Origin of the sequence: Tahibacter harae, assembly GCF_024437735.1 — a bacterium.
Taxonomy (GTDB): domain Bacteria; phylum Pseudomonadota; class Gammaproteobacteria; order Xanthomonadales; family Rhodanobacteraceae; genus Tahibacter; species Tahibacter harae.
The window spans coordinates 345048-401671 of the sequence record NZ_JANFQO010000002.1; the positions used below are offsets into that span (position 1 = coordinate 345048).

The window sequence follows — 56624 nt, forward strand, 5'->3', positions numbered from 1 at the left end:
CGATCGGCCAGGCGGCCTTGCCCGGCTCCAGCACCACGGCGTGGCCGCCCAGCTGGAAGGCGCCCAGCTCGAAGCTGGTGCGGGTACGCATGGAGGGATTGAAGAACAGCAGCGCGATTGACTTGCCGGCCATCTGCTGGCCCAGGCGGCTCTGCTTGAAGCGGGCGGCCTGCTGCAGCAGGGCGTCCAGCTCGGCGCGGGACCAGTCGTTGGTGTTGAGAAAGTGGCGCAGAGTCATCGAAGTCCTCGGTGTGGGCGTTGCGGGCCTGGTGCCGGGAGTTCGCTGCTCGAACATGAAAAAACCCGGCGCTGGGCCGGGTTTTCGTCGAAACACATGAAAGCTGTGCGACAACCTACCCGGCTGATGTGGTCGGGAACGGTCGGCGCGCGCGCGAAGTCATGCCGGCGGCCATGCGGGCGCTGGTCAGGATCTCGGCGTCGGAATAGTTCGGATTCATGGGTCGCGGTGTAGGAAAAGCGCGCCGATGATGCACGGAAGTTTTCCGCGGCGCAACAACACTAAGGAATAAGGGCCGGCATGGAAGCCGGCCCTCTGGAAGCAGGGATTGCAGACTCGGGAGCTGGACCGCCGGGGGCGAAAACCTTGTCCGGCGCGCCACTGGATCTCCGGCTGGCAACGCCGAGAGCGTCCGGCTGCCGGATCAGTCGGCTGGCGTGACGCTGACGCGGACGCGGATGCGCTCGCCTGGATCGAAGCTCAGCCGCGACATGTAGGTTTCGCCGCGGTAGCGGTATTCCACGTCGTAGCCGTTGATGCGGCGCTCTTCGTAGCCGCCGTCGACTTCGCGGCAGCGGCGCTCGCTGCTGACATAGGTTTCGTCGTCGCGGCGCGCGGCGCTGTTGCCGATGGCGCCGCCGGCCACGGCGCCGGCTATGGTCGCCGCCTTGCGGCCGTCGCCCTTGCCGACCTGGTTGCCCAGTGCACCGCCGATGATGGCGCCCAGCACGGTCGCGCCGGCGTTGTTGCCGCGGCGGTCTTCGCGCCGGGTGACTTCCGTGTCGTAGCACTCGCGCTCGGGACGGCTGACACGTTCGTAGGTGTAGATCGGGTCGACGCGGACCACATCGGCCCAGGCAAAGTGGACGCCTTCATCGCCATAGTCGCGCCGCTCGTTCTGGGCGTAGGCGGTGGGCAGGACCGAAAGCAGTACAGCAGCAAGCAACAACGGGAACCGACCTGACATCTTGCATCTCCGAAAGGCTGGCGGAGCGCGCGGGCCGAGGCATCGGCTTGGGCCACGGGCTTCCGGCTGCCGGCCGGAAGGTGCGCGTTCCACCATAGACTTGATGAGAATTTAACCTCAACAGGCTGAATCGGCGATAAGGCAAACGCAAGCTCCGCCAAGCTGGCCGTGGACCTGAACGATGCCGGCCACCGCCCCGCCCAGGCGCCGCAGCCGGCCTGCTACACTTTGCCGTTCATCAAGGTCGAACCGCATGAACTTCCGTCTCCATAACAGCCTGTCCCGCCGCGTCGAAGACTTCGTTCCACAGGATCCGAACCGGGTCACGCTGTACGCCTGCGGTCCCACCGTCTACAACTATATCCATATCGGCAACGCGCGCCCGGCGGTGGTGTTCGCCCTGCTCGCCCGGCTGCTGCGGCGGCATTTTCCCGGCGTGGTCTACGCGCGCAACATCACTGACGTGGATGACAAGATCAACGACGCGGCCCGCGCCGCCGGTGTGCCGATCAGCGCCATCACCGACCGCTACGCCGCCGCCTACCGCGAGGACATGGCCCGGCTGGGCGTCGACCCGCCCGATGTGGAGCCGCATGCGACCACGCACATCCCGCAGATCATCGCCATGTGCGAACGCCTGATCGCCGGCGGCCACGCCTACGCGGCCGAGAACCATGTGCTGTTCGACGTGTCCAGCTATGCGGATTACGGCCATCTGTCCGGCCGCTCGGTCGAGGACATGATCGCCGGCGCCCGCGTCGAAGTGGCGCCGTACAAGAAGAACCCGGCCGACTTTGTGCTGTGGAAACCCTCCAGCGACGACCTGCCGGGCTGGGACAGTCCCTGGGGCCGCGGCCGGCCGGGCTGGCACATCGAATGCTCGGCCATGAGCGAGGCCCATCTGGGCGAGACCATCGACATCCACGCCGGCGGCGTGGATCTGCAGTTCCCGCATCATGAAAACGAAGTGGCACAGAGCACCTGCGCCCACGGCGGCAAGGTGTTCGCGCGCTACTGGCTGCACAACGGCATGCTGACGCTGGAAGGCCGCAAGATGTCCAAGTCGGTCGGCAATACGCTGATCCTGCACGAACTGCTGGACCTTTATCCCGCCGAAGTGCTGCGCTTCGTGCTGCTCAAGGCGCATTACCGCCAGCCGCTGGACTGGTCCGACACGGCGCTGCAGCAGGCGCGGGCAACGCTGGACGGCTGGTACGGCGTGCTGCGCGATCTGGCCGCGGTCGAAGCCACTGCCGAAACCCCGGTGCCGGCCGAATTTGAAGCCGCCTTGCTGGACGATCTGAACACCCCCGAAGCCTTCGCCCTGCTCGCCGGCATGGCCGACGCCGCCCGGCGCAGCCTCGGCAGCGACCAGGCCGGCGCCGCCAAGGCGCGGCTGCTCGCCGCCGCCGGCCTGATCGGCCTGCTGCGGCAGGATCCCGAAACCTGGTTCAAGCAGACCACCGGCGGCGCGGCCGTCGATGCGGCGCGGGTCGAGGCCCTCATTGCCGAACGCAATGCCGCGCGCGCGGCGCGCGACTTCGCCCGGGCCGATGCGATCCGCAAGGAACTGGGCGAGCTGGGCGTAACCATCGAGGACGGCGCCCAGGGCACGCGCTGGCGGGTGGGTGCATGAACGAGACTTCGGCCGCCGCCGCCGAGGCGGCGCAGGACGCCATCATCGACGAATTCGCCTTCTTCGGTGACTGGACCGAACGCTATCAGTACCTGATCGACCTGGGCCGCAAGCTCGGCGATTTCCCGGCGGAGTGGAAGACCGAGGCAAACAAGGTCCACGGCTGCCAGTCTCAGGTCTGGCTGGTGCCCTCGGGCGACGCCGCGCGCATGGAATTCGCCGCGGCCAGCGACTCCTCTATCGTCACCGGCCTGATCGCACTGCTGCTGCGCGTGTATTCCGGCCGCTCCGCCGAAGCCATACTCGCGACCGAACCGCGCTTCGTGGAATCGATAGGCTTGGCCAGGCACCTCTCGCCCACCCGCTCCAACGGCCTGGCGGCGATGCTGCAGACGGTCAAGCAATACGCCCGTTCGGCGCTGGGCGGCTGAGCGCGCGCGGGGGGCGCCGCGCACAAGCCGTGCACATCCGCACGGCTCCGCATCGGTACCGCAACCGATCATGCGGCCGGCGCGTCACATGACCGGCGCCGACGCACAAGCGGCAGCCTGATCCAGGCACCGCGGCCGACGCAGCAAAAGCCACAAAGCAAGAGCCCCGCACAAGGCGGGGCTCTGCATATGATACGGCGATACGTGGATCAGTCGCCCATCTGGCGCTGGCGATGCTCCCAGCGTTCCTGCGCATCCAGACACAAGGTGGCGATGGGACGTGCTTCCAGACGCTCCAGGCCTATGTCCTCGTCGGTTTCCTCGCAGTAGCCGTAGCGGCCTTCCTCGATGCGCTTGAGCGCCTTGTCGATCTTCGCGATCAGCTTGCGGTAGCGGTCCCGCGTGCGCAGCTCGAGCGAGTTCTCGGTCTCGCGCGTGGCGCGCTCGGCTTCGTCGCCGATGTCACGCACTTCCTCGCGCAGGTTGTCGATGGTCTGCTTGGATTCTTCCACCAGCTGATCGCGCCATTCGCGCAGCTTGTTGCGGAAGAACGCCAGGTGCAACGGGTTCATGTATTCCTCGTCCGCACTCGGACGGTAGCCCGGCGGCAGCTCGATGTTGGTGGTGGCGGCCAGCGCGTAGCGCCCGCCTTCCATCGTGATGCCGGCTTCGGAGGCGGTCGGCGTGATGACGCCTTTGCGCGAATTCTTCTTGGCTTCTTCTGTAATCACTTGCTTGGTCGGTTTGCTGGAAGGGGCTGGTGTTGCAGGCGCTGCTTCGGCGGCGCTTTCCGCAGCCGGCGGCTGCGGCGTTTTCTTCGGCGCCGCCTTGGCGGACGGCGCAGACGACTCGATGCTAGCCGGCGCTTGTTTCACAACTGCGGAAGCGGCGCCGGTTTTCGCGGAACTCGTCACGGCCGGCTTCTTTGCCGCCGCCGGGGTTTTCTTCGCCGCGACTGCGGCGGGTTTGGCGGCAGGCTTCGCCGCCGTGGTCTTGACGCTGCTCGCCGCGGGCTTGCTCGCAGCCTTGGCCGGTTTTGCCGGCCTGGTGGCCTTGGGCGCCGGTTTCACCGTTTTCTTGACTGCAGTCTTGGCCGCTTTGCCGGCTGTCTTGGCAGCAACCTTCCTGGCGGGCGCCGCTGCTTTCTTCACCGCCTTGGCGCCAAGGCCCGGCTTGCCTTTGGCGGCGGCTTTCTTTGCCGTACTACCCGTGCTTTTCGCCATTTCCGTTCACCGTTGTGGCTAGGCGGCGGCGTGTTATAGCCTAAGTCCCCAGCACCGGCAACCGCCGGAAATATGCGCCCCCGCGCAAGCCAAGTCCTTCGCTTCTCGCCTCCGTGTCACGGCTAATACTCTATTTGCTTGGCCTGTACAAGCGCTGGTTGAGCCCCTTGTTCGGTGCTCGCTGCCGCTATCATCCCAGCTGCTCCGACTATGCGCGCGTGGCGGTCGCGCGGCATGGCGCGGCGCGCGGCAGCCTGCTGGCGGCCTGGCGCCTGCTGCGCTGCAATCCCGCCAGCCGCGGCGGCTTCGACTACGTACCCGAACGCTTTACGTTCCGGCGGCAGCGCAGCGCTCCGCCCCGATCCGAGGACTGATCATGATGAACTGGCTGATCCAGAATGCCGAGCTGGTCAATGAAGGCCGCCGCACGGTCGCCGACGTGCGCCTGCGCAACGGCCGCATCGAGACGATAGCGGCGCAGCTGGATGCACAGCCCGGCGAGCAGTTGCTGGACGCGGCCGGCCGCTGGCTGCTGCCCGGCATGATCGACGATCAGGTCCACTTCCGCGAGCCCGGCCTGGAGCACAAGGCCGATTTCGCCACCGAATCGCGCGCGGCCGTGGCCGGCGGCATCACCAGCTACATGGAGATGCCCAACTCCAAGCCGACCACTACCACGCTGGAAGCGCTGGAAGACAAATACGCCCGCGCCGCGGCGAAGTCGGTGGCCAATCACGCCTTCTATCTGGGCGCAACCAACGACAACCTCGATGTGATCCGCGCGCTGGATCCGCGTGCCGCCTGCGGCATCAAGATCTTCATGGGCGCCTCTACCGGCAACATGCTGGTGGACAACCCGGCCACACTGGATGCGATCTTCCGCGATGCGCCGACCATCATCGTGACCCACTGCGAGGACACGCCGACCATCGACGCCAACCTCGCGCGCGAACGCGAACGCTACGGCGAGGCGATTCCGGTGGAACGCCATCCCTATATCCGCTCGCGCGAAGCCTGCCTCAAGTCCTCCAGGCTCGCCGTGGAGCTGGCGCGCCGCCACGGCACGCGCCTGCACATCCTGCACATCACCACGGCCGATGAGCTGGAACTGTTCCAGCCCGGTCCGCTCGCGGGCAAACGCATCACTGCCGAGACCTGCGTGCATTTCCTGCAGTTTTCCGAACGCGACTACGCCACGCTGGGCAATCAGATCAAATGCAACCCGGCGATCAAGGCGGAAAGCGACCGGCTGGCCATCATCGCTGCGCTGGCCGAAGGCCGCATCGACGTGCTGGCCACGGATCACGCCCCGCATACGCTGGAAGAAAAGGCCCTGCCCTACGCCCAGGCGCCGTCGGGCCTGCCGCTGGTGCAATTCGCCCTGCAATGCGCACTGGAGCAGCATTTCTCCGGCGCCCTGCCGCTGGAGCGCATCGTCGAAAGCCTCACCCATGCGCCGGCGCAGCTGTTTGACGTGGCCGAGCGCGGTTTCCTGCGCGAGGGCTACAAGGCCGATCTGGTGCTGGTCGATCCGCACAAGCCGCATACGGTGCGGCGCGAGGAAGTGCTGTCGCGCTGCGGCTGGTCGCCGTTCGAAGGCCATACCTTCCGCAGCAGCATCGCCTCGACCTGGGTCAACGGCCGGCGCGTCTGGGACGGCAGCCAGGTCGACGACAGCGTGCGCGGCGAGCGCCTGGTGTTTGCCCGATGAAACATGTCGCTGTGCGGTTTCACCCTGCGGCTATCCGCGGCGCGCTGTTGCTCGCCATCATCCCTGCCCTGCTCGCCGTTCCTGTTTTCGCGGCGGGGCCAGCGGAAAAACACGCCGCCCCCGCGGCCACGGCTCCGCAAACGGCCCTGCCCGCGAGCGTGCAGCAGGGCCAGCTGGTAACCGCGACGGCCCAGCCCGGCAGCGAGGTCCGCGTGGGCGAGCGCCCGGTGCGCGTCGGCAAGGACGGCCGCTACGTGTTCGGCGTGGAGCGCGATGCGCCGGCTCAGCTGGAAATCAGCGTCCGCGGTCCCGACGGCCAGACCCGGCGCCATACCCTCGCGGTAATCCAGCGAAAATATAAAATCGAAAAGGTGGACGGCCTGCCGCAGCACACGGTAACGCCCGACCCGGAGCTGGCCAAGCGCATCGCCGAGCAGCAGGCCCGCGTCGCCCAGGCGCGCGAGCGCGACGATGAGCGCAACGATTACCTCGCCGGCTTCCTGCGCCCGGCCCAGGGCCGCATCAGCGGCGTCTACGGCAGCCAGCGCATCGACAACGGCGTGCCCAAGGCGCCGCACTACGGCCTGGATATTGCCGTGCCCACCGGCACGCCGGTGAAGGCGCCGGCCGCCGGCATCGTCAGCTTTGCCGCCGGCGACCTGATACTCACCGGCGGCACGGTGCTGATCGACCACGGCCACGGACTGAGCAGTTCTTTCCTGCACCTGAGCCGCATCGACGTGAAGGCAGGCGATGTGGTGAAGCAAGGCCAGGTCTTCGCCGCAGCCGGCGCCACCGGCCGCGCCAGCGGACCGCACGTGCACTGGGGCTTCAATTGGTTCGACGTGCGGCTGGATCCGGCGCTGCTGCCGCAATCGAATAAATAGCGCGCGGCAGCCGCCTGTTCGGTCCGCCCGGTCGGCGCGCTAACAACGCCGGCCGCAGCACGACTTCAGCAGCGCCGCAGCGCAGCCAGTTTCAGCCAGTCTTTCTCCCGCGCACTCGACCGTCCCACGGTGCGACTTGCCTTTTCGCACGAAAAAAAGAAGGCCCCGCTTGCGCGGGGCCCTCGACTTGCACGACCAGAACTGTCCCGATCAGAAGCTCTGGTGGTACCGGACGTAGTAGAACCGGCCAATATCGAACGCGCCGTAGTACGGCGTGCTGGACGAGGCGGGGTTCGAGTAGTTCAGACCGGCCTGGTGGTCAAACACGTTGTTGGCACCCAGCGAGATCGTTGCCTTCCACGGTGCATTCCAGCGGACCTGCAGATCGTGGAACGTGTTGGCGCCGACGCGGTTGATGGGACGGGTGTCAGACGGGTTGTACGCGATGTAGCCCGGATCGCTGCACTCGTTCGGGAAGTTGACTGCGCTCAGGCAGGTCTCCTTCGAGCTGGAGAAGTAGCGAGAACCCCAGGTGGCGCCGAAATCGCCGTAGTCCCAGCTGAACGTCGCAATCGAACGCAGGCGGAAGTTGATGCCGGCGCTGTTGGAGAACGAGTTGAACTGGCTCGGACGGGTAGTCGGATCGTCCGTCGACTTGGATTCCAGGCTGGACACGTAGGTGTTCTGCCAGACCACGCCGAAGGTACCCCAGTCGGTCGGCAGGCGGTAGGACAGGTCGAAGTCGAAGCCCTTGGTCTCGACGTAACCGGCATTGCGGTTGCCGAAGGTCAGGCTGTTGACGTAGCCCAGTTCCGGATCACGCGTGAAGCCGTTGCAGCGGGCCGCGTTGCCGTCGACGTAGCAGTCGTTGAGCTTGGTGGTCGGATCGTCCGAGACAATCGTGTTGTCGATGCGGATCTTCCACCAGTCCAGGCTCATGTTGAGGTTTTCGGAGAACTCCGGACTCCACACCACGCCCAGCGTGCTGGAACGCGATTCTTCCGGCAGCAGGTTCGGGTTGGAACCCGAGACGAAAGCAACCGGCGACTGCGCGTTGGCCACCGTGGTCGGGACGAAGCCCTGGCCCAGCTGGCGGAACGTGGCGGCGTTCTGGATGTCCTGGCCGCAGCGCGCGCGGACCGCGGCGTTGCTGGCTGCCGCGCCGTACACGGTGTCGCAGGGATCGGTGTAGAACGGGAAGGTCTGCGAGCCGCCGCCGTACAGGTCGGCGATGGTCGGCGCGCGGAAGCCGTCGGCGCGGGTGCCGCGGAACAGCAGCTGGTTGATCGGCTTCCAGGTGAAGCCCACCTTGTTGTTCGTCGTCTTGCCGAAGGTGTCGTAGTCGGAGTGACGCGAAGCGATGCTGATGTTCAGGTCCTTGGCGAACGCGACGTCCTTCAGGATCGGCACGAACACTTCGGCGTACAGCTCGTCCACCTTGTAGCTGCCGCCGGTCGGGCCGGCCGCCAGGTTGGTCGAACCGCCAGTCTGCGACAGCGCGTCCGGCAGGAACTCGCCGTTCTCGGAGCGGTGTTCGGCACCGAAGGCGAACGAGAGGTCGCCGGCCGGCAGGGTCACGATCGGACCGGTCAGGTTGGCCGAGTAGATCTTGGTCTCGGTCATGCCCGTGGTGTGCTCTTCCTGGAACAGGTAATTCTGCAGTTCCGGGTTGTTATAGAGCCCACCGTCGCCCGTGCGGCCGTACGGCAGGAACGGGTTCCACGGCACGCAGGTCGAGAACGGGATCGGGTTGGCGGCGGTACCGCACTGCACGCGGCCGGCGCCGTTGAGGAACGACGGACCGACGGCCTGGGCCACGCGGGCCAGGTTCAGGTTGCCGTAGGCGCGCTGGTTCAGCTTGTTCTGCGAGTACAGGTAGCTGACATCCCAGTCGAAGGTGCGGTCGGCCAGCTCGAACGAGCCTTCCAGGCCGAGGGTGGCGCGGAAGTTCTGCAGGCTGCTGGTGGTGACGCGCGGCACTTCCCAGGTACGGCGCTGGAAGCTGGCCGCAGCCGGGGTGGCTGCACCGTGATGGCTGCCGATCGGGTTGAAGTAGCTGTCGCGCGACATGGTGGTGCCGGGGAACGACGCGCTCTGGAACGGATAGCCGGCGACCTGGCGGCTGGAGTCGCGGTCGCTGTACATCACGTCGCCGCGGAAGCGCACATAGTCGCTGATCTGGTAGTCGCCGGAGACGAACAGGTTCTTCGTTTCCAGCGGCGTGCGCAGATCGGTCACCATGTTGGTGTTGGTGACGTCGCCGTTCGGCGCCGAGGCGTTGGTCGGATGGTAGTTCGTGATGTCGTACGGGTTGCCGCCGCGGTCCAGCACGACGTTGCCGCCGTTGGCCGCCGTGCGCACCAGCACGCCCCACTGGCTGACCGTGGTCCAGCCCAGGTACGGGTGGAACTGGCCGCGCGGATAGCGCGAGAACTCGCGATCGGAACCGTGGACGACCTTTTCCTCGCTGTATTCGGCAACGGCAATCAGCGAACCGCGATCGCCCTTGTAGCCGATGGTGGCGTCCCAGCGCTGGATGTCGCCGTCGCCTTCACTGTACTGGCCCCAGTAGCCGTTGGCTTCCATGCCTTCGAAGTTGCTGCGCGTGATGAAGTTGATCACGCCGCCGATGGCATCGGAACCGTACACGGACGAGGCGCCGTCCTTGAGGATTTCCACCGACTGGATGATCGCGGTCGGGATCGTGCTGACGTCCTGCAGGCCATTGGTGTTGATGCCCAGGCGCTTGCCGTTGACCAGGACCAGGGTGCGCTGCGGACCGAGGTTGCGCAGGTCGATGAAGGAACCGCCCGGCGATTCACCGGCGGACAGCGGTTCAGCGCGGCTGATGGCCGGCGAGCCGGTGGCCGACACGTTCTGCAGGATGTCGGCGACGGACTGGAAGCCCTGACGCTGGATTTCGGCGCGGTCGATGACGAGCACCGGCTGGGCGGTTTCCAGGTCGACCTTGCGGATGCGCGAACCCGTGACTTCCACGCGTTCGAGCTGGGCCGGTTCGTCCGAAGCAGACGGCGTCTGCGCGAAAGCGAAAGCCGGCGCCAGGACCATGCCTGCAGAGCCGGCCACCAGCGCATAGCGGACGGCGCGTACAAGCACATTCTGATCAACTGTCATGCGTAATTCTCCTACTCGTATAGGTGTTCGGTACGGGCCGGAAATTACAGACCGTACCGCTCCCCAGATCACCCATTGACGTCCACAGGCTCACTGCCGACGCCAACCGAGTGGTGCGGATCGTGGTGGTAAACGGAGCTAAAAACCCCAGGCCAAACTACCGTGCAGGTGCCGCAATTATTGTACGAAGCTCGACGTAGTCCGCTCCGGGGCGAGCAGCCCGTGCAGCGCTCGCGCTTCGAGGGCATAGGCCCATAGAAGGACACGATTGCAGGCATGGCTGCGGCCCGAGGCATAACGACTGCTGCATCGGTAGGTTAAGCGTATATAACCTCGCCAACATTTCTGCAACATCTGAGTGATGTTGCGAAGCAACAGCACGGATTTCCCAAGCAGATTTTCGCCGCACTTTCCAGTGCAAGAGCTCATCGCCACAGGAAAAACAGCCCAGTTTGCGGAAATTGCGCAGTGTTACGGCACTGATGCGCAGGCACGCGAAAGTGTCGCGTACACGCAACGGCAGCCGCCGCAGCCATGGCGGAAACGCCACTAGGCATTACGACGGAGGTTGCGGATATTGCCGGCAAGTGTTGCGACAATTGCGCGCACGAGGGCGCGGATAGGTGCGGAAGCGGGCACGCCGGCAGGCAGGCGCGGGCAGTCGCCCTCGCCCGACCTGCTCAGGAAAATGGCCTCAGCGCAGCGGCGCGAACGTATCCATGCCGCCGCTGTAGCCGCCGGGCAGGCCTTTGGTGGCCACGGCCACGGCGTTGTGCGGATGCAGGCTTTCGTAGTGGGAGGCACGCACCCAGAAGTCGACGATGCGTTCGTCCGCATCCAGCGCATGCTGCACGCGGCGTGCGGCGTCCTCGCAGAACATCAGATTCTCGCCGTTGAGGCGGGCGAAGGCCTGTTCGTCGACGCGCTTGACCGCGGTCTGTACCGGCGTCTGCAGGGCATCCTCGACCCGGTCGATCAGCTCGATCAGCGGGAAATCGAAGCCCTGTACCAGCTTGACGCGAACCTCCGCCGAACTGCGCTGGCTGTGCGGCGTGGCGCAGATGCCCTGCTCGCTGCCCAGCCAGGCCAGGACCTGGTCATAGTCAAGCGTCTTGCCGCGGGCGAAATCCTCGCCGAAACGTTCCTGGATCAACTGCCGCGCCAGCGCGGCGGAACAGGGACAGGTGCTGGAATAGACCACTTCATAGGCCAGCTCCAGGCTGAAATGGCCGCGGTCCATCAGCGCAGTGAGCATGACCGGGTAGGACTTCCAGCCGCTGTTATCGCTGACCAGGGCGCGTCGGCGCACCAGATGATCGAAGCGGATGCGCACCAGGGCACGATCGGACAGCTCGGCGTGGGAATCCAGGAAATCCTTGAGCAGGCGGCGCAGCGAGCACGGCGTCAGCGGCTCGTTGGACAGCGACTTGTCCACGTGCAGATAAAGCCGGGACATGTGGATGCCGCGCGCCTCGGGCCGGGTCAGGTTCACATAGGCCGTGACGCGGGCGCCGGACTGCACCGTACGGCCGTCAGGGCTGTTCAGGCTGATCGGCACCTCGATCTCGCCCATGCCCACCCACTCCAGCGCACCGGCCACGTGGGGGCGGGCGTCGTTGGCGACATCGGGCATGGAACGGACGGTGTTTTCACTGCTGCGCATACGGAATCCTTGCAGAAACGGTTGCCGCCGCGGCGCAAAAGCGCCGCCGCCGCAGGGTTTGCCCCCTCGCCGGCCGTGCGGGCACCGGAATTGGTGCAGGTGGGGCCGCTTCGGCGCGGGTCAATAGCTTAACAGCCGCCGCGGCGGGCCTCGCGCCAGGCCAGCCAGGCGGTGTTCCAGGGGACTCGGTCCAGCCGCGGCCAGAGTTGCGCGAACGGATCGCCTGGCGCCAGCGGGCGGGCGCGCCAGCGTTCGCAGCGCGCGCGCAGGCGCAGGATCCAGCTGCCGCCGGCGGGCAGCGCCAGATCGCTCAGGGCCGCCGCGATCCGCGCCAATTGTTCGCGCACCAGGGCGTCGCGCGCCGGACCGGCCGTGGCCAGTTCGGCGCCGCCCAGCTGGTGCCGCGCCAGCAACTGCATGGAAACTGCCGGGCCGCCGCTGTCATCGTCCAGCGGCAGCCGCGCCAGCTGGCGCAGCAGATGGCTGAGCGCCCGCAACTCGGCCTGGGCCTGGCTGCCCTGCCCGGCCGCGCCCAGCAGCGGTTCGCGCCAGTGCTCCAGGGCGAGGAAAACCGGCCGCAACTGGGCCAGCTGAGCGCTGAAGTCCGACGCCGGTGCCGCCTCGTGCACATGGTTGGCCGCGGCCAGCAGCGGCGCAAAGGCGGCGCGATCCCAGCGCGTCGCCGGCACCCGGCCCAGCCGGCGCGTCAGCGGATGACGCGCCTCGCCAGCGACGCAGCGCTCCAGTTCCTCGGCCCACCACTGCAACTTGCCGGTCGCTACCACCGGCTCGGGCAGATGGAACACGGCCTGGGTCAGTTCGTGCGCGATGCCTTCAAAGGCCAGCCGGGCCGCCCCGGCCGGCGTGCGCAGATACGGCTGCAACAGGCGGAATTCGGGATAGGCCTGGACCAGCTTGGCGACGAAAGCGTCTTCGGCTTCGGTCTCGCTCATGCGGCGAGCAGTTCCAGCGCCGCGTGCAGCTCCTGCGCCGACCGGGCCACCCAGTCGGCCGCCCAGGCCTGCGGATCCTCGCCATCCAGATAGCCCCAGGCGGCCGCGACCGTGAGCATGCCGGCGGCGCGGCCGGCCTCGATATCGCGCAGGTCGTCGCCGACGTAGGCACAGCGCTGCGGTGCCACGCCGGCCAGCTCGCAGGCGCGCAGTATCGGCGCCGGATCCGGCTTCTTCACTGCCAGGCAGTCGCCGCTGACCAGGGCCGCGCTGCGCGTGCTCCAGCCCAGTTGCTGCAGCAGCGGCCGCGCCAGCCAGCCGGGCTTGTTGGTAACCACGCCCCAGCGCGCGCCGCGCGCCTCGATGGCGCGGATCAGCGCATCCACGCCGTCGAAAGGCCGCGACAGCTGGGCGATATCGGCGGCGTAGAGGTCCAGGAAACGCGGCAGCAGCGCGTCGTAGCGCGCATCGTCCAGGCCCGGCAGGCCGCGCCGCAGCATGGCCCGGCCGCCCTTGGACACGGCGGCGCGCACGCCGGCCGTATCCGGCTCGGGCTGGCCCAGCTCGCGGCACAGGCGCTGCATCGCGGCAACCAGGTCCGGTGCGGAATCGACCAGGGTGCCGTCCAGGTCGAACAGCACCGCATCCAGATCGCGTCCGAGCAGCCTCATGCAGGCTTCACCGCGCTGACCAGGTAGTTCACGGCGACCGAAGCCTTGAGACTGGCGCGGCGGGTCAGCGGGTTGTAGTCCAGGCCGCGCAAGTCTTCCAGTTCCAGCCCCGCCTGGCGCAGGGCCGCGGCCATTTCGCTGGGCTTGATGAACTGGCTGTAGTGATGCGTACCGCGCGGCAGCAGGCGCAGCAGGTATTCCGCGCCGACGATGCCCAGGGCGAAGGCCTGCGGCGTGCGGTTCAGGGTGGAGGCGAAAAACCGCCCGCCGGGCCTGAGCAGGCGTGCGCAGGCCTCGACCACGCTGCCGGGATCGGGCACGTGTTCAAGCATTTCCATGCAGGTGACGGCGTCGAAGCCGGCCGGCATTTCCGCCGCCAGGGCCTCTACGCTGATCTCGCGGTAATCCACCGTCAGGTTGGATTCGTACAGATGCAGCCGCGCCACGTCGAGCACGCCGGGGGCGAGGTCGATGGCGGTGACCTGGGCGCCGGCGGCGGCCAGGGCCTCGCTCAGCAGACCGCCGCCGCAGCCCACATCCAGTACGCGCGCGCCGCGCAGGCTGCAGCGTTCGGCCACGTAGGCCAGGCGCACCGGATTGAGGTCATGCAGGGGGCGGGATTCGCCGTTGGGGTCCCACCACCGACTGGCCAAGCGGTCGAATTTGGCGGTCTCGCTGCGATCGACGTTCTCGCGTTTTTCCACGGCACTATTCATCACGTTCAAACCTCAGCCACGCAGCCGCCCGCCCCACTCGCGCGCCTTGGCGCGCAGTGCGGCGGGGTCCATATCGACCAGCACGCCCGCGGCCAGCTTGGGTACGCCGGCGATCCACACATCGCTGACCTGGTGGCGGCCGCAGGCGTAGATCAGCTGCGAAGTCACGCTGAATACGGGCAGGGTTTCCAGCGCATCCAGGCGCACCGCGGTGAGGTCGGCCAGCTTGCCCGGCGCTATCGAACCCAGCCGGTCGCCCCAGCCCAGGGCGCGGGCGGCGTTCAAGGTAGCCGCACGCAGGGTGGAGGCGGCATCGAGGGCGCTGGCATCGCCGGAGACGCCCTTGGCCAGCAGCGCCGCCGTGCGCATCTCGCCGAACATGTCGAGATCGTTGTTGCTGGCGCAGCCGTCGGTGCCGATGGCGATGTTCACGCCGGCCTTGCGCAGTTCCTCGGCCGGGCAGAAGCCGCTGGCCAGCTTGAGATTGGATTCGGGACAGTGCACTACCGATACGCCGGCCTCGGCGCAAAGGCGGATCTCCGCCTCGTCGAGCTGGGTCATGTGCACCGCGATCAGATGGTCGTTGACCAGGCCCAGGCCCTGCAGCCGGGTCATGGGCCGCACGCCGTGCTCGCGGCGCGAATCCTCGACTTCCTGGGCAGTCTCGTGCACGTGCATATGCACCGCCAGATCGAGCTGGTCCGACAGCATGCGGATGCGTTCAAAGCTGGTATTGCTGACGGTATACGGCGCATGCGGCGCGAAGGCGGTGCCGACCAGGGCATCGTCGCGGTATTCGTCATGCACCGCCAGCGCCTTGTCCAGGTATTCGTCGGGGCTGCGCGCCCAGGCGCTGGGGAATTCGATCACCGGCAGGCCGACCATGGCGCGGAAGCCGTAGCGCCGGTAGGTCGCGGCCTGGGCGTCGGGGAAGAAGTAGTTCTCGTTGCAGCAGGTGGTGCCACCGCGCAGCATCTCGGCGATGGCCAGCTCCACCCCGTCGTGGACGAATTCGGCGCTCATCGCACGCGCCTCGGCCGGCCAGATATGTTCCTTGAGCCAGGTCATCAGCGCGAGATCGTCGGCGATGCCGCGCATCAGGGTCATGGGGTTGTGGGTATGCGCATTGATAAGGCCCGGGATCAGCGCGTGTTCGTCCAGGCGGCAGGTCTCGCGCGGCGCGTACTTCTGCCGCGCCTCGGCGATCGGCAGCAGGTCGAGGATACGTCCGCCGGCCAGCGCCACCGCGTGCTGCTCCAGCACCACGCCATGGGGTTCCACCGGCACCACCCAGCGCGCCTCGATCAGAGTGTCTATCTTGACTTGTGTGGTCGGACTCACGTCCGGCTCCTGGCGTTGACGATCCGCGCATGATGGGGGCGGATACGAAAAAGGGAAACCCGGCGCGGCCGGATTTCCCTTGCGAATGCGGAATCTGTGTCCGCGGCCGCAGCGGTGCGCCGGGACTCCGCCGCGCCGCCGGAGCACGGCCGCTGCAGCGGATCCGGCCCTTCCAGCGCCGCCGCGCCGCCTTACTTGACGCGGGAGACGTATTCGCCAGTGCGCGTATCGACGCGGATCTTCTCGCCCTGGGCCACGAACAGCGGCACGCGCACCACGGCGCCGGTTTCCAGCTTGGCCGGCTTGCCGCCGCCGCCGGAGGTGTCGCCACGCACGCCGGGGTCAGTCTCAGTGATTTCCAGTTCGACGAAATTCGGCGCCGCCACGGTCAGCGGGCTGCCGTTCCACAGGGTCACCACGCAGGTCTCGTTGCCCTTGAGCCACTTGGCCGCGTCGGCCATGGCGGCCTCCTCGGCACCGACCTGCTCATGGGTTTCCGGATGCATGAAGTGCCAGAACTCGCCGTCGGAATAGAGGTATTCCATGTCGGTATCCATGACATCGGCCGGTTCCAGCGAATCCGTCGCCTTCATGGTCAGTTCGACCACACGGCCGGACTTGATGTTGCGGTAGCGCACGCGGGTGAAGGCCTGGCCCTTGCCCGGCTTGACATATTCGGTTTCGGTGATGACGCACGGCTCGTTGTTCACGATGATCTTCATGCCGTTCTTGACGTCATTCATGCCATAGCTGGCCATGGGTCGCTCCTGCAAAGAGAATCGCCGCCGATCTGCGGCTACAATGGTCGATTGGCCGTAAAGCCGGAAAGTAGCCAGCAATGATAACCGCTAACCGCCGGCGCGCGCAGCCACCGGCCCGCAACTGGCAGCAGCTGTGGCGCGAGGCCGTCACCGACCCGCTGGAGCTGCTGCGCCTGCTCGGCCTGCAGCACCGGGCCGCCGAGCTGCTGCCCGGACGCGACACTGGTTTCGCCCTGCGCGTGCCGCGCGGCTTCGTCGCCCGCATGCGCCCCGGCGACCCGGCCGACCCGCTGCTGCGCCAGGTGCTGCCGCTGGCGGCGGAGCTGGAGGCTACGCCAGGGTACAGCATCGACGCGGTCGGCGACCTCGCCGCCCGCTCCGCCCACGGTGTGCTGCAGAAGTACGCCGGCCGCGCCCTGCTGATCGCAACCGGCTCCTGCGCGGTCAACTGCCGCTACTGCTTCCGCCGCCATTTTCCCTATGCCGAGGAGACCGCCGCCGCCAATCACTGGCGCGAGGCCCTGGCCGCCGTCACCGCCGATACCAGCATCGACGAGCTGATCCTGTCCGGCGGCGATCCCCTGTCCCTGTCCAACGCCAAGCTGGTCGAGCTGGGCCAGGCGCTGCAGAGCCTGCCGCACGTGACCCGGCTGCGCATCCACAGCCGCCTGCCGGTGGTGCTGCCGCAGCGGGTGGACGAGGGCCTGACCGGATGGCTGGCCGCGCTGCCGCTGCAGAAAGTGGTGGTGCTGCACGCCAACCACGCCAACGAGTTCGATGCCGAGGTCGACGCTGCCTGCGCGCGCCTGCGCGAGGCTGGCTGCACCCTGCTCAACCAGGCCGTGCTGCTGCGCGGGGTCAACGACGACGCGGATGCGCTCGCCGCGCTGTCGCAGCGCGGCTTCGCCGCCGGCGTGCTGCCCTACTACCTGCACCAGCTCGACCGCGTGCTCGGTGCGGCCCATTTCGAGGTCGACGATACGGTCGCGGCCGCCCTGGTCGAAGCCCTGCGCACACGCCTGCCGGGCTATCTGGTGCCGCGCCTGGTGCGCGAGATCGCCGGCGAAAAATCCAAGACGCCAGTGTGATGCGCCACTCAGGCAACCGGATCCGCTGTGGAAATAACCGGATGAATCCGGTAAAAACGGCGACAAGCGGTTGCTCGCCATGCCTCCGTAATTCATACCCAGGAATGAACCCGCCAGATGCCGACCCACGCCGGGATCCCGTCCCGGCCGCTGCCGGCACTCGCCCACCCCCAGAGCGGACATGAGTAAACAGGACAGCGTCATCAGGTTGTTGCTGATCGAGGATTCGGTCGAAGACGCCGAACAGCAAATCAGTGTTTTGCGCAACGGCGGCATCGCCGTGCGCCCGGGCCGGGCCGGCAACGAAGCCGAACTCGAAGACCAGATCGTCCAGAACACCCCCGATGTGATCCTGGTCAATCTCGCGGCGAAGTCGCTGCGTCTGGAACAGGTCGCCGACGCCGCCAACCGCGGCGGCAAGGACATCGCCATCGTCGGCAGCGCGCTGGCGCCGAGCGAGGACACCATTGTCAACGCCTTCCGCAGCGGCGCCCGCGCCATCGCCCTGCGCACCCGCCCGGATCACACCCAGATGATCGTGCGGCGCGAATTCGAAAGCCTGCTCATGCGGCGCAACGTGCGCAAGCTCGAAGCCGCACTGCGCGAGACCGAGCGCCGCTGCGACTCGCTGCTGGATTCCTCGCGCGATCCCATCGCCTATGTGCACGAGGGCATGCACGTGCGCGCGAACAAGGCCTATCTGGAGATGTTCGGCTTCGACGAGTTCGAGGACATCGAGAGCATGTCCATCCTGGACATGATCGCGCCCGACGACGCCGACGATTTCAAGGCGCTGCTGAAGAAGCTGTCCAAGGGCGAGAAGCCGCCGCAGAAACTCAACCTCAAGGCACAGCGCTCCAACGGTTCCACCTTCGACGCGGTGATGGAATTCGCCGAGGCCACCTACGAAGGCGAGCCCTGCCAGCAGATCATCTTCCGCCAGCAGACCAGCAATCCGGAGCTGGAAAAAGAACTCGACGCGCTGCGCTCCAAGGACCTGGTCACCGACCTGTTCAACCGCCAGCACCTGCTGGTGGAACTGGACCGCACCGTCGCCGCCGCGGCCGCCGGCGCCAACGACCGCTGCCTGCTGCTGCTGGAGCCGGACAATTTCAAGAAGGTGCTGGACACCATCGGCATCGGCAACGCCGACCTGCTGCTGGGCGACCTGGCCAACCTGATGCGCCGCCACCTGGCCGAGGCCGACGTGGCCGCACGCTTCGCCGACCACACCTTCGCCGTGCTGCTGATCGGGCGCGACCAGGAAAATTCCAAGAAAGTCGCCGAGGTCCTGCTCAAGGCCTTCAACGAGCGCATCTTTGAAGTCGGCAAGCAGTCGATCAATGTCACCATGAGCGTGGGCGGCTGCCTGATCGGCGAGAAGAACGCCAATGCCCAGGCCATACTCGGCCAGGCCAACACCACCCTGCGCGCGGCCCAGACCGAGGGCGGCAACCGCGTCAACGTGTTCGACCCTGCCGCGCAGGACAAGGCGGCCGAGGAGAAGCAGCGCCACTGGCTCAAGCTGGTGCAGGACGCGCTGGCCAACAACGGCTTCGTGCTGTTCAACCAGCCCATCATCAGCCTGCACGGCGCCGACGGCGACTTCTTCGAGATCCTCCTGCGCATGCAGGGCCCCAAGGGCGAGATCACGCCGAACTTCTTCCTGCCCATCGCCGAACAGCACGGCCTGATGCCGCAGATCGACCGCTGGGTCATCGCCCACGCGATCAAGGCCCTGGTCGAGCGCGAGAAGAGCGGCATCAAGACCACCTATTTCATCAAGCTCACGCCGCAGTCGCTGGAAGACCAGACCCTGCTGCCGTGGATCGCGCAGCAGCTCAAGAACGCGCGCCTGCGCGGCGACGCGCTGGTGTTCGAAATGCCCGAGAGCAAGGTCGTCACCAGCCTCAAGCCGGCACGCACCTTCGTCGCCGGCCTCAAGCAGATCCACTGCGGCTTCGCCCTGGAGCAGTTCGGCTCCGGCCTGAACTCGATGCAGCTGCTCAAGCACATCGACGCGGACTATCTGAAGCTGGACCGCAGCTTCATGGCCGACCTGCCCAAGCACAAGGAAAACCAGGAAAAGCTCAAGGAGCTCTGCGACCAGGCCCACCACTCCGGCAAGCTCACCGTGGCGGAGTTCGTCGAGGACGCGGCCAGCATGTCCATCCTCTTCAGCTGCGGCGTGAACTTCGTGCAGGGCAACTTCCTGCAGGAACCCGAGAAGGTGATGGTCCACGATCTGCACTGAAGACGGGATTCGGGATCGGGGATCTGCAAAAGCAGCGTGCTCCCATCACGAATATCCAATCCAAAAAAAACGGCCCCGCAGGGCCGTTTTTTTTACGCCGCAGACTGGAGGGCGGCGATGCGATCCTCGATCGGCGGATGGCTGGCGAACAGCTTGCCCCAGGCGCCGCTGATGCCGAACGCGGCCACTTCCTTGGGCAGGGTCGAGGCGCCGTGACCGTCGGCCAGGCGGCGCAGGGCGGCGATCATGGCGCCCTTGCCTTCCAGATGCGCCGCGCCGGCATCGGCGCGGAACTCGCGCCAGCGCGAGAACCACATCACGATCAGCGAGGCGAACAGGCCAAGCACCAGCTGGGCCACCATCACGGTGATGAAATAGCCTATGCCAGTGCCGCCTTCGCGATCGTTGCCGCGCAGGAAACCATCGACGACCGAGCCTATGATGCGAGCCAGAAAGATCACGAAGGTGTTCAGCACGCCCTGGATCAGGCCCATGGTCACCATGTCGCCATTGGCCACATGGCTGATCTCGTGGGCCAGCACGGCTTCGACCTCGCGCCGGTCCATGTTGTGCAGCAAGCCTATGCTCACGGCGACGAGCGCGTTGTTCTTGCTCATGCCGGTGGCGAAGGCGTTCATCTCCGGGCCGTCGTAGATCGCGACCTCGGGCATGCCTATGCCGGCCTTCTCGGCCTGGCGCCGCACGGTGGTCAGCAGCCACTGCTCCACTTCGTTCTGCGGCTGGGTGATCACCTGCGCGCCGGTTGCGCGCTTGGCCATCCACTTGGACAGGGCCAGCGAGATGAAGGAACCGCCCATGCCGATGACGCCGGCCATGATCAGCAGCGAAGTCAGATTGGTGCGCGCGGCCGCGTCCAGCCCGAACAGCTTGATGACGATGCTGAGCAGAAACAGGATGGCAATATTGGTGGCGAGATAAAGAAGGATGCGCATGGCGACAGATATCCGTAATCCGAATCCGACTGCAGCCCTAGTTATGTCCGATCCCGGCCAGTTCAAGCAGCCGAGCCCGACCCGGACATCGCGGCCGACCCTCGCGGCAGGCGGCTGAGTCTTTCTCATGATCAACCTGGACATGGCAACGGGATGTGATTACCGCGGCCGCTTCGCCCCCTCGCCCACCGGCGCGCTGCATTTCGGCTCCCTGGTCGCTGCCCTGGGCAGCTGGCTGCGCGCGCGCAGCCAGGGCGGCCGCTGGCTGCTGCGCATCGAGGACCTGGACCCGCCGCGCGAGATCGCCGGCGCCGCCGCCGGCCAGATCGCGACCCTGGCCGCGTTCGGCATGGAATCCGACGAGGCCGTGGTCTGGCAGCACACACGCGGCGAGGCCTATGCCGCGGCCCTGGCCGCGCTGTCCGCCCGCGGTCTGGCCTTTCCCTGCTGGTGCAGCCGCAGCGACCTGGCGCGCAGCGACGGCCTGCATCGCGGCGCGTGCCTGGCCGCACCCGATCCGGCGCGCACGCCGGCCTGGCGCGCGCGCGTCCCGGCCGCAACCATCGCCTTCGACGACGGTGTCGCCGGCCGCTGCGTGCAACAGTTACAGGACGAGGTCGGCGACTTCGTGCTGCGCCGGGTCGAAGGCTATTTCGCCTATCAGCTGGCCGTGGTCGTCGACGACGCCTGGCAGGGCGTCAGCGAAGTCGTGCGCGGCGCCGACCTGCTGGATTCCACGCCGCGCCAGATCTGGCTGCAGCGCGAACTGGGCCTGCCCACGCCGGCGTATGTGCACCTGCCTTTGGCGCTGGGCCCGGACGGGCGCAAGCTGAGCAAGCAGGACCGCGCCTTGCCGGTGGACGCGGCCGAGCCGCTGCCGGCGCTGCGCGCGGCGCTGCGCTTCCTCGGCCTGCCGCCGGCGCTGTGTGCGTCCGCGGGCAGCGTTGCCGCACTGCTGCGTGCCGCGGTGCCGGCGTTCGATCTCGCTGCGCTGGCGCATGCAGCAAAAACAAATGTGCAGCTGCACCATGGCAATGCATGACGCTTGTGTAGAATCGCGCGAAGTCCGCGTCACGCGGCTTTCCCGCGTTGCGACGGATCACAACGACAAACTGGGAGTGGAGCATGACCTCACGGGTAGCTTTGGTTACAGGCGGAACGGGCGGTATCGGCACAGCGATCGTGCGCAAGCTGGCGGCGATGGGACACAAGGTTGCGACGAACTATCGCGACAAGGCCCGGGCCACGGCCTGGCAGGAAGCCCTGCGGCGCGACGGCGTCGAGGTGGCGCTGGCGGCCGGTGACGTCGCCGATCCGGCCGCAGCCGAAGCCATGGTGCGCCAAGTGACCGACCAGCTCGGCCCGGTCGACATCCTGGTCAACAACGCCGGCATCACCCGCGACGGCACCTTCCACAAGATGACCGCCCTGCAGTGGCAGGAAGTCATCAACACCAACCTCAATTCCTGCTTCAACGTCACCCGTCCGGTCATCGACGGCATGCGCGAGCGCAAGTGGGGCCGCATCATTCAGATCAGCTCCATCAACGGCCAGAAGGGCCAGTACGGCCAGGCCAACTACGCCGCGTCCAAGGCCGGCATGCATGGCTTCACCATCTCGCTGGCACAGGAGAACGCCAAGTTCGGCATCACCGTGAACACGGTTTCGCCAGGCTACGTGGCGACGGAAATGGTCATGGCCGTGCCTGAGGAAGTACGCGCCAAGATCGCCGCGCAGATTCCGGTCGGCCGCCTGGGCAACCCGGATGAGATCGCCTACGCCGTCGGCTTCTTCATTCCGGACGAGGCCGCCTGGGTCACGGGTGCGAACCTGTCGATCAACGGCGGCCACTACATGGGCTGGTGACGGCCGCTGCCGGAGCAGTCCGCGCGCGGCGGTAAAAGCGCAGCGCGCGGACCTGCGCCCGATATGACGATGAATGTCCGCGGTCCCGGGACGACGATCTGCCGGGACCGCTTCCGCCCCCGCTGCTTTCTGCAGCGCAGCCGGGCGCACACTGCAACATTGGTCTCGGACCAACGCCACGCACCACCCCTGCCATAGGTAATGCTGCGCAGCAAACCGGCTGGTGCGTCGCCGCAAGCCGTGCTAGCTTCGCTGCATGGCACAAGTCCGAGTCATCAAGAAGTACCCGAACCGCCGCCTCTACGACACCGAGATTTCCAGCTACATCACGCTGGAAGAAGTCCGGCAGCTCGTGGTGGATGGCGAGGAATTCGAGGTACGCGACGCCAAATCCGGCGAAGAACTGACCCGCTCCGTCCTGCTGCAGATCATCGCCGAGCACGAGGAACGCGGCCAGCCCATGTTCACCACCCAGCTGCTGTCGCAGGTGATCCGTTTCTACGGCGATTCCCTGCAGGGCTTCATGGGCGGCTATCTGGAGCGCAGCCTGCAGGTCTTCCTCGACCAGCAGCAGCAATTCCGCAGCCAGCTGAACACCATGATGGGGCAGACGCCCTGGTCCATGCTCAACGATCTGACCGAGCGCAACATGGACATGTGGAAGTCCCTGCAACAGGGTTTCCTCAACGCCGCCAGCAGCTCGATGAAGCCGCCGGGCAGCGGCAACAAGGACAAATCCTGATCGTCGCGGCGCGGCCGCGCCGCGCCGGCATCCGCCTGCGCTGACAGCGCCGCCTGCTGCGGCGCAATAGCTTCGCGTATGCAGCAATTTCCAGGGGAAGCAATGAATCAGCGCATCGCATTGGTCAGCGGCGGCATCGGCGGCCTGGGCACGGAAATCTGCCGCCACCTGGCCGCCTCCGGGCATTTCGTCATCGCCGCCGACCTGGGCGTACGCACCGAGCGCATCGCCGCCTTCCGCGAGGAAACCGCCGACCTGGGCGACCGCATCCGCTTCGAGCCGCTGGATATCGCCAGCTTCGACGCCTGCGCCGAACTGATACAGCGCATTGAGGCCGGGCACGGCCGCCTGGACGTGCTGGTCAATGCCGCCGGCATCACCCGCGACACGACCCTGCGCAAGATGAGCCAGGAACAGTGGCACAGCGTGCTGACGGTGAATCTCGACGGCGTGTTCAACCTCTGCCGCAACGCCGTGGAAGGCATGTGCACGCGCGGCTATGGCCGCATCGTCAATATTTCCTCGGTCAACGGCCAGACCGGCCAGTTCGGCCAGACCAACTACGCCGCCGCCAAGGCCGGCATGCACGGCTTCACCATGGCGCTGGCGCGCGAAGTGGCGCGCAAGGGCGTGACCGTCAACAGCGTGTCGCCGGGCTATTGCGAGACCGCAATGGTGATGCAGATAGCGCCGGAGATCCGCGCCCAGATCATCGAGGACGTGCCAGTGGGCCGCCTGGGCAAACCGTCGGAAATTGCCCGCGTGGTGGATTTCCTGGTCGCGGCGGATTCGGGCTTCATCACCGGCGCGAACATTCCGGTGAACGGCGGCTACTTCATGGATTTCTGAGACGGCGCGAACACGCAGGCCCAACGAAGCAAAGCCGCGCGGGGCAGCCCGCGCGGCTTTTTCGTTTCACCAGATCAGATCCGCCGGCACGTCGTCCTCGACCGGTGCGTTCGGATCCACCAGCAGCACCAGCGCCTCGGCGGAAACCGCCTTCACCTGCTGCGCGAGTTCGGCGCCCACCAGCAGGTAGCGGCCGTTCTGCTGCACCACGGCCAGTTCGCCCTTGTTGAGCGCGGCCAGCTGATCCTGGGTGCAGTAGACACGGCGGATCTTGCCGCCGTGCTCGAAATGCCGCGCGTGCTCGGCGTCGGCCACGTTCAGCGCCTTGCCGTTGAGCAGGCGCGCGACCTGTTCCTTCTTCTCGCGCTTCTCGCGCGCCTTCTGCTCGGCTTCGCGCTGGCTGCGTTCGCGGTCTTCGCGTTCGCTGCGCGCGCGCAGCGCATAGGCCTGGGCCAGATCGGGCTCGCCGCCGGCGGCGGGCCGGCCCTCGGCTGGCTTGCCCTGCCCCGGACGCCCCCCGGCGGGCCGGCCCTGGCCCGGCCTGCGCTGTTCGCCGGGTTTGGCACCGCCGGGCCGGCCCTGTGGCGGGCCGCGGCGAGCGTCGTCGGAGCGGGCTGGCTTGGCCTGCGGCGCGGACGCCGGCTTGGCCTCGGCTTTCAACTTCTGGACCAGTCCACTTTTCAACAACTGGTCACGCAGGGAATCGGCCATGGTCGATCTTCACTTGCTATGGCGTGGAGAAAACGCGGGTTTCAGTAATGCGGCGGCGGCGGCTCGGAAGCCGGGTCGTGGCTCAGCGAGGAACGCACCGCACCCAGTTCGCTGCGCAGGCGGCGGAACTCCTCGCGCATGTCGCCGAGCAGGCGGTCGTGCGCCGCGACGGTACGGTTGAGCACGGCGACCGTATCCTCCAGGAAGGCGAAGCGCACTTCCAGTTCGGTCAGGCGTTCTTCCAGCGTGGTTGCGAGCGTCATGTCAGCCCAGCTTCTCGATCAGGTGGCGGCCGTGACGCGATCCTACCAGCCCCTGCGCCTCACGTTCGGCCAGGCGGCGGTCGGCTTCGGCCATTTCGGCGACCAGGGCGGAAAAATCCGTGCGCGGCTGCCAGCCCAGCTCGTGCCGGGCCAGGCTGGCGTCGCCGACGAGGGTATCGACCTCGGCCGGACGGAAATAGCGCGGATGGATGCGGACGACGACGTCGCCGGGCACCAGTTGGCTGCCGGCGAGGCCGCAGCGCACGACGCGGGCGTATTCCGCTTCGCCTTCGCCGCAGAATTCCAGCTCGATCTGCATGGCCAGGGCCGCCAGTTGCACGAACTCGCGCACGGTATGCTGCTCGCCAGTCGCGATCACGTAATCGCGCGGCTGCGCCTGCTGCAGCATCAGCCACTGTGCCTCGACGTAGTCGCGCGCATGGCCCCAGTCGCGCCGGGCGTCCAGGTTGCCCAGGTAGACGCACTGCTGCAGGCCATAGGCGCAGCGCGCCAGGCCGCGCGTGATCTTGCGCGTGACGAAGGTTTCGCCGCGCAGCGGCGACTCGTGGTTGAACAGGATGCCGCTGCAGGCGAACAGGCCGTAGGCCTCGCGGTAATTCTGCGTGATCCAGTGCGCGTAGAGCTTGGCCACGCCGTAGGGCGAGCGCGGGTGGAACGGCGTGGTCTCGCTCTGCGGCGTGGCCCGCACCTGGCCGAACAGTTCCGAAGTCGAGGCCTGGTAGAAGCGGCAGCGCCCGCCCAGGCCCAGCACACGCATTGCCTCAAGCAGGCGCAGCGTGCCCAGCGCATCGGCATTCGCGGTGAACTCCGGTTCCTCGAACGAGACCGCGACATGGCTCTGCGCGCCGAGGTTGTAGATTTCATCGGGCTGCACCTGCTGCAGCACGCGCAGCAGGCTGAGCGAATCGGTGAGGTCGCCGTAGTGCAGATGCACCTTGGGCACGGCCTCGTCCAGCTCGTGGTAGAGATGGTCTATGCGCTCGGAGTTGAACGACGACGTGCGCCGCTTGATGCCGTGCACTTCATAGCCCTTGCCCAGCAGCAGTTCGGCCAGATACGCGCCGTCCTGGCCGGTGATGCCGGTAATCAAAGCTCGTTTGGACACTGCGCCGTTCCCCCGCCGGTTTGCCGTGTCAGCGGCTGTGCGCGACGCTGCGGCCGCGGCCTATGCCGTAGTAGGCGATGCCGGCGGCCTCGACCGCCGCCGGATCGTAGATATTGCGGCCGTCGAAGATCACCGGCTGCTTCAAAGTTGCGGCCAGACGCTTGAAATCGGGGCTGCGGAAAGCCTTCCATTCGGTGACCACGGCCAGCGCATCGGCGCCGGCCACCGCTTGCTGGGCCTGCTCGCACAACACCAGGTCGGCGCGTTCGCCGTAGATATGACGCGCCTCCTCGCGCGCTTCCGGATCGTAGGCGCGCACCGTGGCGCCGGCCTGCCACAGCTGTTCCAGCAGGCGCCGGCTCGGCGCTTCGCGCATGTCGTCGGTATTCGGCTTGAAGGCCAGGCCCCACAGCGCGATGGTGCGGCCGGCGAGATTGCCACCGAAATGCTGCGCGATCAGCTCGAACAGGCGATTCTTCTGCGCAGCGTTGACCTGCTCCACCGACTGCAGCAGGCGCGCCGTGTAGCCATGGTCGCGGGCAATGCGGTCCAGCGCCTGCACATCCTTGGGAAAGCAGGAGCCGCCGTAGCCCACGCCGGGATAGATGAAGTGATAGCCGATGCGCGGATCCGAACCGATGCCATGGCGCACCAGCTCGATGTCGGCGCCGACCCGCTCGGCGATATTGGCCATCTCGTTCATGAAGCTGATCTTGGTCGCCAGCATCGCATTGGCGGCGTACTTGGTCAGCTCGGCCGAACGCACGTCCATCAGCACGATGCGGTCGTGGTTGCGGTTGAACGGCGCATACAGGCGGCGCAGCACCGCGACTGCGGCCGGGCTGCTGCTGCCGATGACAATGCGGTCGGGACGCATGCAGTCGTTGACCGCGTCGCCTTCCTTGAGGAATTCCGGATTGGAGACCACGTCGAAGCCGATGTCCACGCCGCGCTCGCGCAGCGCCGCGGCGATGGTGTCGCGCACGCGGTCGGCGGTGCCGACGGGAACCGTGGATTTGTTGACGATGATACTGGCCGCCCCCAGGTGCAGGCCTATGGTGCGCGCCACGGCGAGCACATGGCGCAGATCGGCGCTGCCGTCCTCGTCCGGCGGCGTGCCGACGGCGATGAAGATGACGTCGCCGTGGGCGATGGCCGGCGCAGGGTCCGTGGTGAAGGCGAGCCGGCCGGCAGCATGGTTGGCCAGCACCAGCTCTTCCAGGCCGGGCTCGTAAATCGGGATCTGGCCCTGGTTCAGGCGCTCGACCTTGGCCGCGTCCACGTCGACGCAGACCACCGTGTTGCCCATCTCCGCCAGGCAGGTTCCGGTGACCAGACCCACGTAACCGGTGCCGAAGACGGTGACGTTCATGCGCGGCCGATTCCTTGATCGAAGAGGAGGATTCTAGCAGTCCGCCCGCCCGGAGCAGCCCGCAACGAAAAAGGGCGCGGCGATGATCGCCGCGCCCCCGGTGCAACAGGTATCGCGATTACTGCTTCTTCTCAGCCGGCTTGGCGGCGGCTTCGGCCGGCTTGGCCGTCTCGGCCGGCGGCACGATCTTGAGCAGCTCGACCTCGAAGGTCAGCATGGCGTTCGGGCCGATCGGCGGCGGGCCGCTCTCGCCATAGGCGAGGTTGGACGGAATGTAGAACTTGTACTTGGAACCGACCGGCATCAGCTGCAGGCCTTCGGTCCAGCCCGGGATCACGCCCTTGAGCGGGAAGGTGGCCGGCTCGCCGCGGTCGACCGAGCTGTCGAACTTGGTGCCGTCCAGCAGAGTGCCGGTGTAGTGCACCTGCACGGTGTCGGTGTCCTTCGGCTTGGGACCGGTGCCGGCCTTGACCACTTCGTACTGCAGGCCCGAGGCCGTGGTGGTCACGCCCTTCTTGCCCTTGTTCTTGGCCAGGAACTCGTCGCCGGCCTTCTTGTTGGTCTCGGCCTTGGCCTTCTCTTCCGCCGCACGCTTGGCCTGCAGCTTGGTCATGAAGTCCTGGCGGACCTTGAGCGCCTCTTCCTGGGTCAGCGCGGTCTTCTCGCCCTTGACCGAGGCGTTCAGCGCCTGGATCACCACGGCCATGTCGATCTCGTCCTTGATCGAAGCCAGGCCCTTGCCCACGTCCATACCGACCATGTAGCTGACCTTGTCCTTCTCGGTCTTGAGCTCCTGGGCGAACGTGGCGCCCGCGGTGCCCAGCGCCGCGACGACGGCGGCAGCGGTCAGGCTCTTGCGCAAAAACTTGCTCATCAATTGCTCCTGGATGAATTGTGTAGGCGGCCCGACGGCCGCTAGGCGCTACGGGGCGGCGTATTGTGTAGACGCCGCGGGTCGAAGGCAAACGTCCGGCGGCCTGCGACCCGGTGCCCGGCAGGAAGTTCCCGGCCGGCACAAATCGTTCTGCAGGACCGTCCGCCCGAGGCCGCCACGCTCCGGCAAGCCGAAGCCGAACCGCAGATCGCCGGTTCCGGCAGCCTGAAGCGGCGCGGCCCGCCGGAACCCGTACCTTGCCAGGCCCGCGTCTCACGCGCCGTGACCGCGGCCACCCGCCCGCCGCCGCCGCGGCTGCTAGACTAGGCGGATGCTCAGATTCGATTCGGTCACGCTGCGGCGCGGCAGCAAGCTGCTTTTCTCCAACGCCAGTGTGCAGCTGCATGCGGGCTGGCGGGTCGGCGTTACCGGGCGCAATGGTGCGGGCAAGTCCAGCCTGTTCGCCCTGGTCGCCGGCGAGCTGCAGGCCGACGCAGGCGAATTCGCCCGGCCGCGCGACTGGGTGCTGGCCCATGTGCGCCAGGAAACCCCGGCCCTGGCCCGCAGCGGCCTGGACTATGTGCTGGACGGGGACCCGGAATACCGTGCCATCGAAGCCGCCCTGGCCCGCGCCGAAAGCGATCACGACGCCATCGCCCAGGCCCAGCTGCACGAACGCCTGCACGCCATCGACGGCTATGCCGCGCCGGCCCGCGCCGCGGCGCTGATGCACGGCCTGGGCTTCAAGCCCGGCGAGGAACTGCGCAGCGTGGCCGAGTTCTCCGGCGGCTGGCGCATGCGCCTGAACCTGGCCCAGGCACTGATGTGCCGCTCCGACCTGCTGCTGCTGGACGAGCCCACCAACCACCTCGACCTGGATGCGGTGTTCTGGCTGGAAGACTGGCTGCGCCGCTACGCCGGCACCCTGCTGCTGATCTCGCACGACCGCGAATTCATCGACAACGTGGTCAGCCACGTGCTTGAGATCGCCGACGAAAAAGTGGAACTGTTCGCCGGCACCCTGTCCGGCTTCGAACGCAAGCGCGCCGAGCGCCTGGTGCAGCAGCAATTGCAGTACGAACGCCAGCAGCGCGAACGCGCCCACCTGCAAAGCTTCGTCGACCGCTTCAAGGCCAAGGCGAGCAAGGCGCGCCAGGCGCAGAGCCGGGTCAAGGCGCTGGAGCGCATGGTCGAGATCGCGCCGATCCGCGCCGCCTCCAGCATCCGTTTCGAGTTCCGCGAACCCGAGGCCCTGCCCTATCCACTGGCGCGGCTGGACCAGGCCAGCGCCGGCTACGGCGAGCGCCTGGTGCTGGAGAACGTCAAGTTCGGCCTGGTGCCGGGCGACCGCATCGCCCTGCTCGGCGCCAACGGCGCGGGCAAGTCCACCTTGATCAAGCTGCTGTCCGGCGCGCTGGAAAACCGCAGCGGCGAGCGCTTCGAGGCCAAGGGCCTGCGCATCGGCTATTTCGCCCAGCACCAGCTCGAAACCCTGGATCCGCAGGCCAGCGCGGTGGAACACCTCAAGCGCCTGGACGACAAGCTCGGCGAACAGGCGGCGCGCGATTTCCTCGGCGGTTTCGGCTTCCTCGGCGACCGCGCGCTCGAGCCGGTGGGCCCGTTCTCCGGCGGCGAGAAGGCGCGCCTGTGCCTGGCCCTGGTGGTCTGGCAGCGACCGAACCTGTTGCTGCTGGACGAACCAACCAACCATCTCGACCTGGACATGCGCGAAGGGCTGACCGAGGCACTGAACGGCTTCACCGGCGCCGTGGTGCTGGTCGCCCATGACCGCGCCCTGATCCGCACCTGCTGCGACACCTTGCTGCTGGTCGGCGCCGGCCGGGTGCAGCCCTACGAGGGCGACCTCGAAGACTACGCCCGCATCGTGCTGCGCCAGGCGGCCGAGGCCGGCGAAGTGCCGGCCGCCGCGGCGCCGACGGCCTCGCGCAAGGACGAGCGCCGCGAGCGCGCCGACCAGCGCGCGCGCCAGGCGCCGCTGCGCAAGGAAGTGCAGAAGCTGGAAAAGCGCATGGCCGAACTCGCCGCGCGCAAGCAGACGCTGGAAACCGCGCTGCAGGATCCGGCCCTGTACGAGACACCGTCGCAGCGCCCGGCCGAACTCACCCGCCAGCTGGGCGAGACCAACGCCGAACTGGCCCAGGTCGAGGAAGCCTGGCTGGTCGCCCAGGAAAACCTGGAACAGGCCGCCGTCGACTGAGCCTGCCGCCTCCCCTTCCACCGCATCAGCGCACCACCCGGAACCTTTCATGAGCCAACTCATCGCACCGCACGGCGGCCAACTCGTCGATCTGTACGTTCCCGCCGCCGAACGGGAGGCGCTCAAGCACGAAGCCGCATCGCTGCCGGGCTGGGATCTGAACGCGCGCCAGCTCTGCGACCTGGAGCTGCTGATGAACGGCGCGTTCTCCCCGCTGACGGGTTTCCTCGGCCGGGCGGACTACGAATCGGTGTGCAGGGATCTGCGCCTGGCCGACGGCACGCTCTGGCCCATGCCGATCACGCTGGACGTGAGCCGCGAATTCATCGAAAAGATCGGCGATGCGCGCCGTATCGCCCTGCGGGATCCCGAAGGCGTGGCCCTGGCCGTGCTCGATATCGAGGAATCCTGGGAGCCCGACCGCACCGCCGAAGCCCAGGCCGTGTTCGGCACCACCGACCGCCTGCATGCCGGCGCGGCCTGGCTGCTGGACAAGGCCGGACCGGTCTATCTGGCCGGCCGACTGCGCGGCCTGGCCGCGCCGCAGCACTATGATTTCCGCCATCTGCGCCTGAGCCCGCGCGAGGTGCGCGAGCAGTTCGACAAGCGCGGCTGGCGCCGCGTGGTCGCGTTCCAGACGCGCAACCCCATGCACCGCGCCCACCTGGAACTGACCTTCCGCGCCGCCCAGCTGGCCGAAGCCAACCTGCTGATCCATCCCAGCGTGGGCATGACCAAGCCCGGCGACATCGACCACTACACCCGCGTGCGCTGCTACGAAAAGCTGCTCACGCACTATCCCGAGCAGACCAGCATGCTCTCGCTGCTGCATCTGGCCATGCGCATGGGCGGTCCGCGCGAGGCGCTGTGGCACGCCATCATCCGCAAGAACCACGGCTGCTCGCATTTCATCGTCGGCCGCGACCATGCCGGCCCCGGCAACGGCGCCGACGGCAAGCCGTTCTACGGCCCCTACGACGCGCAGGACCTGGTCGCCCGGCACCAGCAGGAACTGGGCATACAGATGGTGCCGTTCCAGGAAATGCTCTACGTGCAGGAGCGCGCCCAGTACGCGCCGGCCAACGAGATCCAGCCCGGCGAGACCGTGCTGAACATCTCCGGCACCGAACTGCGCCGGCGCCTGCACGAAGGCCTGGACATACCCGAGTGGTTCACCTATCCGGAAGTCGTGGCGGAACTGCGCCGCACTCATCCGGCGCGGCACAGGCAGGGCTTCACCGTGTTCTTCACCGGCCTTTCCGGCGCCGGCAAGTCCACCCTGGCCAATGCGCTGATGGTGCGCCTGCTGGAACTGGGCACGCGCCCGGTCACCCTGCTCGACGGCGATATCGTGCGCAAGCACCTGTCCTCGGAGCTGGGCTTCTCGCGCGAGCACCGCAATCTCAACGTGCAGCGCATCGGCTTCGTCGCCAGCGAGATCACCAAGAACGGCGGCATCGCGATCTGCGCGCCGATCGCGCCCTACGCCGCGGCCCGTGCCGAAGTGCGCAGCATGGTTGCGCAGTACGGCCTGTTCGTCGAAACCCATGTCGCCACGCCGCTGGAAATCTGCGAGCAGCGCGACCGCAAGGGCCTGTACGCGCTGGCCCGCGCCGGCAAGCTCAAGGAATTCACCGGCATCAGCGATCCCTACGAAGTGCCGGAAGCGCCGGAGCTGCGCCTGGATACCAGCGAAATGGGGCCGGACGAGGCGGTGCAGCGCATCGTGCTGAAACTGGAAAGCCTGGGCCTGATCCGGCCGCGGGACTGACAACCTCATGACCGGCGCCGCGCAACGCGGCGCCGGTGTTTCTGCGCAGCGGCCGGACAAAGCCGGCCGCGCCACTCACTGCGTCGCCAGCGCTTTCTCGATCGCCGCGACCAGCTCCGCATCGTCGGGCTTGACCTTGCTGGAATAGTCCGCGATCACCTTGCCATCGCGGCCAACCAGATACTTGTAGAAATTCCAGCTCGGATAGCGCTCGCCGCTGGCCGCGGCCAGGCGCTGGTACAGCGGCGTGGCCTCTTCCTTGGTCACGTGCACTTTTTCAAACATTGGAAATTTCACCCCATAGGTCAAGGTGCAGAATTCCTGGATTTCCTTTTCCGTGCCCGGTTCCTGCTGCCTGAAGTCGTTGGACGGGAAACCCAGCACGGCGAAGCCCTTGTCCTTGTAGCGCGCATGCAGGGCTTCCAGGCCCTCGTACTGGGGCGTGAAACCGCACTTGCTCGCCGTATTTACGATCAGCAGCACCTTGCCGTCGTACTCCTTGCATAGCGAGACCTTGTCCTTGCCGGCCAGCGGACGGTACTCGCTGTTGAGCAGATCGCTGCAGGCCCAGGCCGGCGCGGAAGCGGCCAGGGACAGCAGCAGGGCGGGAAGAAATGCACGCATGGAACCTCCTGTCAGGGGTATGGGACCTCCCGAGCATACTCCGTCAGCGGCGCAAGTATCGGTTTCTGTAAGGCTTTTGCTTCCATAGCCGGGTTTTCCCGACAGCCCCGGGAAAAATTGCTTGACCGTTTTCGATATGGTGTTATAGTTCACTACAACACCACCCAAGCCGAGCACCACGCAGGAGCCCGTCATGAAAGTCAGCGCTATCGTCACCGTCCTGATCGCTTCCTCCGCCTTCGTGGCCGGCGCCGCCCTGGAACGTGCCACCCATGCAACTGCTGTCTCCACGCCCGCCGCGCCGGTCCGGATCAGCGCCGTCGCGCCCAAGGTCGCGCCGCAGCGCAGCGCCAGCCTGGTCGTGCTGCCCGAAGTCACCGTCCGCCCCAGCGCCGAAGACATCGCGCTGGCCTATGCCCAGCCCGTCGCCACGGCGGCCAGCGTGCCGGATTCGCCGCTGCCGCCGCGTTCCGGCGCGGGACGCGGCAGTTTCGACATGCCCTACTATTCGTTTGGCAAAGTGCTGCCGCAGGTGAGCCAGGACTGACCCCATGACCATAACGTGGAACGACAACACCCCGATCTACCGCCAGCTGCGCGACCGCGTGGTGGCGATGATCCTGGACGGTGTGCTGAACGAGGGGGATGCCCTGCCCTCGGTGCGCCAGGTCGCCGCGGATTTCCAGCTGAATCCGATCACGGTGTCCAAGGCCTACCAGGAGCTGGTGGATGAACAACTGGTCGAAAAACGTCGGGGACTGGGCATGTACGTCAATGAAGGGGCGCGCGAAGCCCTGCTGAAGAACGAACGCGAACGCTTCCTGCGCGAAGAATGGCCGGCGCTGTACGCCCGCCTCAAGCGCCTGGGGCTGGATGTGGAAAGACTGGTACAGGACAGCCGCGAAATGGAAGGAGCCTCCCAATGAGCGCCGTGGTGCAAGCGCGCAACCTGAGCAAGCGTTACGGTGCATCGACCGCGCTGGACGACGTGAATTTCTCCATCGAGTCCGGCCGCATCGTCGGCCTGATCGGCCCCAACGGCGCCGGCAAGACCACCGCGCTCAAGGCCATACTCGGCCTCACCGATTTCCAGGGCGAACTCAGCGTGCTGGGCCTGGATCCGCGGCGCCAGCGGCATGAGCTGATGCAGCAGGTCTGCTTCATCGCCGATGTCGCGGTGCTGCCGCGCTGGCTGCGCGTCAGCGAGGCGATCGACTTCGTCGCCGGCGTGCACCCGCGCTTCTCGCGCGAGAAATGCGAAGCCTTCCTCGCCCGCACCAAGCTCAAGCCGCGCATGCGGGTGCGGGAAATGTCCAAGGGCATGATCGTGCAGCTGCACTTGGCCCTGGTCATGGCCATAGACGCGCGCCTGCTGGTGCTGGATGAGCCCACCCTGGGCCTGGACATCCTCTACCGCAAGGAGTTCTACCAGAGCCTGCTCAACGATTATTTCGACGAACAGAAGACCATCATCATCACCACCCACCAGGTCGAGGAGATCGAACACATCCTCACCGACCTGATGTTCATTCGCGACGGCAAGATCGTGCTGGACGCGAGCATGGACGCCGTGGCCGACCGCTTCACCGAAGTCATGGTCAACCCGGACAAGGCCGCCGCCGCACGCGCGTTGCAGCCGCTGGGCGAACGCCAGATCTTCGGCAAATCCATCTTCCTGTTCGACGGCACCGAGAAACCGCGTCTGGCCGAACTGGGCGAAACCCGCCAGCCCAGCATCGCCGACCTGTTCGTCGCCACCATGAAAGGGACCTACGCATGAACACCTTCACCTGGCTGCTCAAGCGCGAGTACTGGGAACACCGCGGCGGCTTCCAGTGGGCGCCGCTGATCGCCGCCGGCGTCATCCTGGCCGTATTCACGATCGGTGCGCTGACCGGCGTCAACGCTGCGCAGAGCAATCTCCACGACGCCGTGATCAACAACGTGAAGCTCGGCGACATCGCCGCGGCGATGACGCCAGAGCAGCGCGCCCAGGTCGGCGGCGCCCTCGATGTGGCGTTGTTCTTCTCCGCCGCGCCAATCGCGATCACCCTGGCCATAGTGACATTCTTCTACCTGCTGGGCTCCCTCTACGACGACCGCCGCGACCGCAGCATGCTGTTCTGGAAGTCGCTGCCGATTTCGGACCTGCAGACGGTGCTGTCCAAGGTCGTCACCGCGACCGTCGTCGCCCCGCTGTTCGCCCTGGCCGCTTCGCTGGTGATGATGCTGGGCCTGCTGTTGGTGCTGAGCCTGGTCGTGATGTTCTACGGCGCCAATCCCGTCACCGTGATCTGGGGTCCGGCCTCGCCGCTGAAGGTCCTCGGCAAACTGACGCTGCTGCTGCCGCTGAACGCACTGTGGGCCCTGCCCAGCATAGGCTGGCTGATGCTCTGCTCGGCCTGGGCGCGCAGCAAACCCTTCCTGTGGGCGACCCTGCTGCCGGTGTCCGTGGCCACCTGCATCTCCATCTTCGACGCGGTGACCAAGCTGCGCCTGCCCGACTCCTGGTTCTGGCAGCACATCGTGTTCCGCGCCTTGTTCAGCATTTTCCCCGGCGGCTGGCTGGATTTCGAAGGCCTGGAACGCCGCATGGACGACAAGGGCCCGGAAGTCCTGCTCAACGCGCTGGATCTGCAGACCCTGTTCGCCCCGCTCGGCAGCGTGAATCTGTGGCTGGGCGTGGCCGCCGGCATCGGCATGATCTCCGCCGCGATCTGGCTGCGCCGCTGGCGTGATGACAACTGAGCAGCCGAAGTAAGTACGCTGTGCAGAAAAGCCGCCGCGAGGCGGCTTTCCTGTTTTTGACGTTGAAGCGATTTCTGCTTTTTCCGGCCGACCGGCGCCAGACTGCGCGGCAGGCAGCCGCTGCCATGCGGCTTGCACATCACCCGCACGCACATTACAGTGAACCACATGGTTCACTATCAAGCACGCCTCGACGCAACCTTCGCCGCGCTCTCCGATGTCACCCGACGCGGAGTGCTGGAGCAGCTCGCGGGTTCTGACGCCTCCATCACCGACCTTGCCGACAGGTTCCAAATGACCCTCACGGGCATGAAGAAACATATCAGCGTCCTGGAGCAGGCGGGGCTGGTAACCACGGAGAAGGTCGGGCGCGTACGCACCTGCAAGCTCGGCCGGCGCCGGCTGGAAGAAGAAGCCGCCTGGATCGAGCGGCACCGCCAACTCTGGAGCGCGCGCTTCGACGCGCTGGACACGATTGTCGAGCACTTGAAACGCAAGGAGAAAGCAGATGCCTCAAGCAAATGAAGCGGGTTCGGACGCCATGAACCACACCGCCGTGGAACGCAAGTCCGACCTCGAACTCGTCGTGACACGCACGTTCAATGCCCCGGCACACCTCGTCTTTGAAGCGTGGAGCAATCCCGAATTGTTCAAGGAATGGTGGGTTCCGAAGTCGGCGGGCCTGACGCTGCTCTCCTGCGACATGGATGTGCGAACCGGGGGCACGTATCGCCTCGTGTTCCGCCATCCGGCCGCGGATCTGCCGATGGCGTTCTTCGGTACCTACCAGGAAGTGACGCCGCCCCAGCGCCTCGTATGGACGAACGAAGAAAGCGATCAGGGCGCCGTGACCACAGTGACGTTCGAAGAAAACGCCGGCACGACGCGGGTCACCCTGCACGAACGCTACCCCACACGAGCGGCCCTCGACGAAGCTATCGCCGGTTCTGCGGAAGCCTTGCCCGAACAGTTCGCGCAGCTGGATGCGATGCTCGCCGCAAGATCTTGACCACTGCGGCCAGCAGCATGGAGACGGGATGGCGATGAAATAAACGATGTAAAACAAAAAAGCCGCCTAAAGGCGGCTTTTTTGTTGTCCGGAGCCTGCGCTTGCGCCCAGGCCCGTCGGCACATTACTGCACGGTATCGCTCAGCACCTTGAACTTGGTGGTCGAGCCCTTTTCCTTCTGCAGGCCGACCTGTCCCGTGTTCAGCGTGCCTTCCAGCCAGTAGCGGGTCAGGCTGCCGCCGTCGCGGCGCACGACCATGGCCGAGGTCTTGCCCAGGTAGACGGTGTCGCCCTGGCGCAGCTGATCGATGCGCACGCTGCGGCCGACCGGACGGCCTTCGGCGTAGGACTTCTCCATCTCGGCGCGCTCGGCGTCGCCTTCGGCCGGCACGCTGGCGACGAAGGTGATGCCCGCGTCGGTGGTGCCACGCAGCGAGGGATTGGCCGTATTGGCGATCTTGTCGACCACTTCATAGCGGTTTTCCGCCAGCGGACGCAGTTCGGCGCGCTGCAGGTTCAGCTCGCCCGAGAGCCAGTACAGGCGCACGCCGAGGCTGTCGCGGCGCACGATCGCGCGCACATCGCCGTCGACATAGACCAGGTCGCCCTTCTGCAGCTGGCCCTGGGTCAGCTCTTCGGCCGCGGCGGGCTTGCCGCCGTTGAGGTTCTGCTCGAAGCGCTGCTTGATCGCCACGCTGGGGTCGACCGCCGGCTTGGGCGCCTCGACCGGCTTGGCCGGCGGCGGCGGGGGCGGTGGGGTTTCCACGACCGGGGCCGGAGCCGGAGCCGGCTCGGGTTCCGGCGCCGGCGGCGGCGGAGCCGGGGCGGGCTCGACCGGCTTGGGCGCTTCCACCGGCTTGGGCGCGGGCTTGGGCGCCTCGACCGGCTTGGCGGGTTCGGCCGGCTTGGCCGGCGCGGCGGGCTTGGGTGCCTCGGCCGGCTTGAGGGCTTCCGGCTTGGCCTTGTCGCTGACGCGCACGACGACGTTCTCGAAGAAGCTGTCGTTGAGCTTGACGCTGGCCGCGCCGCCGGCCTTCACCTTGGCGGCGACCGCACCGTGCCATTCCTTGGGCGCATTGATCACGACTTCCTTGCCGTTGGCGGCGGCCTGGCGGCCCAGTTCGGCCAGCTTGGCGTCGGCCGCTCCGGTCTCGATGTCCTTGGCCGTGATCGATATTTCCGTTTGCGCCCAGGCGCTGCCGGCAAGCAGCACGGTGGCAAAGGCCAGACGTTTCAGCATTTCATTCTCCAGACATGACAAATACTACGAGGGCGGCGCCATTGTGCCGCCCGTATCCACCCCGGCATGTGCTGTTCGCCATGACGGGGCCCTACTCAGACTTTGGTCGTATCAGCCGCCGCCGCTGCCGCCCGCGCCAATGCCGCCGCGGGTCAGCGCGACCGGATCCAGCAGCTTGCGCAGCTCGGCCTCCGGCAGGCCGCTCTTTTCGCGCGCCACGTCCAGGATGGGCCTTCCTTCCTTGTACGCCTGCTTGGCCATCGCCGCCGCCGCCTCATAGCCGACCACGGGATTGAGCGCCGTGACCAGGATGGGATTGCGTGCCAGTGCCGCGCCGACATGGTCCTCGCGCACGCGCAGCCCGGCGATGGCGGCGTCGGCCAGCTGGCGCGAGGCGCTGGCCAGCAGGCCTATGGACTGCAGCAGGTTGTGTGCAATCACCGGCAGCATGACATTGAGCTGGAAACTGCCACTTTGACCGGCGACCGTGATCGTGGTGTGACTGCCCATGACCTGGGCGCAGACCATGGCCACGGCCTCCGGAATCACCGGATTGACCTTGCCCGGCATGATCGAGGAGCCCGGCTGCAGCGCCGGCAGCTCGATCTCGCCCAGGCCGGCCAGCGGTCCGGAGTTCATCCAGCGCAGGTCGTTGGCAATCTTCATCAGCGCGCAGGCCAGCGCGTTGAGCTGTCCCGACAGCTCCACCGCGGCGTCCTGCGAGGCAATGCCCTCGAACAGATTGGGCGCAGACTCAAGTTTCGTGCCAGCAAGCTCGGCCAGGCGTTTGGCCGCGCGTTTGGCCTGGCGCGGATCGGCGTTGATGCCGGTGCCGATGGCGGTGCCGCCCAGCGGCAGGCGGCGCAGGCGCTTCAAGCTGTCCTCGATGCGGGCGACGGCCGACTCCAGCTGCGCCGCCCAGGTCAGGAACTCCTGGCCGAAGGTCAGCGGCATGGCGTCCATCAGATGCGTGCGGCCGGTCTTGGTGATGCGGGCGAAGCTCCTGGCGCGGCGCACGATGGTGTCGCGCAGGTGCGCCAGCGCCGGCAGCAGTTCCTCGCGGGTCTGCAGCACGGCGGCGAGCTGGATCGCGCTGGGGATCACGTCGTTGGAACTCTGTCCCATGTTGACGTGGTCGTTGGCGTGGACGGCGGCCTTGCCGCCGCGGCTGGCCAGGCTGGCGATCACTTCATTGGCGTTCATGTTGCTGGACGTGCCCGAGCCGGTCTGGAACACGTCGATGGGAAACTGATCGTCGAATTCGCCGGCGGCGACGCGCGCGGCCGCCTTGCGTATGGCCTTGGCCAGGCCCGGCTTGAGATGGCCCAGCTCGGCGTTGACATCGGCCATGGCCGCCTTGATCAGGCCCAGGGCGCGGATGAAGGGCCGCGGCATGCGCAGGCCGGAGATGGGGAAATTCTGCACCGCGCGCTGGGTCTGCGCGCCATACAGGGCGTCGGCGGGGACGCGCAGCTCGCCCATGCTGTCTTTTTCCAAGCGGTATTCGGCCATGACGATGCGGCTCCGCGGCTGTCGATACTGACCGGCCAGTATAGCCGCCGGTGTATCATCCCGCTTCTTGCTCCCCCGCCCGCCCCCGCCCATGAGCCTCAACACCCTCACCGCCCTGTCGCCGCTGGACGGCCGCTACGCCGGCAAAGTCGATCCCCTGCGCACCATCTTCAGCGAATTCGGCCTGATGCAGCGCCGCGTCCTGGTCGAGGTGCGCTGGCTGCTGGCCCTGGGCGACGCGCCGCAGATTGGCGAAGTTCCGCCCTTCTCTGCCGCAGCGCGTCAATTCCTGACCACCCTGGCCGACGGCTTCTCGCTGCACGATGCCGAACGGGTCAAGGCGATCGAGCGCGAGACCAACCACGACGTCAAGGCCATCGAATACCTGCTCAAGCAGCGCAGCGCCGGCTTCGCCGAGGTCGAGGCGGTGAAGGAATTCATCCATTTCGCCTGCACCAGCGAAGACATCAACAACCTGTCGTACGCGCTGATGCTCAAGGATGCGCGCGACCAGGTCATGCTGCCGGCCATCGACAAACTCATCGCCACCCTGCGCCAGATGGCGCACGACCTGGCCGGCCAGCCCATGCTGTCGCGCACCCACGGCCAGACTGCCTCGCCGACCACGGTGGGCAAGGAGATCGCCAACGTGGTCGCGCGCGTGCAGCGCCAGCGCCGCCAGATCGCCGCGGTGGAACTGCTGGGCAAGATCAACGGCGCCGTCGGCAACTACAACGCCCATGTCGCGGCCTATCCGGAAGTGGACTGGCCGGCCTTCGCGCAGCACTTCGTCGAAAGCCTGGGACTGACCTTCAATCCCTATACCACCCAGATCGAGCCGCACGACTGCGTGGCCGAGATCGGCGATGCACTGCGCCGCCTCAATACCATCCTGATCGACTACGCCCGCGACGTCTGGGGCTATATCTCGCTGGGCTATTTCCGCCAGGCGCTCAAGCCCGGCGAAGTCGGCTCCTCGACCATGCCGCACAAGGTCAACCCGATCGACTTCGAAAACGCCGAAGGCAACTTCGGCATCGCCAACGGCCTGTTCGAGCATTTCTCGGCCAAGCTGCCGATCAGCCGCTGGCAGCGCGATCTGACCGACTCCACCGTGCTGCGCGCCCTGGGCACCGCCTTCGGCCACAGCCTGATCGCGCTGGATGCCCTGGGCCGCGGCCTGGGCAAGCTCAAGCCCGACCCGGAACGCCTCGCCGCCGACCTGGAAGCCAGCCAGGAAGTGCTGGCCGAAGCCGTGCAGACAGTGATGCGCCGCTACGGCCTGCCCAACCCCTACGAGCAGCTCAAGGCCCTGACCCGCGGCCAGGGCATCAGCAAGCAGGCCATGGCCGAATTCGTCGAGACCCTGGATCTGCCGGCCGAGGCCAAGCAGCGCCTGCGCGAACTCACCCCGGCCAGCTACACCGGCCTGGCCGAGCCGCTGGCCCGCGCCATCTGAAAAACCGGGCGGCCGGCCGCTTGAAGCCGGCCCGCCCGTGCCCACTTCCTCGTCGCCCGCCCCGCCACGGCCAGCCCCGATGCCTCAGCCGATGATCGAAGTCCATGCCAAGCCCGGCCAGCCGCTGGGCATGAGCGCGCAGGACTTCCTGCGCGACTACTGGCAGAAGCGCCCGCTGCTGATCCGCCAGTCACTGCCCGGCTTCACGCCGCCGATCACACCGGAAGACCTGGCCGGCCTGGCCTGCGAGGAAGCCGCGCTGTCGCGCCTGATCGTGCGCGATCCGCGCAAGGAAAGCTGGAAAGTCCGCTCCGGCCCCATCGCCGAGGGCGATTTCGCCAAGCTGCCCCGGACTCACTGGACCCTGCTGGTGCAGGACGTGGACAAATGGGACATGGACGTGGCCGCGCTGCTGGAGCAGTTCCGCTTCCTGCCGCGCTGGCGCGTCGACGATGTGATGATCTCCTACGCCGTGGACGGCGGCGGCGTCGGCGCCCATGTGGACCAGTACGACGTCTTCCTGCTGCAGGGCCTGGGCCGGCGGCGCTGGCGCATCAGCGACGACGCCGGCGCGCCCAAGGCATTCCGGCCCGAGCTGGAACTGAAGATCCTGGCCGAATTCCAGCCCACCCACGACTGGGTGCTGGAACCCGGCGACATGCTCTACCTGCCGCCGGGCTTCGCCCACGATGGCGTCGCCATCGGCGACTGCATGACCTTGTCCATCGGCATGCGCGCGCCAGCCATCGCCGAGATGCTGGGCGACCTGGTCGACCAACTGGTCGAGCCGCTGGGCGAGGACGACCGCTATACCGACCCGGACCTCGCTCCCGCCGCCGACCCCTACGAGATCGATGCCGCCGCCTTCGCCCGCGTGGAAAACGCCGTGGCTGCGCTGCGCCGGCTGGACGATGCCGCGCTGCAGGCCTGGTTCGGCCGCTACATCACCAGCTACCGCAGCGCACAGACCGCACTGGCACCGGACAAACCCGTCAGCGCCAGGGACCTCGACGCCGCCCTGGCCAAGGGCGCCGGCCTGCTGCGCTTCCCCTGGGCGCGCACGGCCTGGACGCGGCGCGGCGACGGCGCCACGCTCTATGTCGCCGGCCAGGCACTGGACTGCTCGGCCGGCTTCGCCCGGCTGGTCTGCGAGCAGCGCGAGATCGCCGCCGCCGACATCGCCGCGCTGACGCCGGGCGACCATGCCGCCCTGCTCGCTCTCCTCAACCAGGGTCAGCTGGTGCTGACCCGTCCCCGCCGCCGGAGCCGCACATGATCGAGGATTCGTTCCGGGTGGAACCCGCCGACTGGATCGTGGACCAGGCCGATCTCAAGTTCGTGCGCACCGAGGTCTTCATCATCGGCCAGAACATTCCCGAGGCCGAGGAATGGGACGAACTCGACCCGCGCTCCATCCACGTCATCGCCCGCGACAACGAAGGCCGCCCCATAGGTACGGGCCGGCTCACTCCGGACGACAAGATCGGCCGCATGGCCGTACTGGCCAGCTGGCGCGGCAAACACGTCGGCGAATCCATCATGCAGGCGCTGATCCAGCGCGCGCGCGAACAGCGCCGCCCGGCGCTGGAGATGCACGCGCAGAGTTACGCGATCCCGTTCTACGAACGCTCGGGCTTCCAGGCCTACGGCGAGGAATTCCTGGAATGCGACATCCCGCATCGCATGATGCGGCTGGAGCTGACCCCGCTGGAATCCAGCTACCGCCCGGGCATGCAGCTGGACGAGACGCCCGAGCCGCGCCTGATCCCGGTGGAGAACCGCGAGCAGGCCCTGGCCGCGGTGCTGGAAATCCTCGCCCTGGCCAAGCGCGAGGTCTGCCTGTACAGCCGCGACCTGGACCCGGCCCTGTACGACCAGGAGGCCGTGCTGGAGCAGTTCAAGCGTCTGGGCACCGCCGGCCGCGGCGCCTCCGTGCGCGTGCTGGTGCAGACGCCCGCCGCCGCCATCGAGGCCGGCCACCGCCTCATCCACATCGCCCACCGCCTGCCCAGCGTGTTCCAGTTCCGCACCCCGGAAACCGAGGAAGACCAGCAGTACCCGTCGGCTTTCCTCATTACCGACCGGCGCAGCTATTACTTCCGCGTGCTCGGCAGCCGCTACGAAGGCGAGGCGCATACCTACCGCCCCGGCCGGCACGCCCAGCTGCGCGAGTATTTCAACCAGGTCTGGGAACGTTCCGTGGCGCCGCCGCAGCTGCGCGAGCTGCACCTGTAACCGGCCCCGGCCGGCGGCAAAAAAAGACCGAAATCCCCGCACTTATGACCAACGTCGCCTTGCCGCGCCGCAACACGATGAGCGTATAATCCGCGGGTTTCGATCGAGCCCGATCGAGCCTTTCCGGCGTGCAGCCAGCACCACCAAAACCTGCGGTGATTCCCGACGTGAGCGCGAACCTGATCCAGTTGTTCCGTGAGACCTCCCAGCTTTCCGGCGGCAACGCCGGCTTCATCGAAGACCTGTACGAGTCCTGGCTGCGCGATCCCGCCGCAGTCTCGCCGGAATGGCAGAAATACTTCGATGGCTTCAAGGGCCGCAGCGCCGGCGACGTGCCGCACTCCGACGCCATCGCGCGCATCAGCGCGGCGCAGAAGCAGAAACCCGCGGCTGCCGTCGCCGCCGCCGGCAACGACGCCCAGGCACAGAAACAGGCTGCGGTGCTCAAGCTGGTCACTGCCTACCGCTCGCGCGGCCATCTGGCCGCCACGCTGGATCCGCTGGACCTGGCCGAGAAGCTGCCCGCGCCCGACCTGGAGCTGGCTTTCCACGGCCTGGACAATTCCGACCTCAACACCGAATTCAACACCGGCTCCCTGGCCGGCCCGGCCCGGCTCAAGCTCAAGGACCTGGTCGCCCTGCTCAAGGCCACCTACGCCAGCAGCATCGGCGCCGAATTCATGCACATCAGCGATTCGGTACAGCGCCGCTGGGTGCACGAACAGCTGGAAAAGGCCGGCGGCAACTTCGGCCTCAGCGCCGCCGACCGCCAGCGCCTGCTGGAGCGCCTGACCGCGGCCGAAGGCCTGGAGCGCTACCTGCACACCAAGTACGTCGGCCAGAAGCGCTTCTCGCTGGAAGGCGGCGACAGCCTGATCCCGCTGGTGGACGAGCTGGTGCAGAAGAGCGGCGCCGACGGCGTCAAGGACATGGTCATCGGCATGGCCCATCGCGGCCGCCTCAACGTGCTGGTCAACACCCTGGGCAAGGCGCCGCAGAAGCTGTTCGCCGAGTTCGAGGGCAAGTTCGACCACCCGGACGATCCGGCCCATTCCGGCGACGTGAAGTACCACATGGGCTTCTCCGCCGACATCAAGACCAGCGGCCACACCGTGCACCTGGCCCTGGCTTTCAATCCCTCGCATCTGGAAATCGTCGACCCGGTCGTGGCCGGTTCGGTGCGCGCGCGTCAGACCCGCCGCGGCGACAGCGAGCGCGGCCAGGTCATGCCGGTGCTGATCCACGGCGACGCCGCCTTCGCCGGCCAGGGCGTGGTGATGGAACTGTTCAACATGTCGCAGGCGCGCGGCTTCGCCGTCGGCGGCACCGTCCACATCGTGGTCAACAACCAAGTCGGTTTCACTACGTCCAATCCGCAGGACGCGCGCAGTACCTACTACTGCACCGACGTGGCCAAGATGGTCAACGCGCCGGTGTTCCATGTGAACGGCGACGATCCGGAAGCCGTGCTGTTCGTCGCGCGCCTGGCCTTCGACTACCGCCAGAAGTTCAAGCGCGACGTGGTTATCGACCTGGTCTGCTACCGCCGCCACGGTCATAACGAGGCCGACGAGCCGGCGGCGACCCAGCCGGTGATGTACCAGATCATCCGCGCCCGCCAGACCACGCGCGAGCTGTACGCGCAGAAGCTCGCCGCCGCCGGCGTAATCAAGGACGGCGACGCCCAGGCCCTGGTCGACAACTACCGCCGCAAGCTCGAAGCCGGCCTGCCGGTGGCCGAGCTGGATCCGGAGTTCAAGGATCCGTACGCGCTGGACTGGTCCAAGTTCATCGACGGCCGCATCGACACGCCGTACCAGAGCGGCGTGGCCAAGGACAAGCTGGTCGCGCTGAGCCAGAGCATCCTCAACCTGCCGCCGGAACTGGCGCTGCATCCGCGCGTGGCCAAGATCTACGACGACCGCCGCAAGATGGCCGCCGGCGAACAGGCGCTGGACTGGGGCTTCGCGGAGAACCTTGCCTACGCCACCCTGATTGCCGAAGGCTACGACCTGCGCGTGGTCGGCCAGGACGTGGGCCGCGGCACCTTCTTCCACCGCCATGCGGTGCTGCACGACCAGAAGACCGACGGCACCTACCTGCCGCTGGGCCACGTGCGCGCCGGCGCCAATGTCGAGGTGATCGACTCGGTGCTGAGCGAGGAAGCGGTGATGGCCTACGAATACGGCTTCACCACCTCGGAACCCAACACGCTGGTGATCTGGGAAGGCCAGTTCGGCGACTTCGCCAACGGCGCCCAGGTCGTGATCGACCAGTTCATCAGCTCCGGCGAAGCCAAGTGGGGCCGCCTGTCCAGCCTGGCGCTGTTCCTGCCGCACGGCTACGAGGGCCAGGGTCCGGAGCACTCCTCCGCCCGCCTCGAACGCTTCCTGCAATTGTGTGCTTTGCACAATATGCAGGTTTGTGTACCGACCACGCCGGCGCAGGCTTTCCACATGATCCGCCGCCAGATGGTGCGCGATTGCCGCAAGCCGCTGGTGGTGATGACGCCCAAGTCGCTGCTGCGCCACAAGCTCGCGGTGTCCTCGCTGGAGGACCTGGCCAACGGCTCGTTCCAGCTGGTCATCGGCGACAGCACGGCCAAGCCGGGGCAGAAGGTGCGCCGCATCGTGCTGTGCTCGGGCAAGGTCTACTTCGACCTGGTCGACGAGTGCGAGAAGCGCGGCATCAGCGATGTCGCCATCATCCGCGTCGAGCAGCTGTATCCGTTCCCGCGCGCCGAGGTGAAGGCCGAGCTGGCCCGCTACCCCGCTGCCAAGGAAGTCGTCTGGTGCCAGGAAGAGCCGATGAACCAGGGCGCCTGGTACCAGATCCAGCACCACCTGCGCGCCTGCCTGGGCGCAGAGCACAGCCTCAGCTATGCCGGCCGCGCGCGTTCGCCGGCGCCGGCCTGCGGCCATCACAACACCCACGTCGCCGAACAGGCGGCCCTGGTCGAGCAGGCGCTGGTCGCGCCGATCGGCACTGATCACGCCTCGGAGTAAGAAGTATGACCATCGAAGTCAAAGTCCCGGTTCTGCCCGAATCCGTTTCCGACGCCACCATCGCGACCTGGCACAAGAAGGCCGGCGACGCGGTCAAGCGCGACGAGAACCTGGTCGATCTGGAAACCGACAAGGTCGTGCTCGAAGTGCCGGCCCCGGCCGACGGCGTGCTCAAGGAAATCCGCCGCCAGACCGGCGAGACGGTCAACAGCCAGGAAATCATTGCGGTGATCGAGGAAGGCGCCGCCGCGGCCGCGCCGGCTCCAGCCGCCGCCCCGGCCGCTGAAGCGCCCAAGGCTGCTGCGCCGGCCACCGCCGCGCCCGCCGCCGGCAAGGTCGAGGACCTGTCCCCGGCCGGCCGCCGCGTCGCCAGCGAGAACGCCATCGACCCGGCCGCCGTCGCCGGCACCGGCCGCGACAGCCGCGTGACCAAGGAAGACCTGGTCAATTTCATGCGCTCCGGCGGCCAGGCCGCGCCGGCCGCTGCTCCGGCTGCCGCCGCTCCCGCCGCGCCGGCGGCCAAGCCGACGCCGGGCTCGCGTCCGGAAGAGCGCGTGCCGATGACGCGCATGCGCGCCAAGATCGCCGAACGCCTGATGCAGTCCAAGAACTCCATCGCCATGCTGACCTCGTTCAACGAGATCAACCTGGGCAAGGTCATGGCCATGCGCAAGGAACTGGTGGAACAGTTCGAGAAGACGCACGGCATCAAGCTCGGCTTCATGAGCTTCTTCGTCAAGGCCGCCTGCGAGGCGCTCAAGCGCCATCCCATCGTCAATGCCTCGGTCGACGGCAACGACGTGATCTACCACGGCTACCAGGACATCTCCGTGGCCGTGTCCACCGACAAGGGCCTGGTCACGCCGGTACTGCGCGATGCGCAGAACATGAGCTTCGCCGACGTCGAGAAGCAGATCGCCGGCTACGCCAAGAAGGCGCGCGAAGGCGGCCTGACCCTGGACGACCTGGCCGGCGGCACCTTCACCATCACCAACGGCGGCACCTTCGGTTCGCTGTTCTCCACGCCCATCGTCAACCCGCCGCAAAGCGCCATCCTGGGCATGCACGCGATCAAGGACCGCGCCATCGTCGAGAACGGCCAGGTCGTGGCCGCGCCGATGATGTACGTGGCCCTGTCCTACGATCACCGCATCATCGACGGCAAGGACGCGGTGCTGTTCCTGGTCGACATCAAGAACCAGCTGGAAAACCCGCACAAGATGCTGCTGGGCCTGTGATGAAAGCGGCCCGCCTGCTGTCTGCAGCCGTGCTGACCGTCGTCTCGGGCGCCGCCTTCGCGGCGCCCGGTGCGGCCGACCGCGCGCGCATGGTGGAGATCCTGGCCCAGTTCAACGCCATCTCCGACATCGACATCGGCAACTGCGATCACGAGCACGCCGAATTCAGCAAGGCCTACCGCGCGCTGACCGACTCGCCGAGTTCGGTCGCCATGGGCCGGGTGCTGGATCATTTCCAGCTGCAGCCGGAAGCGCCCGCCAAGGTCGACCACAATCCGACCGCCGAGCGCTGCCTGGCCGCGCTGGAAAAGGCCAAGGCCTTGTTTGCGACCCACGGCGACTACATCCAGAAACTTGCCGAGACCCTGCCGCCGCCTGCGCCGGCCGAGTGAAACCACTAGGAAACCCTGATGAGCGAACAATTTGACGTCGTAGTGATCGGCGCCGGCCCGGCCGGCTACGTGGCCGCGATCCGCGCCGCGCAGCTGGGCCTGAAGACCGCCTGCGTCGACGCCTTCATCGGCAAGGACGGCAAGCCGGCCCTGGGCGGCACCTGCCTCAACGTCGGCTGCATTCCGTCCAAGGCGCTGCTGGATTCCTCCAAGCAGTTCCACAACCTGACCCACAACTTCGCCGTGCACGGCATCAGCGCGGCCAATCCCAGCATCGACGTGGGCGCGATGGTCGGGCGCAAGGACAAGATCGTCAAACAGTTCACCGGCGGCATCACCATGCTGTTCAAGGCGAACAAGGTCACCCCGTTCGCCGGCTTCGGCACGCTCAAGCCGGGCCGCGTGGTGTCGGTCAAGGGCCATGACGGCAGCATCACCGAACTTACCGCCGCCAACATCATCATCGCCGCGGGCTCGGTGCCGATCGAACTGCCGTTCGCCAAGTTCGACAACAAGCACATCGTCGACAACGCCGGCGCGCTCGACTTCGCCGCCACGCCCAAGCGCCTGGGCGTGATCGGCGCCGGCGTGATCGGCCTGGAACTGGGCAGCGTGTGGAAGCGCCTGGGCGCCGAGGTCACCATCCTCGAAGCCCTGCCCGACTTCCTCGCCGCCGCCGACCAGGACATCGCCAAGGCCGCCGCGCGCGAATTCAAGAAGCAGGGCCTGGATATCCGCCTCGGCGCCAAGCTGTCCAAGGCCGAAGTCAAGGGCGACGAAGTGCACCTCACCTACAGCGACGCCAAGGGCGAGCAGAGCCTGGTCGTGGACAAGCTGCTGGTGGCCGTCGGCCGCCGCGCGGCGACCGCGGGCCTGCTGGCCGAAGGCAGCGGCGTGCAGTTGGACGAGCGCGGCCGCGTAGTGGTGGACGAACACTGCCACACCGGCGTCGACGGCGTCTGGGCGGTCGGCGACTGCGTGCGCGGCCCCATGCTGGCGCACAAGGGTTCCGAGGAAGGCATTGCGGTGGCCGAGCTCATCGCCGGCCGCGCCGGCCATGTGAATCTCGACACCGTGCCCTGGGTCATCTACACCGAGCCCGAAGTGGCCTGGGTCGGCAAGACCGAAGAACAGCTCAAGGCCGAGGGCGTGCCCTACCGCACCGGTTCCTTCCCATTCGCCGCCATCGGCCGCGCCGTCGCCATGAACGAGACCGCGGGCATGGTCAAGGTCATCGCCCATGCCGACACCGACCGCCTGCTCGGCGTGCACATGGTCGGCGCCTGCGTCTCGGAAATGATCCACGAGGCCGTGGTCGCGATGGAGTTCAAGGGCTCGGCCGAGGACCTGGCGCGCATCTGCCATGCTCATCCGACCCTGTCCGAGGCCGTGCACGAAGCCGCTCTCGCGGTGGACAAGCGCGCCATCCACAAGGCCAACTGAACCCGCGCGGATCGGGACCATGGCCAAGCAGGAAGCCAGCCCGATCCGCAACGTGTCGGACACCGCGCTCTGGGTCGCCATCTATCGCGCCCAGGAGAGCGAACGGCCCGACGCCCTGTTCCACGATCCCTACGCGCGCCGCCTCGGCGGCGCGCGCGGCCAGGCCATCGTCGAGAGCATGCCGCATGGGCGCGACCTGGCCTGGTCGCTGGTCGTGCGCGTGACAGTGATGGACGAAGTCATCCTGCGCTGCGTGCGCAACGGCGTTCGCGGCGTGCTCAACCTCGCCGCCGGCCTGGACGCCCGCCCCTACCGCCTGGAATTGCCGCCGGACCTGCTCTGGCTGCACGTCGACATGCCCGATATGGTCGACTACTTCCGCGGCCACATGGCGCAGGAAACGCCGCGCTGCCGGCTTGAATTCATTCCCGCCGACCTGCGCGACGCGCAGCGCCGCCGCGAGGTGTTCGCCCGGGCCGCGCAGCACGGGCCACTGCTGGTGATCACCGAAGGGCTGCTGATCTATCTCGAAACCGAAGACGTCGCCGCCCTCGCCCGCGACCTGCACGATGTCGCCGGCGCGCGCTGGTGGCTCAGCGACCTCGCCTCGCCCGCCCTGCTGCGCTTCCTCGCCGGCAACTGGGGCCGCGCCGTGCAGCAGGGCAATGCGCCGTTCCGCTTCGGTCCGCGCGAGGGCACGGCCTTCTTCGCGCCGCACGGCTGGCGCGAAGCCGAATTCCATTCCACCTGGGACGAGGCCTGGCGCCTCAAGCGCACGCCGCGCCTGGCCTGGCTGTGGCGCATTCTGGGTTGGCTGCAGCCGCGCAAACGCGAGGCCGGCCGGCGCATGTCCAGCATCGTGCTGATGCAATCCGATACCACCGAAACCGAAACCCGCGGAGCCCGCGCATGAGCAGCACCGAATCCTTCCGCGCCCTGCGCATCCACAACGATGCCCAGGGCTACCGCGCCACGCTGGAAACCCTGGCCCTGGACGACCTCTCGCCCGGCGAAGTGGTCATCAAGACCGCCTATTCCAGCGTCAACTACAAGGACGCCCTGGCCGGCACCGGCAAAGGCAAGATCCTGCGCCAGTATCCGATGAATGGCGGCATCGACGTAGCCGGCTACGTGGTCGCCTCCACCGACCACCGCTTCCGCGAAGGCGACGCGGTGCTGTGCACCGGTTCGGGCCTGAGCGAGACCCGCGACGGCGGCTATGGCGAATACGCCCGGCTGCAGGCGCAGTGGACGATTCCGCTCCCCGCCGGCCTGACCCTGCGCGAAAGCATGATCCTGGGCACCGCCGGCTTCACCGCGGCGCTGTCGCTGTACCGCATGGAGCAGAACGGGCAGAACCCGGAAATGGGGCCGGTCGTGGTTACCGGTGCCACCGGCGGCGTGGGTTCGCTGGCCATCGACATCCTGACCCGGGCCGGCTACGAAGCTCACGCCATCACCGGCAAGATCGACCAGTTCGACTGGCTGATCGGCCTGGGCGCGCGCCAGTGCATCGCACGCAAGGAGCTGTACTGGGGCCAGCGCCCGCTGGAAACCAGCCGCTGGGCCGGCGCCATCGACAATGTCGGCAGCGAAATGCTGGCGGGCCTGACGCGCGTGATCCACCCCTACGGCAATATCGCCAGCTGCGGCCTGGCCGCGGGCCACGACCTGGCCACCACGGTCATGCCCTTTATCATCCGCGGCGTGAGCCTGCTCGGCATCGCCTCGGCCGGCACCGCGCGCGATATCCGCGAACAAGTGTGGGAACGCCTGGCCGGTGCCTGGAAACCGGCTCACCTGGACACGATCTGCACGCGCGAAGTGGGCCTGGACCAGCTCGCCGGGGTGTTCGACACCATGCTGGCCGGTGGCTCACACGGCCGAACTCTGGTACACATCGGCTGACGCCGCCAGCCCGGCGCAGACCATACACACAGAGCGGTGCGGCTGTTGCGCAGGCGCAGCCCGCCGGTAGAATGTCCCGGCCGCACGACGGCCTACAGGGGTGACAGAGCAACCATGGCGCGAATTCTGATCGTTGACGATTCCCAGTCCCAGCTGCTGGGCCTCAAGCGCATCGTCGAGAAAATGGGCCACGAGATCATTACGGCCGAAGACGGCGCCGCCGGCGTGGAAGTCGCCAAGCGCGAGATTCCCGACCTGATCCTCATGGACGTGGTGATGCCCAACTTGAACGGCTTCCAGGCTACGCGCACGATCTCGCGCGAAGCCAAGACCAGCCACATCCCCATTGTCCTGGTCACCACCAAGGACCAGGAAACCGACAAGGTCTGGGGCATGCGCCAGGGCGCCAAGGCCTACGTGACCAAGCCGATCAACGAACCCGAGCTGGTCAAGGTCATCAACGAACTGCTGCCCAAGTAAGGCGGCGCCGCCAACCGGAAAAACAGAAAAGGGAGCCGCGAGGCTCCCTTTTCGTTTGCGCCGCTGCGCATCGGCACGCTTTATTCCGCACCGCAACGGCCGTTTCCCGCCGGGCGGCCACGCTCAGCCGTCGAAAGCCTCCCGCAGACGCTCGTACGCTTCGCGCTGGGCATCGCTGTGCGCCGCCGGCGCACGCACTTCCAGCACCACGTACTGGTCGCCGGTCTCCGGGCCGGGCATGCCGCGGCCCTTCAGACGCATTTTGCGGCCGCTGTCGGAACCTGCCGGGATCTTCAGATCCACTTCGCCAGCCAGCGTGGGCACCTTCACCGTCGCGCCCAGCGCCGCATCCCAGGGGGCGATGGCGAGCTTGACCGTCACATCGCGCCCGTCCAGCTGGAAGCGCGGATGCGGCCGCAGCTGGATCTCCAGCAGCACGTCGCCGGCCGGCGCGCCGTTGCGGCCGGGATGGCCCTTGCCGCGCAGGCGTATGGTCTGACCCGGCAGGATGCCGGCGGGAATGGTCACGTCCAGGCGCTCGCCGTTGAGTTCCAGGCGCTGGGTGCCGCCGACGAAGGCGGTTTCCAGGTCGATGGCGGCGTGCGCGCGCAGGTCCTGGCCGCGGCGCGGACCGGCCTGGGCGCGGCCGCCGCTGCGGCCGAACAGGGATTCAAAGAAGTCGCTGAAGCCTTCTCCGCCGCCGTTGCCGCCGCCGAAGCCGCCGCCGCCGAAGCCGCCGAAATCCGGTGCCGGCTGGAACTCGTCGCCGGGCTTGTAGCCGCGCGCGCGCAGCGCATCGTATTCGCGCCGCTTGTCCGGATCGCGCAGCGCCTCATAGGCCTCGTTGACGGCCTTGAACTTGTCTTCCGCGCCGGCTTCCTTGCTGACGTCCGGGTGGTATTTGCGCGCCAGCTTGCGGAACGCGCTCTTGATCTCGCTTTCGCTGGCGTCGGGCTTTACGCCCAGGGTGTCGTAGTAATCCTTGAACTGCATGCGTATCCACCTAGGAGAACCGGGTGCCGTGACGGCCGGCCGTGCGCAACAGTAATTGCACGGCCGCCAAACGAACAGACCCGCGGCGGAGCGATCCGCCACGGGTCTGGGGGTTCAAGCGCGGATCAGTGTCAGTGCGTGGCGATGGCGATGCGGCGCGGCGAACTCTCTGGGCGCTTGGGAATGGAAATCTCCAGCACGCCGTGCTTGCCGGTGGCGGTGATGCCGTCCGCATCGGCGCTGTCGGGCAGCGCGAAGCGGCGGTGGAACACGCCCTGGAAGCGCTCGACGCGGCTGAGCTTGCCCTGCGTCTCGCTGGTTTCGCTCTTGCGCTCGCCCTTGATGGACAGCACGCCCTTGTCCATGTGGACTTCGATTTCACCGGGGTCGACGCCGGGAATATCGGCCAGGATGACGAACCGCTTGTCCTCCTCGCGGATGTCCACGCGCGGCGCCCACTGGCTGGTCACGACGTTGGACTGGTCGGATTCGGCGCCGCTGAAAAAGCGCTCGAAAGCATTCTTGATCTCGTCCTGCAGACCGCTGCGGACAGCCCAGGGATAGTGACGTGAGATGCTCATGCGAACTCCTGCAAATGTTGGCGGCGCGGCAATCGCGCCATGGTCCGGTAGATAGGATCCGGGGACAGGCTTTCAAGAGGGTCTGCGCAAAAGCTGGCGGGGCCGCCGCGGCAGGCTATGATGCGGCGCCTGCATTCCCCACGTACCGAGGCTGTACATGACCATCGAAGTCGGCGCCCGCATTCCCTCCGTAACCATCAACGTGCTCGACGACGGCATCCAGGCCGTCAGCACCGATGAAATCTTCAGCGGCCGAAAGGTCGTGCTGTTCTCCGTGCCCGGCGCGTTCACGCCGACCTGCTCGGCCAAGCACCTGCCCGGCTATGTGGAAAAATTCGCACAGTTCCGCGAGCGCGGCGTCGAGGTCGCCTGCATGGCGGTCAACGACGGTCATGTGATGAAGGCCTGGGCCAAGGACCAGAACGTGCCCGCCGGCCTCATCATGCTGGCCGACGGCAATGCCAACTTCGCCCGCGCCCTGGGCCTGGAAATGGACGCGACCGCCTACGGCATGGGCGTGCGCTCGCGCCGCTTCGCGCTGTATGCCGAGGACGGCGTGGTGCGCACGCTGAATGTGGAAGCGCCGGGCGAATTCAAGGTGTCCAGCGCCGAGAACATGCTTGGCAGCCTGGGCTGAGCGGGCCGGCGACCGGATCTTCCGCAACGGTTTGCGGTAAGAAAAAACCCCGCAGTTTCCACTGCGGGGTTCTGTTCATCGCACGGCGGAGACGGGCGGAATCATTCGCCCGGCGTCGGTTCCTCCGCCGCGGTGCCGGCGTCACCGGCAGCCGCATCGTCCGCAACGGCGTCGGCGGCGGGCGTGGCGGACTCGGCATCCGCATCGCCCTCGGCGTTGTCGTCCTCGCCGCCGAGCAGGGCCAGGCCGACCACGCTGGCCAGCGCCTCGTTCTCGGGCAGGCGGATCAGGGTCACCCCCTGGGTATTGCGACCGACACGGGCGATTTCCGCCGCGCGGGTGCGCACCAGGGTGCCCTGGTTGGACACCAGCATCAGCTCGTGCGCATCGTCCAGCTGCACCGCCGCGACCAGGGCACCGTTGCGGCCGGAGCACTGAATCGCGATCACGCCCTGGGTGCCGCGGCCCTTGCGCGGGTATTCCTCCAGCGGCGTGCGCTTGCCGAAGCCGCGCTCGGTGGCGGTGAGGATGTCGCCCTCGCCTTCCACCGCGATCAGCGACACCACCTCGGCGCCGTCGGTCAGCTTCATGCCGCGCACGCCGTGGGCGACGCGGCCCATCGGACGCACTTCATCCTCGGCAAAGCGCACGGCCTTGCCGTTGGAGGCAAACATCAGCACGTCGCGGCTGCCATCGGTCAGCGCCACACCGACCAGGCCGTCGCCCTCGTCCAGGTCGATGGCGCGGATGCCGTTGGCGCGCGGCCGCGAGTAGTCGGCCAGCGAGGTCTTCTTCACCGTGCCCTGGCGGGTAGCGAAGAACACGTAGCGGTCCTCGGGGAATTCGCGCACCGACTGTACCGCCTGGATCTTCTCGTCCGGCTCCAGCGGCAGCAGGTTGACGATGGGTTTGCCGCGCGAGTTCGGGCCGGCATCGGGAATCTGGTAGACCTTCTGCCAGAACACGCGGCCGGCGCTGGTGAAGGTGAGCAGGGTGTCGTGGGTGTTGACGATCCACACCTGCGCGACGAAGTCCTCCTCCTTCACCGCCGTGGCCGAGCGGCCCTTGCCGCCGCGCTTCTGCGCGCGGTAGGTGCTGATCGGCTGGCGCTTCACGTAGCCGGTGTGCGACAGCGTGACGACCACGTCCTCGGGCTCGATCAGGTCGAGTACGTCCAGGTCTTCCTGGCTGTGCTGGATCACCGTGCGGCGCGCGTCGCCGTAGGCTTCCTTCACTTCGACCAGCTCAGCGCGGATCAGCGCCAGCAGCACGGCCGGGTCGGACAGAATCTCGATCAGGCCGGCAATGGCCTTGAGCAGTTCCTTGTATTCGTCGGTGAGCTTGTCCTGTTCCAGCCCGGTCAGGCGGTTCAGGCGCATTTCCAGGATTTCCTTGGCCTGCACTTCCGACAGCTGGTAGCCCTCGGCATGCAGCCCGGCGTTGACGTCCAGGTCCTCCGGCCGCGAGGCGTCGGCGCCGGCAGCGTCGAGCAGCGCGCGCACCAAGCCCGGCTCCCAGCGCCGCGCCAGCATGCGCTCCTTGGCGACGGCGGGCGATTCGGAAGTCCGGATCAGCTCGATCATCTCGTCGATATTGGCCAGTGCGACGGTCAGGCCTTCGAGGATGTGGGCGCGGGCACGGGCCTTGCGCAGTTCGAAGATGGTGCGGCGGGTGACGACTTCGCGGCGGTGGCGGATGAAGGCTTCGAGGATTTCCTTCAGGCCGAGCAGGCGCGGTTGGCCGTCGACCAGGGCGACCATGTTGATGCCGAAGGTCACCTGCAGCTGGGTCTGCTGGAACAGGTTGTTCAGCAGCACATCGGCCATGGTGTCCTTGCGCACCTCGATGACGATGCGCATGCCGTCCTTGTCGGACTCGTCGCGCAGGCCGTCGGGCGAGATGCCCTCGATCTTCTTTTCCTTGTGCAGCTCGGCGATCTTCTCGATCAGCCGCGCCTTGTTGACCTGGTACGGCAGCTCGGTGACGACGATGGTCTCGCGGCCGTTGGCTTCGGTCTCGATCTCGGCCTTGGCGCGGATCAGGATGCGGCCGCGGCCGGTCTTGTACGCTTCCACAATGCCGGAAGCGCCGTTGATGATGCCGGCGGTGGGGAAATCCGGGCCGGTGACGTGGCGCATCAGCTCGTCCACGCCCAGTTCCGGATCGTCGATCAGGGCGACGGTGGCGTCGATGACTTCGCTGATGTTGTGCGGCGGGATGTTCGTCGCCATGCCCACGGCGATGCCGGCGGAGCCGTTGATGAGCAGGTTGGGGACGCGCGTCGGCAGTACCGTCGGCTCCCATTCCTTCTCGTCGTAGTTGGGCTGGAAATCGACGGTTTCCTTGTCGATGTCGGCGGTCAGCTCGGAAGCCAGGCGGTCCAGGCGGCACTCGGTATAGCGCATGGCCGCGGCCGCGTCGCCGTCGATGGAGCCGAAGTTGCCCTGGCCGTCGATCAGCGGATAGCGCAGCGAGAAGTCCTGCGCCATGCGCACCAGCGTGTCGTAGATCGAGGCATCGCCGTGCGGATGGTATTTACCCATCACATCGCCGACGATGCGCGCGCACTTCACGTACGGGCGGTTCCAGAAGTTGTTGACCTCGTACATGCCGTACAGCACGCGCCGGTGCACCGGCTTGAGGCCGTCGCGCACATCCGGCAGCGCGCGTCCCACGATCACGCTCATGGCGTAGTCGAGG

Annotated in this window: 52 protein-coding genes (2 of these 52 cut by a window edge); 30 read left to right on the plus strand and 22 right to left on the minus strand. The window is 67.2% G+C overall.

The genetic code is table 11. The annotated features are described in order from the left end of the window. Together NM961_RS03025 and NM961_RS03030 are read right to left on the minus strand one after the other, a co-directional pair. On the minus strand, nt 1-238 hold the 5' end (the start) of the coding sequence (locus NM961_RS03025) for an N-acetylornithine carbamoyltransferase (RefSeq protein ID WP_255911129.1). The gene continues 770 nt to the left of window position 1, outside the view; the window shows 238 of its 1008 coding nt (coding positions 1-238); its start codon is at nt 236-238; the stop codon falls past the left edge of the window. Between the two features lie 424 nt (nt 239-662). Next, entirely contained in the window at nt 663-1205 is a 543-nt protein-coding gene (locus NM961_RS03030) for a glycine zipper 2TM domain-containing protein (RefSeq protein ID WP_255911132.1), read from the minus strand. A gap of 253 nt (nt 1206-1458) precedes the next feature. Between NM961_RS03030 and cysS the strand changes: the two genes are divergently transcribed. Continuing rightward, entirely contained in the window at nt 1459-2841 is a 1383-nt protein-coding gene (gene cysS, locus NM961_RS03035) for a cysteine--tRNA ligase (protein ID WP_255911134.1), read from the plus strand. Then, nucleotides 2838-3272 (plus strand): SufE family protein, encoded by a 435-nt coding sequence (locus tag NM961_RS03040; RefSeq protein ID WP_255911136.1) that lies wholly within the window; start codon nt 2838-2840, stop codon nt 3270-3272. The genes cysS and NM961_RS03040 overlap by 4 nt, the downstream gene beginning before the upstream one ends. A gap of 209 nt (nt 3273-3481) precedes the next feature. Here the strand turns inward: NM961_RS03040 and dksA are convergent, their stop codons facing one another. Further along, nucleotides 3482-4495 carry an RNA polymerase-binding protein DksA gene (gene dksA, locus NM961_RS24345; protein WP_439334188.1) on the minus strand — a complete coding sequence of 338 codons (1014 nt, stop codon included), beginning with the start codon at nt 4493-4495 and terminating at the stop codon, nt 3482-3484. Nucleotides 4496-4653: 158 nt separating this feature from the next. Between dksA and yidD the strand changes: the two genes are divergently transcribed. Genes yidD through NM961_RS03065 form a run of 3 tightly spaced genes read left to right on the plus strand, consistent with a single transcriptional unit; the run spans nt 4654 to nt 7093 of the window. Further along, on the plus strand, nt 4654-4869 hold the full coding sequence (yidD, locus tag NM961_RS03055; protein WP_439334189.1) for a membrane protein insertion efficiency factor YidD: 216 nt from the start codon (nt 4654-4656) through the stop codon (nt 4867-4869). 2 nt (nt 4870-4871) lie between these two features. Then, entirely contained in the window at nt 4872-6206 is a 1335-nt protein-coding gene (locus tag NM961_RS03060) for a dihydroorotase (RefSeq protein ID WP_255911145.1), read from the plus strand. Nucleotides 6207-6238: 32 nt separating this feature from the next. Continuing rightward, nucleotides 6239-7093 (plus strand): M23 family metallopeptidase, encoded by an 855-nt coding sequence (locus NM961_RS03065; protein WP_255911318.1) that lies wholly within the window; start codon nt 6239-6241, stop codon nt 7091-7093. 210 nt (nt 7094-7303) lie between these two features. Here NM961_RS03065 and NM961_RS03070 read toward each other — a convergent pair whose 3' ends face one another. The 7 genes from NM961_RS03070 to efp all read right to left on the minus strand — a co-directional run bounded on the left by NM961_RS03070 (nt 7304) and on the right by efp (nt 16330). Further along, nucleotides 7304-10228 (minus strand): TonB-dependent receptor domain-containing protein, encoded by a 2925-nt coding sequence (locus NM961_RS03070; RefSeq protein WP_255911148.1) that lies wholly within the window; start codon nt 10226-10228, stop codon nt 7304-7306. Between the two features lie 694 nt (nt 10229-10922). Further along, complete coding sequence (folE2, locus tag NM961_RS03075) at nt 10923-11891, minus strand: GTP cyclohydrolase FolE2 (RefSeq protein ID WP_255911151.1); 969 nt, start codon at nt 11889-11891, stop codon at nt 10923-10925. A gap of 128 nt (nt 11892-12019) precedes the next feature. Continuing rightward, nucleotides 12020-12844: a hypothetical protein gene (locus tag NM961_RS03080; protein ID WP_255911153.1), complete on the minus strand. Its 825-nt coding sequence runs from the start codon at nt 12842-12844 to the stop codon at nt 12020-12022. Continuing rightward, nucleotides 12841-13515 (minus strand): phosphoglycolate phosphatase, encoded by a 675-nt coding sequence (gene gph, locus NM961_RS03085; protein WP_255911155.1) that lies wholly within the window; start codon nt 13513-13515, stop codon nt 12841-12843. The genes NM961_RS03080 and gph overlap by 4 nt, the downstream gene beginning before the upstream one ends. Next, nucleotides 13512-14231 (minus strand): bifunctional 2-polyprenyl-6-hydroxyphenol methylase/3-demethylubiquinol 3-O-methyltransferase UbiG, encoded by a 720-nt coding sequence (ubiG, locus tag NM961_RS03090; RefSeq protein WP_255911319.1) that lies wholly within the window; start codon nt 14229-14231, stop codon nt 13512-13514. The genes gph and ubiG overlap by 4 nt, the downstream gene beginning before the upstream one ends. A gap of 12 nt (nt 14232-14243) precedes the next feature. Then, a complete protein-coding gene (locus NM961_RS03095; RefSeq protein ID WP_255911157.1) occupies nt 14244-15572 on the minus strand; it encodes a TRZ/ATZ family hydrolase in 1329 nt (442 codons plus the stop codon). Between the two features lie 191 nt (nt 15573-15763). Then, nucleotides 15764-16330: an elongation factor P gene (efp, locus tag NM961_RS03100; RefSeq protein WP_255911159.1), complete on the minus strand. Its 567-nt coding sequence runs from the start codon at nt 16328-16330 to the stop codon at nt 15764-15766. 80 nt (nt 16331-16410) lie between these two features. Between efp and epmB the strand changes: the two genes are divergently transcribed. Together epmB and NM961_RS03110 are read left to right on the plus strand one after the other, a co-directional pair. Next, nucleotides 16411-17421: an EF-P beta-lysylation protein EpmB gene (gene epmB / locus NM961_RS03105; protein ID WP_255911161.1), complete on the plus strand. Its 1011-nt coding sequence runs from the start codon at nt 16411-16413 to the stop codon at nt 17419-17421. A 181-nt stretch (nt 17422-17602) separates the two neighbouring features. Further along, a complete protein-coding gene (locus NM961_RS03110; protein ID WP_255911163.1) occupies nt 17603-19675 on the plus strand; it encodes an EAL domain-containing response regulator in 2073 nt (690 codons plus the stop codon). A 92-nt stretch (nt 19676-19767) separates the two neighbouring features. On the opposite strand, the gene htpX is transcribed toward NM961_RS03110, so the two are convergent. Then, entirely contained in the window at nt 19768-20628 is an 861-nt protein-coding gene (htpX, locus tag NM961_RS03115; RefSeq protein ID WP_255911165.1) for a protease HtpX, read from the minus strand. A 127-nt stretch (nt 20629-20755) separates the two neighbouring features. On the opposite strand from htpX, the gene gluQRS reads away from it, so the two are divergent. The 4 genes from gluQRS to phbB (NM961_RS03135) all read left to right on the plus strand — a co-directional run bounded on the left by gluQRS (nt 20756) and on the right by phbB (NM961_RS03135) (nt 24085). Further along, nucleotides 20756-21670, plus strand: coding sequence for a tRNA glutamyl-Q(34) synthetase GluQRS (gene gluQRS, locus NM961_RS03120; protein ID WP_255911167.1), 915 nt, complete (start codon nt 20756-20758; stop codon nt 21668-21670). 83 nt (nt 21671-21753) lie between these two features. After that, entirely contained in the window at nt 21754-22494 is a 741-nt protein-coding gene (gene phbB / locus NM961_RS03125; protein ID WP_255911170.1) for an acetoacetyl-CoA reductase, read from the plus strand. Nucleotides 22495-22750: 256 nt separating this feature from the next. Further along, nucleotides 22751-23236 (plus strand): polyhydroxyalkanoate synthesis repressor PhaR, encoded by a 486-nt coding sequence (gene phaR / locus NM961_RS03130; RefSeq protein ID WP_255911173.1) that lies wholly within the window; start codon nt 22751-22753, stop codon nt 23234-23236. A gap of 102 nt (nt 23237-23338) precedes the next feature. Beyond that, on the plus strand, nt 23339-24085 hold the full coding sequence (gene phbB, locus NM961_RS03135) for an acetoacetyl-CoA reductase (RefSeq protein WP_255911175.1): 747 nt from the start codon (nt 23339-23341) through the stop codon (nt 24083-24085). A 66-nt stretch (nt 24086-24151) separates the two neighbouring features. Here the strand turns inward: phbB (NM961_RS03135) and NM961_RS03140 are convergent, their stop codons facing one another. The 5 genes from NM961_RS03140 to bamJ all read right to left on the minus strand — a co-directional run bounded on the left by NM961_RS03140 (nt 24152) and on the right by bamJ (nt 28431). Next, the gene (locus NM961_RS03140; RefSeq protein WP_255911177.1) at nt 24152-24796 is read right to left on the minus strand and encodes a DUF2058 family protein; all 645 of its coding nucleotides are present in this window, start codon (nt 24794-24796) and stop codon (nt 24152-24154) included. Nucleotides 24797-24837: 41 nt separating this feature from the next. Then, nucleotides 24838-25059, minus strand: coding sequence for a SlyX family protein (locus NM961_RS03145; protein WP_255911179.1), 222 nt, complete (start codon nt 25057-25059; stop codon nt 24838-24840). A 1-nt stretch (nt 25060) separates the two neighbouring features. Next, the gene (gene gmd / locus NM961_RS03150) at nt 25061-26185 is read right to left on the minus strand and encodes a GDP-mannose 4,6-dehydratase (protein ID WP_255911181.1); all 1125 of its coding nucleotides are present in this window, start codon (nt 26183-26185) and stop codon (nt 25061-25063) included. 28 nt (nt 26186-26213) lie between these two features. Next, entirely contained in the window at nt 26214-27557 is a 1344-nt protein-coding gene (locus NM961_RS03155; RefSeq protein ID WP_255911183.1) for a UDP-glucose dehydrogenase family protein, read from the minus strand. Nucleotides 27558-27675: 118 nt separating this feature from the next. Further along, the gene (gene bamJ / locus NM961_RS03160) at nt 27676-28431 is read right to left on the minus strand and encodes a BamJ family beta-barrel-assembly machinery protein (protein WP_255911185.1); all 756 of its coding nucleotides are present in this window, start codon (nt 28429-28431) and stop codon (nt 27676-27678) included. Nucleotides 28432-28762: 331 nt separating this feature from the next. Here bamJ and NM961_RS03165 point away from each other — a divergent pair, with 331 nt between their 5' ends. Both NM961_RS03165 and NM961_RS03170 read left to right on the plus strand, forming a co-directional pair. After that, nucleotides 28763-30649 (plus strand): ATP-binding cassette domain-containing protein, encoded by a 1887-nt coding sequence (locus NM961_RS03165; RefSeq protein ID WP_255911186.1) that lies wholly within the window; start codon nt 28763-28765, stop codon nt 30647-30649. Nucleotides 30650-30698: 49 nt separating this feature from the next. Beyond that, complete coding sequence (locus NM961_RS03170) at nt 30699-32420, plus strand: bifunctional sulfate adenylyltransferase/adenylylsulfate kinase (RefSeq protein WP_255911188.1); 1722 nt, start codon at nt 30699-30701, stop codon at nt 32418-32420. A gap of 75 nt (nt 32421-32495) precedes the next feature. Here the strand turns inward: NM961_RS03170 and NM961_RS03175 are convergent, their stop codons facing one another. After that, nucleotides 32496-33044, minus strand: coding sequence for a glutathione peroxidase (locus NM961_RS03175; protein ID WP_255911190.1), 549 nt, complete (start codon nt 33042-33044; stop codon nt 32496-32498). A gap of 193 nt (nt 33045-33237) precedes the next feature. Here NM961_RS03175 and NM961_RS03180 point away from each other — a divergent pair, with 193 nt between their 5' ends. The 6 genes from NM961_RS03180 (at nt 33238) to NM961_RS03205 (ending at nt 36801) form a co-directional block, all read left to right on the plus strand. Then, complete coding sequence (locus NM961_RS03180) at nt 33238-33591, plus strand: hypothetical protein (protein WP_255911192.1); 354 nt, start codon at nt 33238-33240, stop codon at nt 33589-33591. A 4-nt stretch (nt 33592-33595) separates the two neighbouring features. After that, complete coding sequence (locus NM961_RS03185; RefSeq protein ID WP_255911194.1) at nt 33596-33970, plus strand: GntR family transcriptional regulator; 375 nt, start codon at nt 33596-33598, stop codon at nt 33968-33970. Beyond that, the gene (locus NM961_RS03190) at nt 33967-34824 is read left to right on the plus strand and encodes an ABC transporter ATP-binding protein (RefSeq protein WP_255911196.1); all 858 of its coding nucleotides are present in this window, start codon (nt 33967-33969) and stop codon (nt 34822-34824) included. The genes NM961_RS03185 and NM961_RS03190 overlap by 4 nt, the downstream gene beginning before the upstream one ends. After that, nucleotides 34821-35792 (plus strand): hypothetical protein, encoded by a 972-nt coding sequence (locus NM961_RS03195; RefSeq protein WP_255911198.1) that lies wholly within the window; start codon nt 34821-34823, stop codon nt 35790-35792. Before NM961_RS03190 ends, NM961_RS03195 begins: the two co-directional genes overlap by 4 nt. Before the next feature lie 168 nt (nt 35793-35960). Next, nucleotides 35961-36317, plus strand: coding sequence for an ArsR/SmtB family transcription factor (locus NM961_RS03200; RefSeq protein WP_255911200.1), 357 nt, complete (start codon nt 35961-35963; stop codon nt 36315-36317). Next, nucleotides 36301-36801, plus strand: a complete 501-nt coding sequence (locus NM961_RS03205; protein WP_255911202.1) for an SRPBCC family protein — start codon at nt 36301-36303, stop codon at nt 36799-36801. Before NM961_RS03200 ends, NM961_RS03205 begins: the two co-directional genes overlap by 17 nt. A gap of 124 nt (nt 36802-36925) precedes the next feature. Here NM961_RS03205 and NM961_RS03210 read toward each other — a convergent pair whose 3' ends face one another. Beyond that, entirely contained in the window at nt 36926-38041 is a 1116-nt protein-coding gene (locus NM961_RS03210) for a hypothetical protein (RefSeq protein WP_255911204.1), read from the minus strand. A gap of 111 nt (nt 38042-38152) precedes the next feature. Beyond that, a complete protein-coding gene (locus NM961_RS03215; RefSeq protein ID WP_255911207.1) occupies nt 38153-39553 on the minus strand; it encodes a class II fumarate hydratase in 1401 nt (466 codons plus the stop codon). A 91-nt stretch (nt 39554-39644) separates the two neighbouring features. Here NM961_RS03215 and purB point away from each other — a divergent pair, with 91 nt between their 5' ends. The 10 genes from purB to pilH all read left to right on the plus strand — a co-directional run bounded on the left by purB (nt 39645) and on the right by pilH (nt 51713). Beyond that, the gene (purB, locus tag NM961_RS03220; protein WP_255911209.1) at nt 39645-41012 is read left to right on the plus strand and encodes an adenylosuccinate lyase; all 1368 of its coding nucleotides are present in this window, start codon (nt 39645-39647) and stop codon (nt 41010-41012) included. Nucleotides 41013-41103: 91 nt separating this feature from the next. Then, the gene (locus NM961_RS03225) at nt 41104-42288 is read left to right on the plus strand and encodes a cupin domain-containing protein (protein WP_255911212.1); all 1185 of its coding nucleotides are present in this window, start codon (nt 41104-41106) and stop codon (nt 42286-42288) included. Next, nucleotides 42285-43247: a GNAT family N-acetyltransferase gene (locus tag NM961_RS03230; RefSeq protein ID WP_255911214.1), complete on the plus strand. Its 963-nt coding sequence runs from the start codon at nt 42285-42287 to the stop codon at nt 43245-43247. The genes NM961_RS03225 and NM961_RS03230 overlap by 4 nt, the downstream gene beginning before the upstream one ends. Before the next feature lie 167 nt (nt 43248-43414). Beyond that, entirely contained in the window at nt 43415-46252 is a 2838-nt protein-coding gene (locus NM961_RS03235) for a 2-oxoglutarate dehydrogenase E1 component (protein ID WP_255911216.1), read from the plus strand. 5 nt (nt 46253-46257) lie between these two features. Further along, a complete protein-coding gene (gene odhB / locus NM961_RS03240) occupies nt 46258-47490 on the plus strand; it encodes a 2-oxoglutarate dehydrogenase complex dihydrolipoyllysine-residue succinyltransferase (RefSeq protein ID WP_255911218.1) in 1233 nt (410 codons plus the stop codon). Continuing rightward, nucleotides 47490-47882, plus strand: a complete 393-nt coding sequence (locus NM961_RS03245; protein ID WP_255911220.1) for a hypothetical protein — start codon at nt 47490-47492, stop codon at nt 47880-47882. Before odhB ends, NM961_RS03245 begins: the two co-directional genes overlap by 1 nt. Before the next feature lie 18 nt (nt 47883-47900). After that, entirely contained in the window at nt 47901-49325 is a 1425-nt protein-coding gene (gene lpdA / locus NM961_RS03250; RefSeq protein WP_255911222.1) for a dihydrolipoyl dehydrogenase, read from the plus strand. A gap of 19 nt (nt 49326-49344) precedes the next feature. After that, on the plus strand, nt 49345-50238 hold the full coding sequence (locus tag NM961_RS03255; protein ID WP_255911224.1) for a class I SAM-dependent methyltransferase: 894 nt from the start codon (nt 49345-49347) through the stop codon (nt 50236-50238). Beyond that, on the plus strand, nt 50235-51233 hold the full coding sequence (locus tag NM961_RS03260) for a YhdH/YhfP family quinone oxidoreductase (protein WP_255911226.1): 999 nt from the start codon (nt 50235-50237) through the stop codon (nt 51231-51233). The genes NM961_RS03255 and NM961_RS03260 overlap by 4 nt, the downstream gene beginning before the upstream one ends. A gap of 114 nt (nt 51234-51347) precedes the next feature. Beyond that, nucleotides 51348-51713, plus strand: a complete 366-nt coding sequence (gene pilH / locus NM961_RS03265) for a twitching motility response regulator PilH (RefSeq protein WP_255911228.1) — start codon at nt 51348-51350, stop codon at nt 51711-51713. Between the two features lie 123 nt (nt 51714-51836). Here the strand turns inward: pilH and NM961_RS03270 are convergent, their stop codons facing one another. Next, entirely contained in the window at nt 51837-52706 is an 870-nt protein-coding gene (locus tag NM961_RS03270) for a DnaJ C-terminal domain-containing protein (RefSeq protein ID WP_255911230.1), read from the minus strand. Nucleotides 52707-52837: 131 nt separating this feature from the next. Continuing rightward, on the minus strand, nt 52838-53287 hold the full coding sequence (locus NM961_RS03275) for an Hsp20/alpha crystallin family protein (RefSeq protein WP_255911232.1): 450 nt from the start codon (nt 53285-53287) through the stop codon (nt 52838-52840). Nucleotides 53288-53444: 157 nt separating this feature from the next. Here NM961_RS03275 and NM961_RS03280 point away from each other — a divergent pair, with 157 nt between their 5' ends. After that, nucleotides 53445-53924, plus strand: a complete 480-nt coding sequence (locus NM961_RS03280) for a peroxiredoxin (RefSeq protein ID WP_255911234.1) — start codon at nt 53445-53447, stop codon at nt 53922-53924. A 101-nt stretch (nt 53925-54025) separates the two neighbouring features. Here the strand turns inward: NM961_RS03280 and gyrA are convergent, their stop codons facing one another. Next, nucleotides 54026-56624 carry the 3' portion of a DNA gyrase subunit A gene (gyrA, locus tag NM961_RS03285; protein ID WP_255911236.1) on the minus strand. It continues 62 nt past the right edge of the window, so the window shows 2599 of its 2661 coding nt (coding positions 63-2661); the start codon falls outside the window, past its right edge — the gene reads right to left on this strand; the stop codon is at nt 54026-54028.

Bases quoted from the DNA above. Each gene is read 5' to 3' on its own strand.
- NM961_RS03030 (WP_255911132.1), bottom strand. From the start codon at position 1,205: ATGTCAGGTCGGTTCCCGTTGTTGCTTGCTGCTGTACTGCTTTCGGTC.
- cysS (WP_255911134.1), top strand. From the start codon at position 1,459: ATGAACTTCCGTCTCCATAACAGCCTGTCCCGCCGCGTCGAAGACTTC.
- NM961_RS03040 (WP_255911136.1), top strand. From the start codon at position 2,838: ATGAACGAGACTTCGGCCGCCGCCGCCGAGGCGGCGCAGGACGCCATC.
- dksA (WP_439334188.1), bottom strand. From the start codon at position 4,495: ATGGCGAAAAGCACGGGTAGTACGGCAAAGAAAGCCGCCGCCAAAGGC.
- NM961_RS03060 (WP_255911145.1), top strand. From the start codon at position 4,872: ATGATGAACTGGCTGATCCAGAATGCCGAGCTGGTCAATGAAGGCCGC.
- NM961_RS03070 (WP_255911148.1), bottom strand. From the start codon at position 10,228: ATGACAGTTGATCAGAATGTGCTTGTACGCGCCGTCCGCTATGCGCTG.
- folE2 (WP_255911151.1), bottom strand. From the start codon at position 11,891: ATGCGCAGCAGTGAAAACACCGTCCGTTCCATGCCCGATGTCGCCAAC.
- NM961_RS03080 (WP_255911153.1), bottom strand. From the start codon at position 12,844: ATGAGCGAGACCGAAGCCGAAGACGCTTTCGTCGCCAAGCTGGTCCAG.
- gph (WP_255911155.1), bottom strand. From the start codon at position 13,515: ATGAGGCTGCTCGGACGCGATCTGGATGCGGTGCTGTTCGACCTGGAC.
- ubiG (WP_255911319.1), bottom strand. From the start codon at position 14,231: ATGAATAGTGCCGTGGAAAAACGCGAGAACGTCGATCGCAGCGAGACC.
- efp (WP_255911159.1), bottom strand. From the start codon at position 16,330: ATGGCCAGCTATGGCATGAATGACGTCAAGAACGGCATGAAGATCATC.
- epmB (WP_255911161.1), top strand. From the start codon at position 16,411: ATGATAACCGCTAACCGCCGGCGCGCGCAGCCACCGGCCCGCAACTGG.
- NM961_RS03110 (WP_255911163.1), top strand. From the start codon at position 17,603: ATGAGTAAACAGGACAGCGTCATCAGGTTGTTGCTGATCGAGGATTCG.
- htpX (WP_255911165.1), bottom strand. From the start codon at position 20,628: ATGCGCATCCTTCTTTATCTCGCCACCAATATTGCCATCCTGTTTCTG.
- gluQRS (WP_255911167.1), top strand. From the start codon at position 20,756: ATGATCAACCTGGACATGGCAACGGGATGTGATTACCGCGGCCGCTTC.
- phbB (WP_255911170.1), top strand. From the start codon at position 21,754: ATGACCTCACGGGTAGCTTTGGTTACAGGCGGAACGGGCGGTATCGGC.
- phaR (WP_255911173.1), top strand. From the start codon at position 22,751: ATGGCACAAGTCCGAGTCATCAAGAAGTACCCGAACCGCCGCCTCTAC.
- phbB (WP_255911175.1), top strand. From the start codon at position 23,339: ATGAATCAGCGCATCGCATTGGTCAGCGGCGGCATCGGCGGCCTGGGC.
- NM961_RS03140 (WP_255911177.1), bottom strand. From the start codon at position 24,796: ATGGCCGATTCCCTGCGTGACCAGTTGTTGAAAAGTGGACTGGTCCAG.
- NM961_RS03145 (WP_255911179.1), bottom strand. From the start codon at position 25,059: ATGACGCTCGCAACCACGCTGGAAGAACGCCTGACCGAACTGGAAGTG.
- NM961_RS03155 (WP_255911183.1), bottom strand. From the start codon at position 27,557: ATGAACGTCACCGTCTTCGGCACCGGTTACGTGGGTCTGGTCACCGGA.
- bamJ (WP_255911185.1), bottom strand. From the start codon at position 28,431: ATGAGCAAGTTTTTGCGCAAGAGCCTGACCGCTGCCGCCGTCGTCGCG.
- NM961_RS03165 (WP_255911186.1), top strand. From the start codon at position 28,763: ATGCTCAGATTCGATTCGGTCACGCTGCGGCGCGGCAGCAAGCTGCTT.
- NM961_RS03170 (WP_255911188.1), top strand. From the start codon at position 30,699: ATGAGCCAACTCATCGCACCGCACGGCGGCCAACTCGTCGATCTGTAC.
- NM961_RS03175 (WP_255911190.1), bottom strand. From the start codon at position 33,044: ATGCGTGCATTTCTTCCCGCCCTGCTGCTGTCCCTGGCCGCTTCCGCG.
- NM961_RS03180 (WP_255911192.1), top strand. From the start codon at position 33,238: ATGAAAGTCAGCGCTATCGTCACCGTCCTGATCGCTTCCTCCGCCTTC.
- NM961_RS03185 (WP_255911194.1), top strand. From the start codon at position 33,596: ATGACCATAACGTGGAACGACAACACCCCGATCTACCGCCAGCTGCGC.
- NM961_RS03190 (WP_255911196.1), top strand. From the start codon at position 33,967: ATGAGCGCCGTGGTGCAAGCGCGCAACCTGAGCAAGCGTTACGGTGCA.
- NM961_RS03195 (WP_255911198.1), top strand. From the start codon at position 34,821: ATGAACACCTTCACCTGGCTGCTCAAGCGCGAGTACTGGGAACACCGC.
- NM961_RS03200 (WP_255911200.1), top strand. From the start codon at position 35,961: ATGGTTCACTATCAAGCACGCCTCGACGCAACCTTCGCCGCGCTCTCC.
- NM961_RS03205 (WP_255911202.1), top strand. From the start codon at position 36,301: ATGCCTCAAGCAAATGAAGCGGGTTCGGACGCCATGAACCACACCGCC.
- NM961_RS03210 (WP_255911204.1), bottom strand. From the start codon at position 38,041: ATGCTGAAACGTCTGGCCTTTGCCACCGTGCTGCTTGCCGGCAGCGCC.
- NM961_RS03215 (WP_255911207.1), bottom strand. From the start codon at position 39,553: ATGGCCGAATACCGCTTGGAAAAAGACAGCATGGGCGAGCTGCGCGTC.
- purB (WP_255911209.1), top strand. From the start codon at position 39,645: ATGAGCCTCAACACCCTCACCGCCCTGTCGCCGCTGGACGGCCGCTAC.
- NM961_RS03225 (WP_255911212.1), top strand. From the start codon at position 41,104: ATGATCGAAGTCCATGCCAAGCCCGGCCAGCCGCTGGGCATGAGCGCG.
- NM961_RS03230 (WP_255911214.1), top strand. From the start codon at position 42,285: ATGATCGAGGATTCGTTCCGGGTGGAACCCGCCGACTGGATCGTGGAC.
- odhB (WP_255911218.1), top strand. From the start codon at position 46,258: ATGACCATCGAAGTCAAAGTCCCGGTTCTGCCCGAATCCGTTTCCGAC.
- NM961_RS03245 (WP_255911220.1), top strand. From the start codon at position 47,490: ATGAAAGCGGCCCGCCTGCTGTCTGCAGCCGTGCTGACCGTCGTCTCG.
- lpdA (WP_255911222.1), top strand. From the start codon at position 47,901: ATGAGCGAACAATTTGACGTCGTAGTGATCGGCGCCGGCCCGGCCGGC.
- NM961_RS03255 (WP_255911224.1), top strand. From the start codon at position 49,345: ATGGCCAAGCAGGAAGCCAGCCCGATCCGCAACGTGTCGGACACCGCG.
- NM961_RS03260 (WP_255911226.1), top strand. From the start codon at position 50,235: ATGAGCAGCACCGAATCCTTCCGCGCCCTGCGCATCCACAACGATGCC.
- pilH (WP_255911228.1), top strand. From the start codon at position 51,348: ATGGCGCGAATTCTGATCGTTGACGATTCCCAGTCCCAGCTGCTGGGC.
- NM961_RS03270 (WP_255911230.1), bottom strand. From the start codon at position 52,706: ATGCAGTTCAAGGATTACTACGACACCCTGGGCGTAAAGCCCGACGCC.
- NM961_RS03275 (WP_255911232.1), bottom strand. From the start codon at position 53,287: ATGAGCATCTCACGTCACTATCCCTGGGCTGTCCGCAGCGGTCTGCAG.
- NM961_RS03280 (WP_255911234.1), top strand. From the start codon at position 53,445: ATGACCATCGAAGTCGGCGCCCGCATTCCCTCCGTAACCATCAACGTG.